The sequence below is a fragment of the Bacillus sp. LJBV19 genome (assembly GCF_017797845.1).
GTDB lineage: Bacteria > Bacillota > Bacilli > Bacillales > Bacillaceae > Bacillus > Bacillus velezensis.
Genome location: NZ_CP072563.1, coordinates 3653474 through 3710480, shown reverse-complemented (window position 1 = coordinate 3710480; position 57007 = coordinate 3653474). Strand labels below are relative to the sequence as shown.

The 57007-nt window shown below is 48.0% G+C and carries 62 protein-coding genes, 1 pseudogene and 1 other annotated feature (1 of these 64 only partly in view); of the genes and pseudogenes, 46 read left to right on the top strand and 17 right to left on the bottom strand.

Going from position 1 to position 57007, the window contains the following annotated elements; genetic code table 11:
• Positions 1–34 precede the first annotated feature (34 nt).
• Both tyrS and J6600_RS18165 read right to left on the bottom strand, forming a co-directional pair.
• Positions 35–1279 carry a tyrosine--tRNA ligase gene (tyrS, locus tag J6600_RS18170; protein ID WP_209387720.1) on the bottom strand — a complete coding sequence of 415 codons (1245 nt, stop codon included), beginning with the start codon at positions 1277–1279 and terminating at the stop codon, positions 35–37.
• A 45-nt stretch (positions 1280–1324) separates the two neighbouring features.
• Positions 1325–1536 (bottom strand) — a binding site (T-box leader).
• On the bottom strand, positions 1533–2030 hold the full coding sequence (locus tag J6600_RS18165; protein WP_209387719.1) for a MarR family winged helix-turn-helix transcriptional regulator: 498 nt from the start codon (positions 2028–2030) through the stop codon (positions 1533–1535). (Overlaps the previous feature by 4 nt.)
• A 178-nt stretch (positions 2031–2208) precedes the next feature.
• Between J6600_RS18165 and J6600_RS18160 the strand changes: the two genes are divergently transcribed.
• Positions 2209–3069, top strand: a complete 861-nt coding sequence (locus J6600_RS18160) for a glycosyltransferase family 8 protein (protein ID WP_106067793.1) — start codon at positions 2209–2211, stop codon at positions 3067–3069.
• 58 nt (positions 3070–3127) lie between these two features.
• On the opposite strand, the gene J6600_RS18155 is transcribed toward J6600_RS18160, so the two are convergent.
• Positions 3128–4873 carry a S8 family peptidase gene (locus J6600_RS18155; RefSeq protein WP_209387718.1) on the bottom strand — a complete coding sequence of 582 codons (1746 nt, stop codon included), beginning with the start codon at positions 4871–4873 and terminating at the stop codon, positions 3128–3130.
• Between the two features lie 161 nt (positions 4874–5034).
• Here J6600_RS18155 and celB point away from each other — a divergent pair, with 161 nt between their 5' ends.
• On the top strand, positions 5035–6369 hold the full coding sequence (gene celB / locus J6600_RS18150; RefSeq protein ID WP_007407728.1) for a PTS cellobiose transporter subunit IIC: 1335 nt from the start codon (positions 5035–5037) through the stop codon (positions 6367–6369).
• Positions 6370–6397: 28 nt separating this feature from the next.
• Here the strand turns inward: celB and J6600_RS18145 are convergent, their stop codons facing one another.
• On the bottom strand, positions 6398–6781 hold the full coding sequence (locus J6600_RS18145; protein WP_014419203.1) for a glyoxalase GlxA: 384 nt from the start codon (positions 6779–6781) through the stop codon (positions 6398–6400).
• 94 nt (positions 6782–6875) lie between these two features.
• On the opposite strand from J6600_RS18145, the gene J6600_RS18140 reads away from it, so the two are divergent.
• Positions 6876–8063 (top strand): class I SAM-dependent rRNA methyltransferase, encoded by a 1188-nt coding sequence (locus tag J6600_RS18140; RefSeq protein WP_209387717.1) that lies wholly within the window; start codon positions 6876–6878, stop codon positions 8061–8063.
• Between the two features lie 81 nt (positions 8064–8144).
• On the opposite strand, the gene J6600_RS18135 is transcribed toward J6600_RS18140, so the two are convergent.
• The 5 genes from J6600_RS18135 to J6600_RS18115 all read right to left on the bottom strand — a co-directional run bounded on the left by J6600_RS18135 (position 8145) and on the right by J6600_RS18115 (position 11323).
• Positions 8145–9047, bottom strand: a complete 903-nt coding sequence (locus tag J6600_RS18135; RefSeq protein ID WP_209387716.1) for a DUF2268 domain-containing putative Zn-dependent protease — start codon at positions 9045–9047, stop codon at positions 8145–8147.
• Positions 9034–9795: a MerR family transcriptional regulator gene (locus J6600_RS18130; protein ID WP_014419199.1), complete on the bottom strand. Its 762-nt coding sequence runs from the start codon at positions 9793–9795 to the stop codon at positions 9034–9036. Before J6600_RS18130 ends, J6600_RS18135 begins: the two co-directional genes overlap by 14 nt.
• Positions 9796–9950: 155 nt before the next feature.
• Positions 9951–10145, bottom strand: a complete 195-nt coding sequence (locus J6600_RS18125) for a YwbE family protein (protein WP_003150901.1) — start codon at positions 10143–10145, stop codon at positions 9951–9953.
• A 129-nt stretch (positions 10146–10274) separates the two neighbouring features.
• Positions 10275–10955, bottom strand: coding sequence for a CidB/LrgB family autolysis modulator (locus J6600_RS18120; protein ID WP_007407726.1), 681 nt, complete (start codon positions 10953–10955; stop codon positions 10275–10277).
• The gene (locus tag J6600_RS18115) at positions 10937–11323 is read right to left on the bottom strand and encodes a CidA/LrgA family holin-like protein (RefSeq protein ID WP_007407725.1); all 387 of its coding nucleotides are present in this window, start codon (positions 11321–11323) and stop codon (positions 10937–10939) included. The genes J6600_RS18120 and J6600_RS18115 overlap by 19 nt, the downstream gene beginning before the upstream one ends.
• Positions 11324–11429: 106 nt before the next feature.
• Between J6600_RS18115 and cidR the strand changes: the two genes are divergently transcribed.
• From cidR to J6600_RS18085, 6 genes and pseudogenes are all read left to right on the top strand, one after another.
• Positions 11430–12338 (top strand): cidABC operon transcriptional activator CidR, encoded by a 909-nt coding sequence (gene cidR, locus J6600_RS18110; RefSeq protein ID WP_003150908.1) that lies wholly within the window; start codon positions 11430–11432, stop codon positions 12336–12338.
• 2 nt (positions 12339–12340) lie between these two features.
• Positions 12341–13159 (top strand): hydroxyethylthiazole kinase, encoded by an 819-nt coding sequence (gene thiM, locus J6600_RS18105; protein ID WP_003150909.1) that lies wholly within the window; start codon positions 12341–12343, stop codon positions 13157–13159.
• The gene (thiE, locus tag J6600_RS18100) at positions 13156–13830 is read left to right on the top strand and encodes a thiamine phosphate synthase (protein ID WP_021494737.1); all 675 of its coding nucleotides are present in this window, start codon (positions 13156–13158) and stop codon (positions 13828–13830) included. Before thiM ends, thiE begins: the two co-directional genes overlap by 4 nt.
• Before the next feature lie 76 nt (positions 13831–13906).
• Positions 13907–14226, top strand: a pseudogene (locus J6600_RS18095) (Efem/EfeO family lipoprotein); the annotation flags it as partial.
• An 18-nt stretch (positions 14227–14244) separates the two neighbouring features.
• Positions 14245–15501: an iron uptake transporter deferrochelatase/peroxidase subunit gene (gene efeB / locus J6600_RS18090; RefSeq protein ID WP_209387715.1), complete on the top strand. Its 1257-nt coding sequence runs from the start codon at positions 14245–14247 to the stop codon at positions 15499–15501.
• An 85-nt stretch (positions 15502–15586) separates the two neighbouring features.
• Positions 15587–16189 (top strand): DsbA family oxidoreductase, encoded by a 603-nt coding sequence (locus J6600_RS18085; protein WP_209387714.1) that lies wholly within the window; start codon positions 15587–15589, stop codon positions 16187–16189.
• 20 nt (positions 16190–16209) lie between these two features.
• Here the strand turns inward: J6600_RS18085 and J6600_RS18080 are convergent, their stop codons facing one another.
• The 3 genes from J6600_RS18080 to J6600_RS18070 all read right to left on the bottom strand — a co-directional run bounded on the left by J6600_RS18080 (position 16210) and on the right by J6600_RS18070 (position 17943).
• A complete protein-coding gene (locus J6600_RS18080) occupies positions 16210–16884 on the bottom strand; it encodes a glycosyltransferase family protein (RefSeq protein WP_017418646.1) in 675 nt (224 codons plus the stop codon).
• A complete protein-coding gene (locus J6600_RS18075; protein ID WP_014419192.1) occupies positions 16884–17564 on the bottom strand; it encodes a class I SAM-dependent methyltransferase in 681 nt (226 codons plus the stop codon). Before J6600_RS18075 ends, J6600_RS18080 begins: the two co-directional genes overlap by 1 nt.
• A 217-nt stretch (positions 17565–17781) precedes the next feature.
• On the bottom strand, positions 17782–17943 hold the full coding sequence (locus J6600_RS18070) for an anti-repressor SinI family protein (RefSeq protein ID WP_003150917.1): 162 nt from the start codon (positions 17941–17943) through the stop codon (positions 17782–17784).
• 335 nt (positions 17944–18278) lie between these two features.
• Between J6600_RS18070 and J6600_RS18065 the strand changes: the two genes are divergently transcribed.
• From J6600_RS18065 to galT, 4 genes are all read left to right on the top strand, one after another.
• Positions 18279–18902 carry a TetR/AcrR family transcriptional regulator gene (locus tag J6600_RS18065; protein WP_014419191.1) on the top strand — a complete coding sequence of 208 codons (624 nt, stop codon included), beginning with the start codon at positions 18279–18281 and terminating at the stop codon, positions 18900–18902.
• A 79-nt stretch (positions 18903–18981) separates the two neighbouring features.
• Positions 18982–19368, top strand: coding sequence for a GtrA family protein (locus J6600_RS18060; protein ID WP_025649414.1), 387 nt, complete (start codon positions 18982–18984; stop codon positions 19366–19368).
• Positions 19369–19419: 51 nt separating this feature from the next.
• A complete protein-coding gene (locus J6600_RS18055) occupies positions 19420–20604 on the top strand; it encodes a galactokinase (RefSeq protein ID WP_209387713.1) in 1185 nt (394 codons plus the stop codon).
• A complete protein-coding gene (galT, locus tag J6600_RS18050; protein WP_209387712.1) occupies positions 20594–22135 on the top strand; it encodes a UDP-glucose--hexose-1-phosphate uridylyltransferase in 1542 nt (513 codons plus the stop codon). The genes J6600_RS18055 and galT overlap by 11 nt, the downstream gene beginning before the upstream one ends.
• Positions 22136–22151: 16 nt before the next feature.
• Here galT and J6600_RS18045 read toward each other — a convergent pair whose 3' ends face one another.
• Positions 22152–22397, bottom strand: coding sequence for a GlsB/YeaQ/YmgE family stress response membrane protein (locus J6600_RS18045; RefSeq protein ID WP_014419187.1), 246 nt, complete (start codon positions 22395–22397; stop codon positions 22152–22154).
• Positions 22398–22900: 503 nt separating this feature from the next.
• On the opposite strand from J6600_RS18045, the gene qoxA reads away from it, so the two are divergent.
• The 4 genes from qoxA to qoxD are packed head-to-tail and all read left to right on the top strand — an operon-like array spanning position 22901 to position 26842.
• Positions 22901–23866 carry a cytochrome aa3 quinol oxidase subunit II gene (qoxA, locus tag J6600_RS18040; RefSeq protein WP_012118744.1) on the top strand — a complete coding sequence of 322 codons (966 nt, stop codon included), beginning with the start codon at positions 22901–22903 and terminating at the stop codon, positions 23864–23866.
• A 27-nt stretch (positions 23867–23893) separates the two neighbouring features.
• Positions 23894–25843, top strand: a complete 1950-nt coding sequence (qoxB, locus tag J6600_RS18035) for a cytochrome aa3 quinol oxidase subunit I (protein ID WP_014419186.1) — start codon at positions 23894–23896, stop codon at positions 25841–25843.
• Between the two features lie 14 nt (positions 25844–25857).
• Positions 25858–26472, top strand: coding sequence for a cytochrome aa3 quinol oxidase subunit III (qoxC, locus tag J6600_RS18030; RefSeq protein WP_003150930.1), 615 nt, complete (start codon positions 25858–25860; stop codon positions 26470–26472).
• 1 nt (position 26473) lies between these two features.
• Positions 26474–26842 (top strand): cytochrome aa3 quinol oxidase subunit IV, encoded by a 369-nt coding sequence (gene qoxD, locus J6600_RS18025; protein ID WP_014419185.1) that lies wholly within the window; start codon positions 26474–26476, stop codon positions 26840–26842.
• 43 nt (positions 26843–26885) lie between these two features.
• Here qoxD and ywcE read toward each other — a convergent pair whose 3' ends face one another.
• Entirely contained in the window at positions 26886–27146 is a 261-nt protein-coding gene (gene ywcE / locus J6600_RS18020; protein ID WP_007614574.1) for a spore morphogenesis/germination protein YwcE, read from the bottom strand.
• A gap of 291 nt (positions 27147–27437) precedes the next feature.
• Between ywcE and J6600_RS18015 the strand changes: the two genes are divergently transcribed.
• From J6600_RS18015 to J6600_RS18000, 4 genes are all read left to right on the top strand, one after another.
• On the top strand, positions 27438–27896 hold the full coding sequence (locus J6600_RS18015; RefSeq protein ID WP_209387711.1) for a GNAT family N-acetyltransferase: 459 nt from the start codon (positions 27438–27440) through the stop codon (positions 27894–27896).
• A gap of 201 nt (positions 27897–28097) precedes the next feature.
• Positions 28098–29285 (top strand): FtsW/RodA/SpoVE family cell cycle protein, encoded by a 1188-nt coding sequence (locus J6600_RS18010; protein WP_209387710.1) that lies wholly within the window; start codon positions 28098–28100, stop codon positions 29283–29285.
• A 102-nt stretch (positions 29286–29387) separates the two neighbouring features.
• On the top strand, positions 29388–30137 hold the full coding sequence (gene nfsA / locus J6600_RS18005; RefSeq protein ID WP_007407708.1) for an oxygen-insensitive NADPH nitroreductase: 750 nt from the start codon (positions 29388–29390) through the stop codon (positions 30135–30137).
• A gap of 163 nt (positions 30138–30300) precedes the next feature.
• Positions 30301–31302, top strand: coding sequence for an LLM class flavin-dependent oxidoreductase (locus tag J6600_RS18000; RefSeq protein WP_202331865.1), 1002 nt, complete (start codon positions 30301–30303; stop codon positions 31300–31302).
• A gap of 41 nt (positions 31303–31343) precedes the next feature.
• Here J6600_RS18000 and J6600_RS17995 read toward each other — a convergent pair whose 3' ends face one another.
• Positions 31344–33755, bottom strand: coding sequence for a S8 family peptidase (locus J6600_RS17995; protein ID WP_115941165.1), 2412 nt, complete (start codon positions 33753–33755; stop codon positions 31344–31346).
• 525 nt (positions 33756–34280) lie between these two features.
• Between J6600_RS17995 and J6600_RS17990 the strand changes: the two genes are divergently transcribed.
• The 5 genes from J6600_RS17990 (at position 34281) to J6600_RS17970 (ending at position 38826) form a co-directional block, all read left to right on the top strand.
• Positions 34281–34595, top strand: a complete 315-nt coding sequence (locus tag J6600_RS17990) for a hypothetical protein (protein ID WP_089072470.1) — start codon at positions 34281–34283, stop codon at positions 34593–34595.
• A gap of 23 nt (positions 34596–34618) precedes the next feature.
• Entirely contained in the window at positions 34619–35449 is an 831-nt protein-coding gene (locus J6600_RS17985; RefSeq protein WP_014419179.1) for a PRD domain-containing protein, read from the top strand.
• A gap of 219 nt (positions 35450–35668) precedes the next feature.
• Positions 35669–37051 (top strand): sucrose-specific PTS transporter subunit IIBC, encoded by a 1383-nt coding sequence (locus J6600_RS17980; protein WP_014419178.1) that lies wholly within the window; start codon positions 35669–35671, stop codon positions 37049–37051.
• Positions 37048–38487 carry a sucrose-6-phosphate hydrolase gene (locus J6600_RS17975; protein ID WP_209387709.1) on the top strand — a complete coding sequence of 480 codons (1440 nt, stop codon included), beginning with the start codon at positions 37048–37050 and terminating at the stop codon, positions 38485–38487. Before J6600_RS17980 ends, J6600_RS17975 begins: the two co-directional genes overlap by 4 nt.
• 63 nt (positions 38488–38550) lie before the next feature.
• The gene (locus tag J6600_RS17970) at positions 38551–38826 is read left to right on the top strand and encodes a hypothetical protein (protein WP_042635591.1); all 276 of its coding nucleotides are present in this window, start codon (positions 38551–38553) and stop codon (positions 38824–38826) included.
• A gap of 30 nt (positions 38827–38856) precedes the next feature.
• On the opposite strand, the gene J6600_RS17965 is transcribed toward J6600_RS17970, so the two are convergent.
• On the bottom strand, positions 38857–39669 hold the full coding sequence (locus J6600_RS17965; protein WP_021494752.1) for a bifunctional hydroxymethylpyrimidine kinase/phosphomethylpyrimidine kinase: 813 nt from the start codon (positions 39667–39669) through the stop codon (positions 38857–38859).
• A 149-nt stretch (positions 39670–39818) separates the two neighbouring features.
• Between J6600_RS17965 and J6600_RS17960 the strand changes: the two genes are divergently transcribed.
• The 8 genes from J6600_RS17960 (at position 39819) to J6600_RS17925 (ending at position 45201) form a co-directional block, all read left to right on the top strand.
• The gene (locus J6600_RS17960; protein ID WP_003150960.1) at positions 39819–40157 is read left to right on the top strand and encodes a PadR family transcriptional regulator; all 339 of its coding nucleotides are present in this window, start codon (positions 39819–39821) and stop codon (positions 40155–40157) included.
• Positions 40150–40785 (top strand): permease prefix domain 1-containing protein, encoded by a 636-nt coding sequence (locus tag J6600_RS17955; protein WP_021494753.1) that lies wholly within the window; start codon positions 40150–40152, stop codon positions 40783–40785. The genes J6600_RS17960 and J6600_RS17955 overlap by 8 nt, the downstream gene beginning before the upstream one ends.
• 44 nt (positions 40786–40829) lie before the next feature.
• On the top strand, positions 40830–41357 hold the full coding sequence (locus tag J6600_RS17950; RefSeq protein ID WP_209387708.1) for a hypothetical protein: 528 nt from the start codon (positions 40830–40832) through the stop codon (positions 41355–41357).
• An 84-nt stretch (positions 41358–41441) separates the two neighbouring features.
• Positions 41442–42248 carry a glycosyltransferase family 2 protein gene (locus J6600_RS17945; RefSeq protein ID WP_007407698.1) on the top strand — a complete coding sequence of 269 codons (807 nt, stop codon included), beginning with the start codon at positions 41442–41444 and terminating at the stop codon, positions 42246–42248.
• A gap of 14 nt (positions 42249–42262) precedes the next feature.
• Positions 42263–42946, top strand: coding sequence for a uracil-DNA glycosylase (locus tag J6600_RS17940; protein WP_209387707.1), 684 nt, complete (start codon positions 42263–42265; stop codon positions 42944–42946).
• Positions 42947–43005: 59 nt separating this feature from the next.
• Entirely contained in the window at positions 43006–43428 is a 423-nt protein-coding gene (locus J6600_RS17935) for a YwdI family protein (RefSeq protein WP_160183220.1), read from the top strand.
• Positions 43429–43446: 18 nt separating this feature from the next.
• Complete coding sequence (locus J6600_RS17930; RefSeq protein WP_053285328.1) at positions 43447–44766, top strand: purine/pyrimidine permease; 1320 nt, start codon at positions 43447–43449, stop codon at positions 44764–44766.
• Positions 44767–44829: 63 nt separating this feature from the next.
• Positions 44830–45201 carry a DUF423 domain-containing protein gene (locus tag J6600_RS17925; RefSeq protein WP_003150969.1) on the top strand — a complete coding sequence of 124 codons (372 nt, stop codon included), beginning with the start codon at positions 44830–44832 and terminating at the stop codon, positions 45199–45201.
• 46 nt (positions 45202–45247) lie between these two features.
• Here J6600_RS17925 and gerQ read toward each other — a convergent pair whose 3' ends face one another.
• Positions 45248–45844, bottom strand: coding sequence for a spore coat protein GerQ (gene gerQ / locus J6600_RS17920; protein ID WP_014419171.1), 597 nt, complete (start codon positions 45842–45844; stop codon positions 45248–45250).
• A gap of 280 nt (positions 45845–46124) precedes the next feature.
• Between gerQ and J6600_RS17915 the strand changes: the two genes are divergently transcribed.
• From J6600_RS17915 to J6600_RS17860, 12 genes are all read left to right on the top strand, one after another.
• Positions 46125–46895: a glycosyltransferase family 2 protein gene (locus J6600_RS17915; RefSeq protein ID WP_014419170.1), complete on the top strand. Its 771-nt coding sequence runs from the start codon at positions 46125–46127 to the stop codon at positions 46893–46895.
• Between the two features lie 4 nt (positions 46896–46899).
• Positions 46900–48324, top strand: a complete 1425-nt coding sequence (locus tag J6600_RS17910) for a capsular polysaccharide export protein, LipB/KpsS family (protein ID WP_209387706.1) — start codon at positions 46900–46902, stop codon at positions 48322–48324.
• 22 nt (positions 48325–48346) lie between these two features.
• The gene (locus J6600_RS17905) at positions 48347–49516 is read left to right on the top strand and encodes a DegT/DnrJ/EryC1/StrS family aminotransferase (protein ID WP_104842929.1); all 1170 of its coding nucleotides are present in this window, start codon (positions 48347–48349) and stop codon (positions 49514–49516) included.
• The gene (locus J6600_RS17900; RefSeq protein ID WP_017418668.1) at positions 49517–50380 is read left to right on the top strand and encodes a GNAT family N-acetyltransferase; all 864 of its coding nucleotides are present in this window, start codon (positions 49517–49519) and stop codon (positions 50378–50380) included.
• The gene (locus tag J6600_RS17895) at positions 50380–51501 is read left to right on the top strand and encodes an N-acetylneuraminate synthase family protein (RefSeq protein WP_061860988.1); all 1122 of its coding nucleotides are present in this window, start codon (positions 50380–50382) and stop codon (positions 51499–51501) included. The genes J6600_RS17900 and J6600_RS17895 overlap by 1 nt, the downstream gene beginning before the upstream one ends.
• Positions 51494–52234 carry a cytidylyltransferase domain-containing protein gene (locus J6600_RS17890; protein WP_199449056.1) on the top strand — a complete coding sequence of 247 codons (741 nt, stop codon included), beginning with the start codon at positions 51494–51496 and terminating at the stop codon, positions 52232–52234. Before J6600_RS17895 ends, J6600_RS17890 begins: the two co-directional genes overlap by 8 nt.
• Position 52235: 1 nt before the next feature.
• Complete coding sequence (locus J6600_RS17885) at positions 52236–53240, top strand: PseG/SpsG family protein (RefSeq protein ID WP_209387705.1); 1005 nt, start codon at positions 52236–52238, stop codon at positions 53238–53240.
• A gap of 27 nt (positions 53241–53267) precedes the next feature.
• Positions 53268–54005 carry a sugar phosphate nucleotidyltransferase gene (locus tag J6600_RS17880; protein WP_029972897.1) on the top strand — a complete coding sequence of 246 codons (738 nt, stop codon included), beginning with the start codon at positions 53268–53270 and terminating at the stop codon, positions 54003–54005.
• A gap of 2 nt (positions 54006–54007) precedes the next feature.
• Positions 54008–54955: a dTDP-glucose 4,6-dehydratase gene (gene rfbB, locus J6600_RS17875; protein WP_021494763.1), complete on the top strand. Its 948-nt coding sequence runs from the start codon at positions 54008–54010 to the stop codon at positions 54953–54955.
• 20 nt (positions 54956–54975) lie between these two features.
• Positions 54976–55824, top strand: coding sequence for a dTDP-4-dehydrorhamnose reductase (gene rfbD / locus J6600_RS17870; protein WP_209387704.1), 849 nt, complete (start codon positions 54976–54978; stop codon positions 55822–55824).
• Positions 55821–56276 (top strand): dTDP-4-dehydrorhamnose 3,5-epimerase family protein, encoded by a 456-nt coding sequence (locus tag J6600_RS17865; RefSeq protein ID WP_021494765.1) that lies wholly within the window; start codon positions 55821–55823, stop codon positions 56274–56276. The genes rfbD and J6600_RS17865 overlap by 4 nt, the downstream gene beginning before the upstream one ends.
• Positions 56277–56634: 358 nt before the next feature.
• On the top strand, positions 56635–57007 hold the 5' portion of the coding sequence (locus tag J6600_RS17860) for an ABC transporter ATP-binding protein (RefSeq protein ID WP_025649399.1). It continues 554 nt past the right edge of the window; the window shows 373 of its 927 coding nt (coding positions 1–373); its start codon is at positions 56635–56637; its stop codon lies off the right edge, out of view.

Genomic DNA, 57007 nt, shown 5'->3' with positions numbered 1-57007 from the left:
CCGGACCGCTTTTATGTGCAGTCCGGCTGTTTATTTATCCGTTTACGCGCAGCTGTACAAATTTTCGCTTGCCCACCTGAATCGTCATGCCGTCTTCTGCGGTAATGACGGTATGAAGGGCATCCGTTTTCTCCCCGTTCACTTTGACTCCGCCGTTTTGAATCATACGGCGTGCTTCGCTTTTTGAAGAAAAGAGTCCAATCGTGACGAGCAGCTCAATAAGGGGCACGGTCTTTTCTCCGTCCCATATGACGGTTTTCATATCTTCAGGCAGGCTGTTTTGCTGGAAGACACGTTTGAAATGCTGTTCTGCCGCATCCGCCGCTTTCCTGCCGTGGTACATTCTGACGATTGTACCCGCTAAGATCATTTTGGCATCTCTCGGATGAAGCTTTCCTGATTCCAAATCCTTCTCCATCTGTTTTTTCTCCGCAGGCTCTAAGTCTGTCGCTAAATGAATATATGTTTTCATCAGGCTGTCCGGCAATGACATCGTTTTGCCGTACATGTCGTTCGGATGCTCGTCAATACCGATGTAGTTGTTTTTTGATTTAGACATTTTTTCAACGCCGTCAAGACCCTCCAAAAGCGGCATGAGGATGACGACCTGCTTTTCTTTTTTGTAGCGTTCTTGGAAATGGCGGCCCATCAGCACGTTAAAATGCTGGTCCGTACCGCCGAGTTCGATATCGCTTTCGAGAACGACAGAATCGTAACCCTGCATCAGCGGGTAAAAGAATTCGTGAAGTGAGATCGGTTTTTGCATGGCGATGCGCTCCTCAAAGTCGTCGCGCTCCATCAGACGGGCGACAGTAATTTTCCCCGCTAATTCAATCACATCTTCCAGATTCAATGTCTTCAGCCATTTTGAGTTGCAGTGAAGTTCAACTCTGTCTTGATCCAGCACCTTGCCAAACTGTTCAAAGTAGGTTTTGGCATTGTGCTGGACTTCTTCATCAGTCAGCTGTTTTCTGGCTTGCGACTTCCCCGTCGGATCACCGATTTTTCCGGTAAAGTCCCCGATAACAAGCTGTATGATATGGCCGTTTTCTTGAAATTGGCGCAGTTTGTTTAACACGACGGTATGGCCCAAGTGGACGTCGGGTGCGGACGGATCAAGGCCGAGTTTAATGTTCAGCGGCTTGCCGGATGTCACTGATTTGGCGATTTTATTTCTCAATTCTTCAGGCGGTATGACGTCCGCGGCGCCGGTCATGTACAAATCCAGCTGCCTTTGCACTTCTTTTTCCTGATCATTCGTTAAAGTGATTGATTCCATCTTTTACATCCTCCTTTTTTTAGCCAAACAAAAAAGCCGCATCCCAAAAGGGACGTGGCTGTATGCACGCGGTACCACCCTGATTGAAGACGACGTCTTCCGCTCATTCGAATAACGGTTTCCCGTTCTTTGCTACTGAAGTTCACAAAGAAAGCTCAGGGAGGTAATTCACGTTTGTCTTTGTGCCGGCTTGCACCATCCGCCGGCTCTCTGAAACAGGGAGACAATCCGTTACTGATTCCCGTCATAGCTGCTATGTTATGAAATTGTCAGCGATTTTTTGCAGCAGGGCGGACAGCGTTTTTTGTTCCTGTTTATCCAGACAGGCCGTCAGTTCAATTTCCCCCTGATGAAAGTCGGGGTAAAGGTCTTCAATAACCTTTCTGCCCTCATCGGTAATACTGACGAATACAAGCCTGCGGTCTCTTTTGTTCGTTTGTCTGCTGCATAAGCCCTTCTTCTCCAAAGTGTTCAGGACATTGCTCGCCGTCGCCGCGGTAATTCCGGATAGAGCGGCTACCCTTCTTGTATCAAGCGTTTCCCATTCACAAAGGTCATACAGGATGGAAAACGCCGTCCATGATAATTTGTGTGCCGACAGCACCTCTTTTTCCATTTTTACACGGAGCTGCTGGGCGGACCGATAGAGTGCAGCGGCAATATAGGCCGCCTCTTTGTTTCGGCCGGATAGATCGGAAAAAGGCCTGTTCGGCTTCTTATTGTCTGATCCGGCATCGTTGCGATTCGTCAATGGCGTCATGCTCCTTATTATTGTCAGAATCATTAGCTATGAAATGAATTTTAACAGAGAATGCAAAAGATATCAAATCGCAAACAGCACATTCCCGCAGAAAAAATGTGTAAGATCAAGGTTTACTTTTAAAAAAAAGGGAAAGACATTTGTACAACAAAAAGGGAGATGAATATCAGTGGGAAAGAATGAAACAATGCATATCGTATCATGTGCCGATGATCATTATGCTCGTCATTTGGGTGGGATGTTCGCTTCTTTATTGATGAATATGGATAAAACAAGGGATGCGAAATTATATGTGATCGACGGCGGAATTACTTCCGAAAACAAGGACAAGCTTGAACAGACCGCGATGTCATTCGGGACACCGCTTGAATTTTTAGAAGTAGACGCTGATCAATACAAGCATGCAGTCGAAAGCAGCCACATTACAAAAGCGGCTTATTACCGCATTTCCATCCCTGATTTAATTAAGGATGAGTCCGTAAAGCGGATGATTTACATTGATTGCGATGCAATTGTGATGGAAGATATTTCGGTTTTATGGGACTTGGATATTTCCCCGGCAATAGTTGCGGCGGTAGAAGACGCCGGACAGCATGAAAGACTGAAAAAAATGAATATCAGCGACACTGCCAAGTATTTTAATTCCGGCATTATGATTATAGATTTCGAACCTTGGAGAAAACAGAATATTTCCGAAAAGGTGATTGATTTTATCAACGAAAACAGCTCGGAGGATTTTCTCGTGTTTCATGATCAGGACGCGCTTAACGCGATCTTATATGATCAATGGCATGAACTGCATCCGCGCTGGAACGCGCAGACGCATATTATCATGAATGAGAAAACGCCTCCTGAACTGATCGACCGTATACGTTACAGAGAAACACGTGCCGAACCGGCCATCGTCCATTTCTGCGGCAGCGACAAGCCTTGGAATACAGGCACCTCGCACCCGTATCGTGATCATTATTTCCGATATATGTCCTTTACGAAATGGAACACGATTGACCGCCCGGCCATGAACCAATAGGCAGGTGTGATGAAAACGCTTGTGAAGCCGCTATCCGGCTCTCAAGCGTTTTTTTTTATTATTTCACCCGAATCGCACGCACGCGTTTTTGCAGGCTGGTCTTTTCGGCAGACGGCTTCAATCGGCTGACTGCCGTTTGCGCCGCTGATTGTGCTTTTTTCGTCTTGGTTTTTTCAGCCGCTTTTACTTTGTCTCTAGCCTGCTGCCGGTTGAATTTATCTTTTATCCGGTCAAGCCGTTTTTCCAGAGCGGCTTTTTCTTTTCCCGGCTGGATTTCGCTGACGGTTTTTTGGGCTTTTGCGGTGCTGGCCTCAGAGGTCTTTTTTTCCGCCTGCTTGACGCTGGCCTCAGCTGTTTTCAAAAGGCTTGAGTTGACAGCGTTAAGCCGCTTTTGCAGCCCTTTTTTCTCTGAACCGGCCGGTAATTTGCGGATGGCGCTTTGTGCGGCATTGACGGCGGTTTTTTTCTTTTGTTTTTCGGCAGTCCGGACTTTGTCTCTTGCGTCCGTCACATTTCTTGCCGTCTGAACTTTATTGATCCGCGCCTCGAGAGCGGTTTTTCCCTTTGACTTGGGCAGCTTGCTGACGGCCGTTTTTGCTTGATTGATATCTGCCTGTTTTTTCGTCTTTTCCGCTTTTATTACGGCCCGTTCGGCAAAGCTCTTTTGCTTTACGTGATATTGCACCAGGCCGTACCCGAATCGGCTGTCACGTCCGGGAGCGCCCAGATCTTTGATGTTTTGCTGCATCTGCTGCCGGAGCTGTGTATTTGTTTCCTCGGGATATTTCTGCCTGAGCAGCGCGAACATGCCGGTGACGTGCGGTGCGGCTTGAGATGTGCCGTCAGCCGCGGCGTACATTTGATTCAGATACGTGCTCGTAATATTGGTGCCGGGTGCGGCAAATTCAATTTGTTTTCCGGTCGTGGAAAAAGCCGCGAGCCCGTTTTTTTCAGTTGACGCTGAGACTGCCGTTACGCTGCTGTAGGCGCCCGGATAATTGACGGGTTTTTTGTTGCCGTCGTTTCCTGCGGCTGCTACGATCACGATTCCTTTTTTGTATGCTTTGTCTACGGCGTCGTGAAGAATTTTGCTGTCTGCGTTAGTTCCGAGGCTCATATTGATGATGTCCATTTTGTTGGCGATCGACCAGTCGATCGCTTTAAGAAGGCTTTTAAGATCCCCTGCACCCTTTCTGTCCAATGCTTTAACCGCATATAACCGGACATCCGGCGCGATGCCGTCAATGCCGTATCCGTCATGTTTGGCCGCAATGATTCCGGCGACATGCGTCCCGTGTCCGTTGTCATCTTTGTATGAGGAAGTATAGCTGACTGCGGAATAGCCTCCGGCAATGGAAAGGTCATCATGAGGGTAAATGCCGCTGTCAATGACAGCCACTTTCACCTTTTTTCCCGTCAAGCCTTCTTTCCACGCCTGCTTGACCTGAGTCGGTTCTATATCCCATTGCGGCAGCGCGTAACTGCTGCTTTGGGCCGCTGATAACGGGCGGATATCAGAACCGCCTGCTGCCTGAAAGGATACATTGTCTTCTACATATAAGATGTCAGGGTCCTGTTTCAGGTCTTTCACCGTTTGTGAATCGGCTGACACGGCGACTGCCGGGAGATGCTGATAGGTCTGTTCCACATCCGCTCCGCTGTCTATGGCGGATTCCTTGCCGTTTTGATTTTTGTACACCACGATAACGTCCCGGTCGTGCGTCTCGGCGTGCGCGGGCGCCGCGGCGGAGAACAGGCCGACGCACAAGGCCGCGGCCATTATCGGTTTCAGGATGTGATACATTGCAATTCCCCCTTTTTCTTTATATATCGGCAGTGCGGAATTCTTTTTTTCCTGAGGGATAAGGAAAATTTCTGTATGCAAATGTAAGCGTTTCCAAAATATGATGGAGAAAATGCTTTAAGACATCTGCGCAATGAACTCAAAAAGGGGGTTTTTGATAAATGAGTACGTTCAATCGGGTCATGGAAGAAAAAATCATGCCTGTCGCCGGAAAAGTCGCCGGCCAAAGGCACTTAAGAGCTTTGCGGGACGGCATTATTCTGACTATGCCGCTTATCATCATCGGATCGGTTTTTCTGATTCTGACGAGTCTTCCGATTCCCGGTTATGCCGATTTTATGGCTGGTCTTTTCGGTGAAAATTGGGTTGAAAAGCTCGGGTATCCCGTGAATGCGTCCTTTGACATTATGGCGCTTGTCGCCGCCTTTGGGATTGCCTACCGGCTTGCGGAAAGCTATGAGGTGGATGCCCTGTCGTCGGGAGCCATTGCCCTTGCCGCCTTTTTATTGGCGACGCCGTATCAGATTCCGTTTATTCCTGACGGCTCGGCAACAGAGATTATGGTGGGAGGCGGCATTCCGATTTCGCTGCTCGGAAGCAAAGGTCTGTTTGTCGCGATGATCATTGCAATGCTGTCTACGGAAGTGTACCGGTTTATCATACAAAGAAATATCGTCATTAAGATGCCTGACGGAGTGCCGCCTGCGGTCAGCAAATCGTTCGTTGCGCTCATCCCCGGTTTCATTATTATTACGCTTGTATGGCTGGCCCGTCTGTTTATTGAAATAACTCCTTTTAAAAGCCTCCACAATGTCGTAGGCGATCTGCTGGGCACCCCGCTGTCTATTTTGGGCGGGAGTCTCGGCGGAAGTCTTATCGCCGAATTCGTGCAAATGCTGCTTTGGTCGTGCGGCATACACGGCGCGTCCATTATCGGCGGCGTCATGTCGCCGATCTGGTACGGGGCGATGGATGCCAACCGTTTGGCTTTTCAGGCGGGAGAAGCGCTGCCGAGCATTTTTACGACACAGTTCTTTCAAATATGGATTAATGTCGGCGGAAGCGGAGCGACACTTGCCCTTGTGCTGACCATGCTTGTGCGCTCCAGAAGCAAACAGATGAAACAGCTTGGCCGTCTCGGCATCGGGCCCGCGATTTTTAACATTAACGAACCGATTATTTTCGGGATGCCGCTCGTCATGAATCCGCTGTTAATCGTGCCCTTTATCATTGCGCCGCTCTTGACCATTACGGCGACGTACATCGGGATGAGCACGGGGATGGTGGCAAAACCGGCGGGAATCGCCGTGCCGTGGACGATGCCGCCGCTGATATCCGGTTATTTGGCGACGGGCGGGAAAATCTCCGGTTCAGTCATGCAGCTGATCAATCTCCTGATTACATTTATCATCTATTATCCGTTTTTCCGAATTTGGGATCTTCAAAAATGGAGAGAGGAACGGGCGGCGGAACAAAACGTCACAGAAGAAACATAAAAAAAACGGGCGCTTTCGCCCGTTTTTTTTAACGCTGGAAAAATTCGATCCATTCGCCGTCAGGTCCTTCAATGTAAAAGTAGCGATATCCGTTCGGAAGCGTCGTGATTTCTTCATCAATGAATACGGCGCCCTGACGCTTTGCATGTGTAAACTCCGCCGCAATATCTTCAGTTAATAAAGCGACATGGTGAACTTTTCCTTCTGCGGGAAGCTCGCTGCTGTAGCCCTGGATCAGCTCAATCTCTGTCTCCGGCCCTTCTTGAAAGCCGAGAAAGGCAAGTTCAATAATGCCGTTCGTATGAGTGATACGATCCTTTAACGTCATACCGAGAACGTCTTGGTAAAAGGCGATGGATGTTTCAATATCTTTGACCATAATGCCTGTATGGTCGATTCTTTTGGCTGTCATGGTTTTCCCCCTGTTTTGAATTTTTCGGGACAATGCGGTGTTGATCATGTTTTATGGTACGATAAGAGAAAGCAAAACGAAAGAGGAATGCACAATGAAGCTACTTACAGTGAAAGATACATTTGCCGGAAAGCTGAAAAAAGGATTCCCCCTGATTGAAAAAGACGCTCTGTCCGGAAGCTCGGCTCATTTAACAGAGGGCGATCTTTTTGATGTGACATCCGAGAAGGGTGAGTTTATCGGAAAAGGCTATTACGGTTTGCAGAATAAAGGAGTCGGCTGGGTGCTGTCCCGCGCGAGAGATGAACGGATCGACGGACGTTTCTTTCTGGACAAGCTGAAAAAAGCGGCTGAAGCAAGAGCCCATCTGTTTAAGGCGCCCGATACGACGGCGTTCCGGCTTTTCAACGGTGAGGGCGACGGCATCGGCGGCGTCACGATTGACTTTTATGACGGTTATCTGCTGATTCAATGGTACAGTAAAGGCATTTACGCTTATAAGGACAGCATGATGGAGGCGATTGACGGACTGGAGCTTTCTTATAAAGCGATCTATGAAAAGAAACGATTCGATACGGCCGGGCAATACGTGGAAGACGACGATTTTGTCAAAGGCGAAAGAGGAGATTTTCCGGTCATTGTTCAAGAAAACGGTATACGGTACGCGGTGGATTTAAACGACGGGGCGATGACGGGCATTTTCTTAGACCAGCGTCATGTGCGCAAAGCGATTCGGGATAAGTATGCAAACGACAGACGGGTGCTGAATACGTTCTCTTATACGGGGGCATTTTCCGTTGCGGCGGCGCTTGGCGGAGCTGAGAAAACGACCAGCGTCGATGTCGCCAACCGCAGTCTCGCAAAAACGATTGAACAGTTCAGCGCCAACGGAATTGATTATGAGGCGCATGACATTAAGGTCATGGATGTTTTCAAATACTTCGGCTATGCGGCGAAAAAAGGGCTGGAGTTTGACCTCATCATCCTTGATCCGCCTTCTTTTGCGCGCACAAAAAAACGGACGTTCAGCGCGGCGAAAGATTATAAAAACCTGCTGAAGGAAACGATCGCCATCACTGCAAAAAACGGCATCATCATCGCTTCGACAAACAGCAGCGCCTTCAATATGAAGAAATTTAAAGGCTTTATAGAGACCGCCTTTAAAGAAACAAATGAGCGTTACGACATTTTGGAAGAATATACGCTTCCGGAAGATTTCAAAACGATTCCCGCGTTTAAAGAAGGGAATTATTTGAAGGTTGTTTTCTTGCGGAAAAAATAGGATGATCATTTATAGCGTGGAAAGAGGGGAAAAGAAAACCCTCTTCCATCGCTTTAATACGGGATAAAATAATCTTCATTCTTAAAGAAACAACCCGCTATTACTTAGTATCTCATCTGTGCCAAGTAAAGTGGCCTCACTAATGCCCACATTGTTGGCTTTCATGAAGGATTGCACCGCTTGGTAGCCAACCGCATAACCGGCAAACGGTGATAAGCCGACAGGCTGATAACCTTGTTCGGCTGCAAAGGTGTCACCAAACATGTAACTGCTGACCTCAGCAAATCCTTTCACATTTAATGAGTCTTTGATAATTTCTTTTGAGTATTCTAAGTCTTCTTTTTCAAAAGAAGTAACCCAGGGACCTAACAGAGCTTCTCCGTAAAGTTCTTTGGCAAACGATTCTGCCAGCCCCTCTATAATTAAGTAATCCCCAACCGTTACGTTCCCATAATCCCAATTGAAATACGAAAAACGAATATTATGATGAAATTCATGTGCGATTACAGCAGGCAGTCTCGGTATGTTATATGAATTGGGGAATATTGAAACTTGAATAAATCCCGGAATTCCTCCGAATCCACAATACCCTCTATGTAACTCAAGCTTTTTTTGATTAGCCAGATACATCCCAAACCTTATTTCATCAGCATTTATTTTTAAGCGGTTTTGTTTGATAAATTCTACACAATGAGTTAAAGTGCCATATGCAATTTGAAGAGCTTGAATTTCTTTTAGATTCTCTAATGCTTTTCTTCCGGTTTCCGTATCAAATATGCTCAGATAGCCCAGCATATTTGCAGCCATGATTACATCATATCCGTTAGGATGCTTTGCCTTTAAGGGAACATTCATCTTTTTCCACATATCTTCAAAAGGTTTCATCATTGAATACCGATAATAATCTTCTCTATTTTCAATCATTGAAAATAACGTTTCGTATTGCCCAATTGTATCCTCGATAATGATTTTAATGGGTACCACCCTTTTTTTGGTTATCTATATAAATTGTAATGGCATCACTCATGAGCTTCGCCAACCCTTCACCATACCGGTCGATGTTCTTAGTGAAGCGTTTATCTTCGATATAGAGTTGACCTAATCCGTAAAAGGCATCAAAAGAATATTCACCAAAATTTTCATTGAGAAAATCAAACCACTCTTTGATAGCTGTTTGTACGTCTGGGGACTTGGGAGATTGGTTAATAAGGAGTGCAAATTTATTGAACATTGCAGTCCACTTATCAGATAAATCTTTTTGCTCACCATCAGTCATGTTTTTCAATCTAATATTTACCTTATCGACAGGTTGATCACCCCACCGTTTGCGAGCTTCTTGTTCATAAAGATTATGATTGAAGTTCATTCCCTCAAACCGCTCTTTGTTCGTCATGCAAATCTCTCCCATCATATGTTTGATTGATTTATCGATGGTTTCAATCATCTTATCGACTCTATTCCGTTTCTCAATCAACATTTTCTTTTGTAAAATTAATGCCTCCCTTCGGTTAAATGAAGGACTATTAATGATTTCTTTAATCTCTTTTAAGGAGAAATCGAGCTCCTTGAAAAATAGTATCTGCTGCAGCTGTTCAAGATTCTCTTCAGAATAAAGCCGATAACCGGAATCGGTCGTTTCCTGAGGAGTCAATAATCCAATTTGATCGTAATGATGGAGAGTCCGTATGCTTACTCCAATCAGTTCAGCTACTTCTTTTACTTTCATACCCATCACGTTTGCCGCCTCCTTAATGGCTACTCTAAAGTATTACGCAGCGTAAGAGTCAATAGTTGGATAAAGATTTTTTGTATATAAAGGGAGAACATATGAGGATTTCATTGCTGAAATTAAAGAAAAAAAGCCGGGCGTGAAGCTCCGGCTTTTTTCTATTCAATAATGTGCTGCACCCGGCCGATTCGCCCGTCTTCAAGGCGGACCTTAATGCCGCGCGGGTGGAAGCTTGAGTTCGTCAAAATATCCTTCACGATTCCTCTTGTCAGCTTTCCTGAACGCTGATCGGCTTTCAGGACGATATCGACTTCAAGTCCTTTTCTGATGCTGCTTCGCTGCTGGCCGTTCATATGACACATCCGTTCTTCAGTCTTTTCACTTCATATCTTATCATATCGTGTTTTCGTCTTTTTATGAAGGACAGACAAATCAATCCTTCATAGCAAATAAAAAAAGACCGCTCTGTAAGGAGCAGTCTTTTATGACATAAACGAAAGCAAAATCGGGGCCGCGCACAGTGTCATAATCGCGGCGAGAATCATGGACACGCTTGAGATCGTTCCTGATACGGAGCTGAGCTCAAATGCTTTAGATGTTCCCGCTCCGTGCGCGCTGGTTCCGAGCAGCACGCCCCGGGCAATTTCGTTATCAATGCGGAAATAGCGGATGACCATCGGCCCGATGATCGTTCCCAATAAAGCCGTTAAAATGACGAAAACCGCTGTAACGGCCGGCATCCCGCCGATCATTTCTGAAACGTTCATGGCAATCGGCGTCGTCACGGATCGCGGCACGAGACTGTCGACTAAGCTGCTGCCGAGATGGAACCATTTGGCGATAAAGGCCGTTGACAGAATGGCGATACATGAACCGACCGCTACGTTCAAAATAATTTCCACGGCGTATTTCTTTAAAATCGGGAAATATTTATAAAGCGGGATGGCGAACGCCACTGTTGCCGGCTGAAGCATATCGGTCAGCAGTCCGCCGCCGAGATTGTATGTCTGATACGGGACATTGACAAGAAGCAGCAGTACGACCAAAACAGCGGGCGTAATCAGAAGCGGCGACGTATACACCCGCGGAAAACGAGTGTAGAGTTTTTTCGCGCCCAAATATACTAAGACAGTTAAGAATAAACTTATGATTCCGATGAACACGTTTGTTTTTTCTCCTTTCTTTTTGCTATCAGCTGTGTAAGCGTACCTGTTGAAACCATCACGACAAATGTGCTGATGACGACGACAAGTAAAATGCTTACGCCGAATTTAGACATAATATCTCCGTATTCAATCACTCCGACGGCAGACGGGATGAAAAACAGCAGCAGCTCACCGAGGAGCCATGCTGCGCCAAGCTCAATCCATTCAAGTTTGATAATCTTGAAATGCAATAATGTGAAAAGAATCACAATCCCGATTATACTGCCGGGAATATTTATATGAAGAGCCGCCGTGACCCAATTGATCAGACGCGCAAATATAAACAGCAGAGCGATTTGAATAACGGTAAGCAGCAATTTTTTCATAATGATGCCTCCCTTATATTTATATTGTACAGAAGGTTTTGCTATAGGTAAAATACATATAAAGAATAATGTGTATTCCTTTTGTCTATAGAAAGGATGAAATGTAATGGATATCCGCCACTTAACGTATTTCTTGGAAGTGGCCCGTTTGAAAAGCTTTACGAAGGCTTCACAGTCGCTGTATGTTTCACAGCCGACAATCTCAAAAATGATTAAAAACCTGGAGACGGAGCTCGGCATTAAGCTGTTTTACCGCAATGGCCGGCAAGTTGAACTGACTGACGCCGGGCAGAGCATGTATGTGCAGGCGCAGGAAATCACAAAGTCATTCCAAAACCTGACGTCAGAGCTGAACGATATTATGGAAGTGAAGAAAGGGCACGTCCGCATCGGTCTTCCGCCGATGATCGGGTCCGGCTTTTTCCCGAGAGTGCTCGGTGACTTCCGCGTCACATATCCCGATGTGACGTTTCAGCTTGTTGAGGACGGCTCTATTAAAGTGCAGCAAGGGGTGGAGGACGGCTCGCTTGATATCGGGGTCGTCGTGCTTCCCGCGAATGAAGAAATTTTTCATACGTTCACAATCGTCAAGGAAACCCTTATGCTCGTCGTCCATCCGTCACATCGGCTCGCTGACGAGAAAGAATGCAGTCTTCACGAATTGAAAGAAGAGCCGTTCATATTTTTCAGGGAGGATTTTGTCCTTCATAATCGAATTATGACGGAATGCGTGAAAGCCGGATTCAGGCCGCACGTCATTTATGAAACGTCACAGTGGGACTTTATCAGCGAAATGGTATCGGCCAATCTCGGTATCGGCCTTTTGCCGGAAAGAATCTGCCGCGGTCTTGATCCTGACAAAGTCAGAACCATTCCGCTCGTTCATCCGGTCATTCCGTGGCATTTAGCCATCATTTGGCGGAAAGACCGCTATATGTCCTTTGCCGCCAGAGCCTGGCTGGAGCATACGAAATCGTATTTATGGAATCCGAAAAAGAGAAAAAAGGATGATTAAGCATGGACGCACAAACCGCAGCTCAACACTTGAGTAAAGTGCGGGATCAAAACCCGCTCGTTCACAGTATCACCAATAATGTCGTCACGAACTTCACCGCTAACGGACTGCTCGCGCTCGGCGCATCGCCCGTTATGGCTTATGCAATTGAGGAGGCCGCCGACATGGCGAAAATCGCAGGAGCGCTCGTCCTGAATATAGGCACCCTCAGTTCGGCGTCGGTTGAAGCTATGATCGCAGCCGGAAAATCGGCCAACGAAAACGGCGTTCCGGTCATTTTTGATCCGGTAGGCGCCGGCGCCACGCCGTTTCGGACGGCATCAGCCCGCAAGATCATACAGGAGGTCCGCTTGTCCGTCATTCGCGGAAATGCCGCGGAAATCGCCAATATTGCCGGCGCCCCTGATTGGAAGATAAAAGGCGTGGATGCGGGGGAAGCCGGAGGAGATGTGGTTCAGCTCGCTAAGACGGCTGCAAGCGGGCTGAAGACGGTCATTGCGATTACCGGAAAAACCGACGTCATCTCCGACGGCACCGACACATATGCCGTACATAACGGTGATAAACTGCTGACGAAGGTGACGGGGGCGGGATGCCTGCTGACGTCTGTAATCGGAGCCTTCTGCGCAGCGGGGCAGGACGTTCTGCAAGCGGCCGTTTCAGCCGTTTCTGTATATGGAAGCGCCGCTCAGCTTGCCGCTCTGGACACCTCCCATAAGGGTCCGGGCAGCTTCCAGATTGAGCTTTTAAACAAGCTGGCAAGCATCTCAGAACAAGAAGCGGCCGAGCTTGCCGCAATTGAAAGGGTGACAGAAAAATGACGCGTATTTCTCGGGAAATGATGAAGGATATGTTATCGGTTTATTTTATTATGGGATCAAACAATACAAGCGCAGACCCCGTTTCCGTGGTGAAAAAAGCCATTGAGGGCGGCGCTACGCTTTTTCAATTTCGGGAAAAGGGGAGCGGTTCTTTAACAGGGGATGAACGTGTCCTGTTCGCGAAGCAGGTGCAGGATGTCTGCAGGCAGGCCGGGATTCCTTTCATCATTAATGATGATGTCGAATTGGCCTTGCGCCTTGAGGCGGACGGAGTGCATATCGGACAGGATGACGCAGACGCCGAAGAAACGAGAGCGGCAATCGGCGATATGATTCTCGGTGTGTCAGCACATAACGTCTCCGAGGTGAAGCGGGCGGAAGAAGCCGGAGCCGATTACGTCGGAATGGGCCCGGTCTATCCGACCGAAACAAAAAAAGATGCTGAAGCTGTGCAGGGCGTTACATTGATTGAAGAGGTGCGGCGTCAGGGCATCACCATTCCGATTGTAGGAATCGGCGGCATTACGGCTGACAACGCGGCGCCCGTCATTGAAGCGGGTGCAGACGGCGTCAGCATGATCAGCGCCATCAGCCAAGCCGAAGATCCAAAAGCGGCGGCGCGCAAGTTTTCAGAGGAAATTCAGCACTCCAAAGCAGGGCTGTCCCGATAGGGCGGCCCTTTTTCTGTGTGCGCAAAAAGGCAGTGACGGACCTTGGAGAATATAAGCCGTATGTCAAGAACAGGGCAATCAGCTTGCAATATCGACCGAAGCGTTTGATGGCTCTATCGTTTCGCTCAAAGTGACGCCTGAACCAATCACCACCGGCGCCGAAGGCTCAAAAGCCCTCTATAAAACAGTGAAAAGCGCGCAGTGAGAGATCATTTCGAGGTCACGGAAAAACTTAATGCGGAATTCAGCGAATTTGAAGTTTTGATGTCGAAATACAAAACGTGCGATCAATCGTATACGTCCTGTGATACATTAAGTACAGATCAAATCAGAGAGATAAGCACGAAGCTGACGGCCCTTTCTGAAACCATGTCGAAGATTGCCGATGTGCTTTAAAAGGAGTTAAGACACAGCATGAGTGATGAACATAACAAGGAAAAACAGATCCACAGACGGGATGTCCTGAAGTGGGGCGCCGTCGCGGGCGCCGCCGTCGCTGTCGGAGCGAGCGGCCTCGGAGGACTCGCGCCGCTCTTCAAACCGGCGGCCACCGCTTCAAAGAAGAGTGAAGGAAAAAGTGATCGTGATCAAATCGTTCCTTTTTACGGAAAGCACCAAGCAGGAATCACAACGGCGCATCAGACGTATGTGTATTTTGCGGCGCTTGATGTCATGTCAAGCGACAAAGCCGATGTCATCTCCCTTTTCAAACATTGGACAAGCCTGACGCAGCTGCTGACTTCAGGCGCCGTCCCGTCAGGCGAACAGAAAAATAAAGATATGCCTCCGCAGGATACCGGGGAGTCGCAGGATCTGGCACCGGCGAATTTGACCGTTACCTTCGGCTTCGGCCCCGGGTTTTTCGAGAAAGACGGGAAAGACCGCTTCGGACTGAAGGATAAAAAACCGAAGCACCTCGCCGATATTCCGCCGATGCCTAACGACAAGCTCGATAAGAAACAAGGCGGCGGTGATATCGTCATACAGGTCTGCGCGGATAATGAACAAACGGCGTTTCACGCGGTGCGCAACCTGATGAAACAGGCATCGGGGGTGTGCGAAGTCCGCTTTCTCAATAAAGGTTTCTTAAGCGGCGGGAAAAACGGAGAAACACCGCGCAACCTCTTCGGATTCAAAGACGGCACCGGCAACCAAAGCACGAAGGATGAAAACCTGATGAATTCGATCGTTTGGGTTCAATCAGGGGAGCCGGACTGGATGACGGGCGGCACGTACATGGCGTTTAGGAAAATTAAGATGTTTTTAGATATATGGGACCGTTCATCCTTGAAGGAACAAGAGGACACGTTCGGGCGGGTGAAAAGCTCGGGCGCGCCTTTCGGACAAAAAAAGGAAACCGATCCCGTGAAGCTGAATCAAATTCCCGCCGACTCGCATGTCAGCGTGGCAAAATCAACCGGCAGACAGATTCTGCGCCGGGCATTTTCCTATACGGACGGAATTGATCCGAAGACGGGCTATGTTGACGCAGGCCTGCTGTTTATCTGCTTTCAAAAAGACCCGGACCGCCAATTTGTCCCGATGCTGAAGGCTTTGGCGGCAAAGGATGCGCTGAATGAATACACACAAACGATCGGCTCTTCCTTATTCGCCTGTCCCGGCGGCTGTAAAAAAGGAGAATATATCGCCCAAAGGCTGCTGGAATCGTGACACCTTCCATATGGAGGGTGTTTTTAAAAAAACACTTGTAACTATATATGTTACAGCTTAAAATGAATAGGAAAGGAGACTTACAATGACACTGCAGATTAAAGTATATTCTGATTATGTATGTCCGTTTTGCTTTGTCGGCAAAGCGGCGTTTGAAGAAGCAATCAAGGACAAGGACGTACAGGTGGAATGGATGCCGTTTGAATTGCGTCCGAGCCCCTCGCCGAAACTTGATCCGGTGAATGATCCCGCCAAGCGGCAGATGTGGAAAAACTCCATTGAGCCGATGGCGCAGTCGTTAGGCATTGACATCACGTTCCCCCGCGTGTCACCGCATCCTTACACGGATTTGGCATTTGAAGGCTTTCATTTCGCAAAGGAACATGGGAAAGGAAGCGAATACCATACACGCGTTTTTCAGGCGTTCTTTCAGGAAGAACAAAATATCGGTGACGTTGGCGTGCTGACAAAGCTTGCGGAAGAAGCAGGACTTGACGGTGCTGCCTTCAAAGAGGCGCTTGAGACAAGAGCGTACAGACACGTACAGCGGGAAGCGCTCCGCCATGCTTATGAGGAAGCCGGCATTACGGCAGTGCCGACGTTTATCATCGGCGATGAGAGAATCCCTGGCGCGGCGGGAAAGGAAACCTTTGAACAAATCATTGAGCGGGAACTGAATAAACGTTAACCCGTAAAAAGCCCTCTCGATCAGCGAGAGGGCTTTGCCATATAGTGTTTGACAAATGTTTGTCTGTCCGCTTCATATGCCGCGGCGTCAAATGAGTCGCCGCAAAAATGAAGGCACCAAGGGTCTTTCTGGCAGGCGACGCCGACTTGATAGCCGTGTTTTTGAAATTCAAGCGACTGTGATGTGTCGTAAAAATGAAAGCCGCGAAACAAATCCTCCCGCCACTCCACGTCATATTGAGCCGCCATTAACAAGCCGTCAATGGCGTCAGCGGGCGTAAACAGGCCGTCTTCATCACCGTGCTCAAAGTCCAGCGGATGATAAGCATTCCCCCGGTATTCAATCACTTTTCCCATCCGCTCTCCGCTTTCCCACCAAATGCCGTTCGGCGGCAGGGTTTTGCAGCCGGCGACACCGAGAAGGCCGAGCTCCTGATGAGATTGAAAGATATGAAGCATGTCATGAAGGAAATGCTGATGAATGATAAAGGTATCCTGATGCAGATAAATTTTATATTTGGAGGGGTGTTTCAGCGCTTTGTTGTAGGACGAGGCCATGCTTGCTGAATCGTATATCGGCATGATATCAACGGAGTATGAAGGGGGGACGGTAAGCTGCATGATATGGCTTTTGCACCGGGAGTAGAGCGACTCGTCATTCACACAGACGACAAACAGAAATGAATGTGAATCCATTACATGCTCCTCTCGGCCTCAATCACATATTGATAGGCCGATGCTTCTGTCATAAAGTCATGCCTTATGCCAAGCTGTACGCATACTTCGTGCAATGATGCGATGGCTTTGTGATAAGTGGGGTGATCAACGCGGATCGCCTCAATGCGTTTCACCTCATAACCGGCGGCTTTAAATAATGAAAGCATCTCTTCCCGGGTAAAAAAACGCAGGTGGGTCTGATCCATTAATCCGGCGTCACTGTAAGTCCATTTGCCGGCTAAAAGCTCCAGCACCACTGAGATGTGGCCGACATTCGGTATGCATGCAAGCACCGTGCCGTCTTTTTTTACATAAGGACGAAGCTTTTTCAGCACTGACCAGGGGTCGACAAGATGCTCAAGAACGTCCCCGAACAGCATGCAGTCGAATTGCTCTGATTCGTACGGAAGAATGGCGGATTCAATGTCGCCGCAAAGCACGTGGCTCAATTTGCTTTCCGCCTTTTTTGCGGCTTCGGGATACGCTTCAATGCCGTAAACCGTTATTCCGCGGTCTTCGATCGCCGCTCCTAAATTGCCTGTGCCGCAGCCGACATCAAGCACTGTCCGCCAGTTTTCGTCTATTTTGTTCAATAAATAAGGATTCAGGCCTTCGTAGTAGTTCTGTTGTTTTTCATCATAATAGGGATTCGTATCCATCTGTGTATCACCTCATAAATGGGCATATACACAAGATATGCAGCGGGGGGATCTCATATCACCATGTTTGGCTGTTCAATTGCGGAATACGGACGGGAATGGTTGTCCGGTATACGGTTTGTTCTCTGATTCCCCTCTTATTGCGGATGTTCCTTTGAAAACTCGGGTGCGGGCGGACTGTGGCAGGTCATATAGTAAAAGGATCCGCCTGTAAATCTTACCGCTGGCGGATGGTGTTTTTCATTGGTGTTTTTTTCTTCACCGCTTTTTCAGTATTTAAGAAGCGCCTCACATCGTCAATGTGCAAACCCATGATTCTAGCCTCTTGAATTAACAATTGCCAATCTTGATCTATATCTTTCATTACATGAGTTTTCATAAGAACCTCCAATTGAAAAATTGATTTGCCCAGCTACAGCAGCCAATGTATAACAAATATCACACATAGTTGGCCGGTAATCCCAAATTGAAGATGAATTCACCTACCTATTCCCTAAGAAAATGACTGAAATAACCAAAATCCTTCAAGAATTCTTACATATAATAATAAACAAATAAATACTGACTGGATAGTATGCAAATAAAAATAAATCATATGACCTATTAACATTTACCCTCAAAGCGTCGACTAGCATATTCTTTTTGCATAAAAAATACCGCAAAAGAATGATTCGGTGTAAGATAAAGTGAATGATCAAACAGCTGGGGTAAAAAATGAAAAAAAACAAATTTCAAATTAAGAGAGAAGAAACATTTGAAAGTTTTATTGACGCAGGCCTTCATCTCCTGATTGAAAGAGCTTACGATTCAGTCTCAATTGATGACATCAGTAAAGCGGCGGGTTTCAGCAAAGGCGCGTTTTACGTTCATTTTGAAAGCAAGGAAGATTTTCTGAAGCATTTATTAGACAGGCGTCAGATTAAAAAAAGGATCATCACCGGCTATCTCGACGAATTAGAAAAGCAAACCGCGCGGCCGTTGACGCTTTGTGAAGCTGCGGCAAGCGCGGCCAGCCTGTTGATGCGGTTTGTAAACAGCAAGCCTGCCTGGAATGTTGTGTCTTTTGCCGTTCATATGCCTACTTACAAAGTCGTCAGTGAATATGAAGCTTATATCCGTCTTTATAAGTTATGGATAGAAGAAAGCACTATGTACATAAATTGGCTCAAATCGAGAAATTTAATAGAAGACCATATAGATACCGAGCATACCGCTAAAATGATGTGCGCGCTCATCGACGGGATGATTAAGCAATCCAATGTGCTGGGAAGGCCGGTTACTTTCCGCAGCATGTTTGACGCGCTTTATGTTTTTGTCAGCGGCAGAAAATCAGGGTAACGTTCTTCTTGATTTGACAAAAGGTTTAGAAAAGTCTTTCAGAAAGCGAGGAACTGCCATGCGTTACAGAGAAATTATGATGTATATCATTATGGGGATATTCACGACCATCGTGAATATCGTCAGTTTTTACATTCTGACGTCGGCATTTGAGATGGATTACAAGGCGGCGACTGTCGCTGCTTGGGTTCTGTCCGTTCTATTTGCATATGTCACGAATAAACTGTATGTATTTCAGCAAAAGACCGCGGGGATGCGGAGTCTGATGAAAGAATTGACGGCCTTTTTCAGCGTGCGGGTATTGTCTCTCGCCATCGATCTCGCCATGATGATTCTTCTGGTCAGTCAATTTCATATGAACGAAACGTTGGCGAAAATCGCCGATAACGTCATTATCGTAGTCGTCAACTATGCGGCCAGCAAGTGGATTGTCTTCAGAAAAGCGAAAGAAGAGGGCGTGTCATAACGGTTTCTTTCCGCGCCCCGGGGGAAAGTGTAATGGTGAAAGGGGATGCGTATGAAGCACAAAATAAAGAAAGCGTTTGCTGATGTATTCGGGGAATCGGAGGACCTGCGCATTTTCTTTGCGCCCGGCAGAGTGAATCTCATCGGAGAGCATACGGATTATAACGGGGGCCACGTCTTTCCGTGCGCGCTGACGATCGGTACATATGCAGCTGTCCGGGAGAGAGGGGACAGGCTCGTCAGAATGTACTCTCATCATTTTAAGGAAGCGGGCATAAAGGAATGCAGTCTCGATGATATCCGCTATCAAAAAGAGGACGGGTGGGCCAATTATCCGAAAGGGGTCATGGCGGAATGTCTCGGCAGCGGTTTTTCCCTTCCGCACGGCTTCGATATTGTGTTCTGGGGAAACATCCCGAACGGCGCGGGGCTGTCATCTTCGGCTTCGATTGAACTTGTCACGGCGGTCATTCTCAAGGAATGCCATGAGCTTGAAGCGGATATGCTCGACTTGGTGAAGCTCGCTCAGACGGCGGAAAATTCCTTTATCGGCGTCAGCTGCGGAATGATGGATCAATTCGCCATCGGAATGGGAAAGAAACATCATGCGATTCTGCTGAATTGCGGGACGCTCAGTTTTGAATATACAAAACTCGGGCTGTCGGGGCTGTCGATCGTTATTGCAAATACCAATAAAAAACGAACGCTTGCAGACTCAGGCTATAATACGAGGCTCAAGGAGTGCGGGGAAGCGCTTTGTGATCTTCAGAAGCATCTTTCCGTTCAATCACTGGGAGAACTGACCCCTTCCGCTTTTGACGCCCATGCGGAGCTGATTCAGAATGAAGTGAACAGACGCCGGGCAAAACACGCCGTCTATGAAAATCACCGCACAATAGAGGCCGCCGACATGTTCAGTAACAATCAGCTTCATCATATCGGTGAATTAATGAGGGATTCGCATCTCTCTTTACGCGATGACTACGAGGTGACGAGTCATGAGCTGGATACATTGGCTGAAGCGGCCTGGCGCCACGGCGGGGTGATCGGATCAAGGATGACGGGAGCCGGTTTCGGCGGCTGTACGGTCAGTATCGTCAAGGACGATGCGGTTTCGGATTTTATTGAAACGGCAGGGGCCCGCTATGAGGAGAAGACAGGGAGAAAAGCTGACTTTTACACGGCGGATGTCGGAGCCGGAGCGAGAGAACTAAAGGGGGATGACGATGGCAATTGAGCGGCACGTGGAACGTTTAATCCGGTACGGATTGCAAAAAGAGCTGATTTCCTATCTTGATATTGAATATACAAGAAACCGTTTATATGAAGCTTTGCATATCACCCATCCGGAGGTTTCAGAACAGAAAGAAAATGAATCGGCGGCATCATTGCCGGACATATTGTCCCCGATTTATGAATGGGCGGCAGAAACGGGCCGGATTGCAGCCGATACAGACACCTATCGCGACCTGCTGAGCGCGAAGATCATGGGCTGCTTTGCCCCGCAGCCGTCCGAGATTGTCCGTCGTTTTGAAGAAACAAAGGCGGTGCACGGGCCGGAGCAGGCGACAAAGGCGTTTTACCGATTTTCAGAGGATATGTATTATATCCGTTCGGACAGAATACAGCGGAATGTCGGGTGGACGGCTGAGACGGCTTACGGAAAGCTGGACATCACGATCAACCTTTCAAAACCGGAAAAAGATCCGAAAGCAATTGCCGCTGCCAAAGAGCAGCCTCAATCCGATTATCCGAGATGTGTTCTTTGTAAAGAAAATGTCGGGTACGAGGGGAGACCCGATCACCCGGCGCGTCAAAACCTTCGTGTCATTCCGGTAATTCTCGGCGATGAGCAGTGGTTTCTGCAATTTTCTCCGTATGTGTATTACCGGGAGCATTGCATCGTTTTGAAAGACCGGCACGAACCGATGAAGATCAGCAAAAAAACGTTTGACCGGCTGCTGTCGTTCGTCAGCCAGTATCCTCATTATTTTCTCGGTTCCAATGCTGACCTGCCGATTGTCGGCGGCAGTATTTTAAGCCACGACCATTTTCAGGGGGGCAATTATGAATTCCCGATGGCGCGGGCGGAGACAGAAAGCCGGTACAGGCTGCCTGACTATCCGAAAACGGTGTTGGGAATTGTGAAGTGGCCGATGTCGGTCATCCGCCTGCAAAGCGGGAGCGCGTCTGAGCTTTCCGGCGCGGCGGATGCCATCCTGCGGGCGTGGCGCGGTTATTCCGATGAGGCGGCTGATCTCCTCGCCTGTTCAGGAGAAACACCGCACAATACAATTACGCCGATTGCCCGGCGGAGAAACGGTTTATTCGAATTAGATCTCGTCCTCAGAAATAACCGCACCTCTGATGAGCATCCGCTGGGAATTTTTCATCCCCATCAGGAAGTTCATCACCTGAAAAAAGAAAATATCGGACTGATTGAGGTAATGGGGCTTGCGATTCTGCCGGGCCGCCTTGAACAAGAAATGAAATACACGGCTGAAGCGCTGTGCTCACCGGACCCGGAAGCGGTCTTAACGGCAGACCCTTCTGCGGCAAAGCATAAAGATTGGGCGCTCAGTGTGCTGCATAAGCGGAAGGTAACGAAAGAAAACGCGGAACAGATTCTGAAAGAGGAAATCGGCCATGCCTTTGCGCGGATACTGGAGCATGCCGGCGTCTTTAAACAGACAGAAGAAGGCAGAGCGGCTTTCCGGCGGTTTATCCGCCATTTGGGCGCTCTACCGGAAAAAAGCCTCATCCCATAAGGGACGAGGCTTTTTTTTATCCTCTGCTTCTGGCGATCAGGCTGAATAAGAATACCACGATCGCAGCTCCGATGATTGCCGGAATGATGGCAAAGCCGGCAAGGTGAGGACCCCATGTGCCGAGCAGTCCGTGCCCGATCCATGCGCCGATCAGACCGGCGATCATTGACCCGATGATTCCCCCGGGCATACTGCCTTTTACAAATAAACTTCCGATCCAGCCGATAATAATAGCGACAATCAGAGATACGATAAAACTCATAAATATCACTTCCTATTTTTTATTATTTATGCCTATATGTTTCCTTCGTTTTGTCCATATTAAACATATGAATGCGTTTTTTATAATGAACATACTCAAGGCGCGTTCCGGTCTTTTTTTTCACAATGCGTTGCGTTAAAATGGAAACCGTGTGAAAAGGTGTGAGCAAAGGAAAAAATATTTCTTTTGTAGAATGTTTAACAAAATGAAACTTTTTGTTGACCAGCGATTTTTATTATGGTAAACCTTTATTTGGTATTATTCGTTCTCACTATCTTTTTTCTCTATATATGCTAAATGATCTAAAACTTTTTATGTTTGATTTGCGCAAGTGGAAAAAGTTCATGCATTTTTTGACGATTTTGTGACATTAGGTCGAAAAAAAGATGAACTTTAGAAAAAAATAAAGCTAATAAGGGCAGATTTTGATAGCATAACAAGGTAGATAGAGAAAAGATTTTGAGAAAGTACATTTCAGATTCACTACATCAATAGGAAGGATGGTGATCTTCTTGTTCAGAGCATTTAAACCGTTACTTTTATTAGCGATGTTGGCTGTTGTTTTCGTACTGGGCGGATGCAGCGACATTTCCGTTTTAGATCCGAAAGGACCTGTAGCAGACCAGCAGAAAGATCTGATTCTCTTGTCAATCGGATTTATGCTGTTCATTGTCGGCGTCGTATTCGTACTATTTACAATCATTTTAGTGAAATACCGCGACCGCAAAGGCAAAGACAGCGGAAATTACAAGCCCGAGATGCACGGCAACACGTTCTTAGAAGTAGTCTGGACAGTGATCCCAATTTTAATTGTTATTGCACTTTCTGTGCCTACCGTACAGACGATATATTCGTTAGAAAAAGCGCCTGAAGCGACAAAGGATAAAGAGCCTCTTGTTGTTTATGCTACTTCGGTAGACTGGAAATGGGTATTCAGCTACCCAGAGCAGGATATTGAGACGGTTAACTACCTGAACATTCCTGTAGACCGTCCGGTTTTATTTAAAATTTCTTCAGCCGATTCAATGGCATCGCTATGGATTCCTCAGCTTGGGGGACAAAAATACGCGATGGCGGGAATGCTGATGGATCAATACTTACAGGCTGACAAAGTGGGAACATATGAAGGCCGCAACGCGAACTTCACCGGCGAACACTTTGCCGACCAGAAATTCAACGTAAAAGCTGTTACGCAAAAAGACTTTAACAGCTGGGTGAAAAAAGCCCAAAGCGATTCTCCAAAGCTGACGAAAGAGAAGTATGACGAACTGATGCTTCCGGAGAATGTCGGAAAATTAACGTTCTCTTCTACACACTTAAAATACGTTGACCACGGCCAAGATGCCGAATATGCGATGGAGGCGCGCAAACGCCTTGGCTACAAAGCCGTATCACCGCACTCTAAAACAGATCCGTGGGAAAATGTAAAGAAAAACGAATTTAAAGTATCCGACGATAAACAAGATTGAAATTGAACAAGAAAGGAGGAAGCCCGAATGAAATTGAGATGGGATGAATTTTTTGTAACAGGTGACCCATTAATTCTGGGCGCACAAGTTTCCATTGCGCTTTCCACTATTGCTATCATCGTTGTACTCACATACTTCAAAAAGTGGAAGTGGCTCTGGTCTGAATGGCTTACGTCTGTAGACCATAAGAAACTTGGAATCATGTACATTATCTCTGCTGTTATCATGCTGTTCCGCGGCGGGGTCGACGGCTTGATGATGCGCGCCCAGTTAGCGCTTCCTAATAACAGTTTTTTAGACTCAAACCACTATAATGAGATCTTTACGACTCACGGTACGATCATGATTATCTTCATGGCGATGCCGTTTTTAATCGGTCTGATCAACGTTGTCGTACCTTTGCAGATCGGTGCGCGCGACGTAGCATTCCCTTACTTGAACAACCTGAGTTTCTGGACGTTCTTCGTAGGTGCGATGCTTTTCAATATTTCTTTCGTTATCGGAGGTTCTCCGAACGCAGGCTGGACGAGTTACATGCCGCTGGCAAGCAACGACATGAGTCCCGGGCCTGGTGAGAACTTCTACCTGCTCGGTCTTCAGATTGCCGGTATCGGTACGCTGATGACGGGTATCAACTTTATGGTGACGATCCTGAAAATGCGTACGAAAGGCATGACGCTGATGCGTATGCCGATGTTCACATGGACGACGCTGATTACAATGGTTATTATCGTATTCGCCTTCCCTGTTTTGACAGTGGCATTGGCGCTGTTATCATTTGACCGTTTGTTCGGCGCTCACTTTTTCACGCTGGAAGCCGGCGGTATGCCGATGCTTTGGGCTAACTTGTTCTGGATTTGGGGACACCCTGAAGTATATATCGTTATCTTACCGGCATTCGGTATTTTCTCTGAAATTATTTCAGCGTTTGCAAGAAAGCAGTTATTCGGTTACAAAGCGATGGTCGGCTCAATTATCGCCATTTCCGTCCTGAGTTTCCTTGTATGGACTCACCACTTCTTCACAATGGGGAACAGTGCGTCTGTTAACTCTTTCTTCTCGATTACAACGATGGCGATTTCGGTTCCGACCGGGGTTAAAATCTTTAACTGGCTCTTTACGATGTATAAAGGCCGAATCAGTTTTACAACACCGATGCTGTGGGCGCTTGCGTTCATCCCGAACTTCGTTATCGGCGGGGTAACAGGGGTTATGCTTGCGATGGCTGCAGCGGATTATCAATACCATAATACGTACTTCCTCGTATCTCACTTCCACTATGTGCTGATCGCGGGTACGGTATTTGCATGTTTCGCAGGATTTATTTTCTGGTATCCGAAAATGTTCGGCCACAAGCTGAACGAAAGAATCGGAAAATGGTTCTTCTGGATCTTTATGATCGGATTTAATGTATGTTTCTTCCCTCAATACTTCTTGGGGCTGCAAGGTATGCCTCGCCGTATTTACACATACGGACCGAATGACGGATGGACTGCATTGAACTTTATTTCAACTGTCGGAGCCTTTATGATGGGTGTCGGATTCTTAATCCTTTGCTACAACATCTACTACAGCTTCCGCTACTCTACTCGCGAGATCAGCGGAGATTCATGGGGTGTGGGACGTACGCTTGAGTGGGCGACTTCATCTGCGATTCCGCCGCATTACAACTTTGCGGTGCTTCCTGAAGTGAAATCTCAAGATGCGTACCTGCAATTGAAAGAAGACAAAACGGATATTCATCCGGAAAGCAAGTTCAAGAAAATCCATATGCCGCACAACTCCGGAAGACCGCTTATTATGTCAGTGGCGTTCGGTATTGCAGGCTTCGGACTTGTATTTGAATGGTTCTGGATGGGCATTGTCGGCTTGATCGGCATTCTGCTTTGCATGGTGCTTCGTTCATTTGAATATGACAATGGCTACTATATACCTGTTGAAGAAATAAAAGAGACGGAAAGAAAGATTTCCGAATAAAGGAGGCGTGATTTATGGAACATGCAGAACACGGCAATTCTAACGCGCCTATGGAATATCAATCTGAAACCGGCAGACTCAATATTCTCGGGTTTTGGATCTTTTTAGGGGCAGAGATTGTGTTGTTCTCAACACTATTTGCAACCTTCTTCGTTCTTCAAAGAAGAACAGCAGGAGGAGTCTTACCGGCTGAATTATTTGAAGTGAAGCTTGTCATGATCATGACATTCCTGCTTCTGATCAGCAGTTTCACCTGCGGGATCGCTGTTCATGAAATGCGTCGCGGAAGTTTAAAAGGCGTCGTCATTTGGACGATCATTACGCTTCTTCTCGGCGCGGGCTTTGTCGGATGTGAGCTTAACGAGTTCATCCACTATGTACATGAAGGAGCATCTCTCGGTACAAGTGCTTTCTGGTCTGGATTCTTCGTCCTTCTGGGAACGCACGGAACGCACGTAACGATCGGTATCTTCTGGATTGCCGGCATCTTACTGCAATTGAAGAAACGCGGATTAACGCCGCAGACGTCTTCAAAAATCTTTATCTCAAGTTTATACTGGCACTTCTTAGACGTTGTTTGGATCTTCATCTTTACAGGCGTCTATCTCATCGGATTGGGGGGACTATAATATGGCAAACAAATCTGCTGAACACAGCCACTTTCCGTGGAAGCATATCGTAGGTTTTGCGTTGTCTATTATTCTGACCCTGCTGGCCCTTTGGGTTGCGGTATATACGGAATTAAGCCCATCAGCAAAACTCTGGATCATTTTCGGATTCGCATTTATCCAAGCTGGTCTTCAGCTTCTCATGTTCATGCACATGACAGAAAGCGAAAACGGCGGAATTCAAGTCGGAAACACGCTCTTCGGATTTTTCGGAGCGATTGTTATCATCCTTGGTTCCATCTGGATCTTTGCGGCGCACTACCATCACGGTGACCATATGGATGGAAACCCTCCTGGCGGTGCGAAGCAACATTCCGAACATCAGGAATAAAAAGAAACCCTCTTCGTTCAGGCGAAGAGGGTTTTTTGTGCCTTTATTGGCTTCTTCTCCGGCGCAGGCGCGGAAGGCCGTAAATGATAAAGGCGGCGATATGGGCAACGATGACGTTGGCGGCAAACAGGATGATCATGAGTGTGTGGCCGAGAGGGGATAGGCTGCTGGTTGCGTAAAAGTAGAAGAAAACCCACATGAGAATAATTGGCGGTATGGCCGAAAGAGCCACTTTTTTGTTATCCAGCCAGATAAAGAGGGGTGTTGCGCTTGCGACCAGTAAATAAGCAAAAAACATGTCCATCTTACATGTCTCCTTTCATTTTATGGGAGCGTTTCCAAAATGAAATACAGAGAATAAAATGTGTCTGTTTTGTGGTCGTTTTTTGAACATTTTGTTACAATTATTATACCATGTTTTCCAATTTTTGATACCGCTTTTTCGAGAAATGTATTGCAACTATTGCCTCATTTTTGGATAGGTACAAGAAACCGGAAAGGCCAAATACCCTGTCACATTTCCGGACAATGGAATGGCGCAGGCTGTGAACCTTTGCTATGGTCAAAGAAACATGCACAGCAAGGGTGGTTTGAAGTGGACGTAAGGAAAGAAGATGTCACAGCGCCGGATGTCATTGCGCTTTTGCAGGATCATCTGAAGAGCATGTCCATGCATTCTCCTCCGGAAAGTATACATGCGCTCAATGCGGACCGGCTGCGTCAGCCTGACGTTACGTTTTGGAGTGCGAGGGAAAACGGCATCCTGCTCGGCTGCGGTGCCTTAAAGGAGCTAAACAGCCGGCACGGTGAGATCAAATCAATGAAAACCTCTCGGCATCATGTCAGAAAAGGCGCAGCCAACCGGATCCTCCGCCATATACTTGAAGAAGCAAGGCGGCGGGGCTATCAGCGGATCAGCTTGGAAACCGGTTCTATGGAGGCTTTTCTCCCCGCCAGACGCCTGTATGAAAAAGCCGGGTTTCAATATTGTGATCCGTTTGCACATTATAAAGAGGACCCGAACAGCTTGTTTATGACGTTAAACATAAGCTGAAACCCCTTTTCTGATGAGAAGGGGTTTTTTATCGGAAAAGTTTCATCATGACCGAAACATTTCCTTTTCTGACACGTCATATGTCGTGTAGTCCCCAAACCGTAAAAAATAAAAAGGAAGCAACCTCATCATGTTTTCTTGAACTGTGTTCATGTATAATAAACAATAGTGACTTCCGATGAAAATGTAAGGCGGGATAGAATGAGTCGATATAAGAAACAGCAAAATCCCTATTATCAGGGGGATTTGATTTTTATATTTGGTGTGTTTTTAATAATTAGTGTTGCGGCGATTTATGCGGCCGGACAGTTCGGGCAGTACGGAGATAGTGCTTGGATGAAACAAGTTCTTTTTTATATTGTTGGTGCTGGGCTAATAGGGTTATTGCTTTATTTTGATTTGGAACAGTTAGAGAAGCTTAGCATTTATGTTCTAGCTGCAGGAGTACTTTCATTACTCCTTTTGCGAATTGCGCCGGAATCCATAGCACCAATAAAAAATGGAGCTAAAAGTTGGTTTCAGTTTGGGAAATTTACCCTCCAGCCCTCTGAGTTTACGAAAATAGGAATTATGATGATGGTCGCGTCCATTATATCGAAGGCGGGCTCGAAGGATCAAAGGTCACTTCGGGAAGATGTGAATCTGCTTTTGAAAATTGCGGCATGGACGGTTATTCCGCTCGGGCTGATCGTTTTGCAGGATGCCGGAACGGGTGCGATCTGTCTGTTTATCGTTATGGTGATGGTGTTTATGTCAGGTGTAAACTGGAAGCTGATCACCATCATCGGCGGTTCGGCCGCGCTTGTGCTTGGCCTTTTCTTAGTTCTTGTGATTGAATTTCCCCATGTGGCGAATTCAATCGGCATCGCGGATTATCAAATTAACCGGATTACATCGTGGATGTCTGACTCCAGTGCGGCAACGACTCAGGCAGAGAGTGATAAAAGCTGGCAGGTGGATCAGGCCGTTATGGCGATCGGATCGGGCGGCATTACCGGAAACGGCGTTCATAATCTGAAGGTGTACGTACCTGAGGGACAGACCGACTTTATCTTTGCGATTTTGGGTGAAAGTTTTGGATTTTTAGGCTGCGCCATTGCGGTTGTCATGTTTTTCTTTTTAATTTACAGGCTTGTGGTGCTGATTGACCGCTTGCATGCGTTTAACCGATTTGGCGCGTTTTTTTGCGTAGGATTTACTGCACTTATCGTGATTCACACCTTCCAGAACATCGGGATGAATATCGGCATTATGCCGGTTACCGGTATTCCGCTGCTGTTTGTCAGCTATGGCGGGAGCTCGGTGCTTTCTACATTAATCAGCTTCGGGATCGTATATAACGCAAGTGTGCAGCTGACGAAATATAAAAGCTACTTGTTCAATTCTTAATGTGAGACGGCTCGTTTTTCGGGCTGTCTTTTTTTGTTTAGAGCATTTCGCTTTTGACATGATTCCCTTTCGGATATGATATATAAAGAAGGAGGCTTTTATATGAACAATACCATCGAAACTATACTTAATCATCGGTCGATCCGATCATTTACTGACGAGCTTCTGACAGCAGAAGAGATAGATACATTAGTGAAAAGCGCCCAGGCGGCGTCAACGTCCAGTTACGTGCAGGCTTACTCCATCATCGGCGTAACTGATAAGGAGAAAAAGCGGAAGCTGGCGGCACTGGCCGGAAACCAGCCTTACGTCGAAAATAACGGGCACTTGTTTGTGTTTTGCGCTGATTTGTACCGCCATAAAAAACTTGCTGAGGAAAAAGGCGAAAACATTACCGAGCTTCTTGAGAATACGGAAATGTTTATGGTCAGCGTCATTGATGCCGCACTTGCCGCACAAAACGTAAGTGTTGCCGCGGAATCAATGGGACTTGGCATTTGTTATATCGGAGGCATTCGAAATGAACTTGATCAGGTGACAGAAGTGCTTGGAACACCTGACCATGTGCTGCCGCTGTTCGGCTTGGTAGTCGGTCATCCCGCTCATCCGTCCGGTCAAAAGCCGCGCCTGCCGAAACAAGCCGTATATCATGAAAACACGTACGATACGAATGAAGAACACTTCCGCAGTTATATGAAGGAATATGATGAAACCATTTCCGCTTATTATGATAAACGGACAAACGGCAAGCGGGTTGAAACGTGGTCTGATCAAATCCTGCAGTTCATGAAACAAAAACCGAGAACCTATTTAAATCAATATGTAAAAGATAAAGGTTTTCAAAAGAATTAAGAAAAAACCTCTCCTGACCGGGAGAGGTTTTTTTATGTTTCACGTGTAACATATTTCGACAAAATGGAACAAGGTATATAAATGTTTATCATCAGGGATGCTTATAAGCATACAGAAAGAAAAAACGGCTTAGCAGTGGTACGATGTTGATGAGGTGACAGTGATGATTTCATTAAGCATATTAGATCAATCTCCTGTATCAGAAGGGAGTTCCGCGGAAAGCGCGCTGCGGAATACAGTAAGACTGGCGCAGGAGGCGGAAAAGCTCGGATATAAGAGGTTTTGGGTGTCAGAGCATCATTTTTCAGAGCGGTTGGCGGGTTCAAGCCCTGAAGTGCTGATCAGCCATATTGCGGCGAAAACGAATGAGATTCGTGTAGGATCAGGCGGTGTCATGCTTCCGCATTACAGCGCATATAAGGTGGCGGAGAATTTCCGCGTGCTTGAAGGTTTGACGCCGGGCAGAATCGATCTCGGATTAGGGAGAGCGCCGGGCGGAATGCCGATCGCATCATGGGCGCTGAATGACGGCGGGAAGCGGAATGCTGATCAATATCCGCAGCAGATTCGTGAGCTGGCGATGTATTTGCATGATGCAGCCGATGACAATCACCGTTTTCCGAATCTGACTGCATCACCCCTTATTAAGACGGCGCCTGAAGTCTGGCTTCTCGGTTCATCGGGGGAAAGCGCGCTTCTGAGCGCAGAAACGGGAGCAGGCTATATGTTTGCCCATTTTATTAATGGAGAAGGCGGAGAAAGCACGACGGCACAATATAAGCGCAGATTTAAACCTTCTCTATTAGGAAAAGAACCAAAAACGGCCGTGGCGGTGTTTGTGCTGTGCGCCGACACGGAGGAGAAAGCGGAGGAACTCGCGGCTGTCATGGATTATACGCTGCTTGCGGGTGAACAGGGGATTCCGCTTCACGGCGTACCGTCTTACGACACCGTCCGCGGAAATACGTATACACCGTATGAACAAAGACGAATTGCCGATAATCGGAATCGAATGATCATCGGAACGAAGCTGCAAGTGAAAGAACAGATTCTGGCTCTCAGTAAAGCATACGGAACAGAAGAAGTGATGGCTGTAACCATTACTCATCATTTTGAAGATAAACTTCAGTCATACCGCCTGCTTCGAGAAGCTTTTGCCGAATGATCAGAAAGAAACCCTGCTGATGCTCCAGCAGGGTTGTTCGGTTATTCAATGATAAAAGGTTTTTCAGTCAGCACCTGGCTTGATTTCCCTTTGTTCGCGGCATAGGCCAGCATATAATATTCTCCTGCCGGCAGTGCGGTGTCACCATTGACTTTGCCGTTCCAGTCGAAATATTGATAGCCTTTATCCTGCTTTTTATAAATGCCGGCTTGGCCGACAAAGTCAAGATTACTGTCATATACAAGGAAGGCAAGCTCTTCGGCTCCCGCCGGAAGATAGGTTTCAATTTGGTAGGTTCCCTGCGTTGTGCCGTCCTGCACGTCGATTGACGTCACGCGCGGATAGTCCGGCTCTTTTACAATCAGCAGCGTCGGCACTTTTGCGACTGTTTTTCCGCCTTCACGCACTGTGACGGTTCCCTCATAGGTGCCTGCCTTTACTTTTTTGGCATTGACCTTTACTTTCGCATTGACCTTTCCGGTTTGATGAGCGGGGATCACGACCCGGTCTGTGCCCGAAACGGTAATGCCCGTGCCGTCGAAAGAGTACTCGAGCTGATATGATTTTCTGATGGACGATTGGTTTTCAATTGTAAAGGTTTCTTTTTTCGTTTCATTGCCTTTGTCTTTCATAAACGTTCCGTAAGAATAACTTCCCGGGGCGACTAAGGAGTCTGCTTTGATCGCCTTCATGATTCTGATGCTTCCGGCGCCTTGCGCATTATGCGGGTATACGTCACCGTCCGCGTCCGTTAAGGTTTCCGCCGTGTTCATGAGAGCGGCTTTTATTTGTTCCGGGCTCCATTTCGGTTTGGCCTGCTTGATGACGGCAGCTGCGCCGGCTACATGCGGGGAAGCCATACTCGTTCCCTGCTTCGATCCGTAGCCGTACGGGTCGGCCGGATCATGGGTCGGAATGGTGCTGACGATGTTTACGCCGGGAGCGGAGACGTCAGGTTTAATCATCCACGTGTCCATAACCGGACCGCGTGACGAAAAGTCTGCCATTTGTTCAGTGAGCGATTTAGCCACGGATAAATTGAATGTCGCTTTTGTGCCGCCCGCTTTTAATTGGCTGACGAGTTTTTCGCCGTCTTCTGATGAAAGCTTAATCGTCGGCACGGACATGCCCGGTACGTTGGCTTCAATTTCTCCCGGGGCATTGTTATACACAACCATACCGATCGCGCCCGCTTTTTTGGCGTTGTCGGCTTTATCCACAAAGGCGATGCTGCCCCGTTTGACGACCGCGACTTTTCCTTTCAGATCTTTGCCTTCAAAATCCTTTTGCTCGCCGATACCCGCCTCTATGAGCTCTGTTTCTTTTTTATTCAGTGCTTTTATGTCATCTTCTTTGTTGTAGCCCATTACTTTCGCTGAGGAATAGGAACCGAAGGAGACGGCGTACTCATTCAGCGGCAGCTGGGTCGCTCCGACGGAGATGGCTTCTCTGGACGTTCCCGGAGAGCCGACGGTCCAATTGTTCGGCCCGCTGTTTCCGTTTGATGTAACGGCCGTGACGCCTTCTGACATCGCCCAGTCAAGCGCCGTGCTTGTCGCCCAGTCTGGGTTATTCACAGAATTGCCGAGAGAAAGATTCATGACATCCGCTCCGTCCTGTACGGCGCGTTCGATGCCGGCGATGACGTTCTCTGTTGTTCCGCTTCCGCCCGGACCGAGCACACGGTAGGCAAGGAGTGTAGCATCGGGTGCGACGCCTTTAATCGTTCCGTTTGCCGCTACCGTGCCCGCGACATGGGTTCCGTGGTCAGTCGATGCGCCTCTCGGATCACCGGACGGCGTTTCTTCAGGATCGTAGTCGTTATCCACAAAATCGTATCCTTTATATTGTCCGAAATTTTTCTTTAAGTCAGGGTGTTTATATTCGACACCGGTGTCAATAATGGCAACCTTGACGCCTTTACCCGTATAGCCGAGCTTCCACGCGTCATTTGCCCCTATATAAGGCGCGCTGTCATCCATCTGCGGAGACACGGCATCCTTAGATAGGGTGATGTCTTTATCTTTGAGCTGATCGGTATGATAGGTGACATTCGGATAAACCGCTTTGACATCCTGATCACTCAGCAGTTTGGGGATTTCATTTGCCGGGAGTTTCATGGAGAAGCCGGAAAACACTTGCTCATATTCCCTGTTGATTTTTCCGTGTTTAATGGTTTTGAGCGCTTTCTTTTTCACTTTTGAGCGTTCGCTTTTCAGCTTGCTTTTTGTCTGTGCTTTGCCGAGTTCCTTTGCTTCCGCCAGTGACTTTTCCTTCAGCTCCACGATGACTGTCGTTTGTTTGCCGGTGGTCATATCAATGTCACCGAACACCTCAGCCTTCTCAAGATCAGGAGTTTGCGGTTTTGAAGCCGGCGCAGCCTGTGAACTTGTGGATAAGGTAAAGGATAAGACAAAAGCCGGAAGCAGATAACGGATGATTCCTTTTTTCAATCGTGTTTCCCCCTTTTTCTTTATCTAAATTAGAAATCTAGTATATATTTCTTGAAAATTCAAAATAATCCTTGTGACATATGACTCATTTATGGAAATTGGTCTGTGAATAAGGAGGGAGTTATACACAGAATCCTGTGTATAACTGAATAAATTTGTGTATATATATTGTTGGGAACGAATGTTCCTATACAAAATATAGATCGAGTTTGTGGATATGTGGATATACACTGTGTTTAAGCTGTGCTTAACCAAGGGATAAAGTGTGTATAACTTTTTTTATCGGCTTTTCCATTTTTCAGGTCATTTCCATCAGCTTTCAACAAAACTTCTGAAAACTAGTTTGTTTTTTCACTCATATTGTGACAAACAATTCGCCCGGCCGCGTCTATCATAGAGTCATAGGGTTGCTAGACCCGCTAGTTTTTAGCGGAGAAGGATCGGCCGCCTTTTCCGTTAAAGCGGAGAGAAAAACAGGCCTGCGAACAAGCTGTCTGTCAAAAAGAAGCGGAGGGATGATTTGCAATGAAACGTTTGCTAGTATCTTTACGGGTGTGGATGGTCTTTCTGATGAACTGGATGGCGCCGGGTAACGGAAGATATCCATTAGCCGCCGTGTACGGAAACCAAGCGGCTTATCATAAGAAAGCGAAGCGGACGGCTGGGGTTTTTTCGTTTGTGAGCCGTGTCCGATCGGCGGATTTGACCGATGAAACGAAATCGGCCCGCGGCAGGCTGGATAAAAACCGATGGATGCCTGTCCGCAAAGAATTGCCGAAACGGGAGCGCGCGGGTCCGGCACCTTTACATCATATGAAAAAGAGGGTACAATCCCACTAAACATATGAACGGGAGCGAACCTCTTGAGAATAGACAAAGTATTAAACAACAATGCGGCGTTAATAAAAGAAGACGGACGGGAAAAGATCGTAATGGGTCCCGGAATCGCTTTTCAAAAGAGAAAAAATGATGTGATTCAAAAGCATAAAATTGAAAAAATATTTGTCGTGCACGACGAAAATGAAAAGTTCAAACAAGTGTTAGAAACGCTTCCCGAAGAGCATATAGAGGCGGCTGAAGATATCATAAGCCATGCGGAGGGAGAGCTTGCGGCACCTTTGAACGATCACATCCACATTGCGCTGGCGGACCATTTATCCTTTGCGATCGAAAGGATTCAAAACGGCCTTCAGGTGCATAACCGATTGCTTCATGAAATTAAGGCGCTTTATAAAAAAGAATATGAGATCGGCCGCTGGGCGGTCGAACACGTGAAACAAACCCTCGGTATATCATTGCCTGATGATGAGGCGGGGTATATCGCGCTTCATATCCACACTGCCAAGGCGGATGCCAAAAGCATGTATTCGGCGATGAAGCATACAACTATGATCAAAGAAATGATCGAAAAGATCGAATCCTTTTTCGAACAGAAGGTGGATGAAGACAGTATTTCCTATCAACGCCTCGTCACGCACTTGCGGTATGCGGTCAGCCGGTTGGATTCAAATGAAGCACTCCATTCCATGGACGAGGAGATGCTTTATTTCATCCAAAAAAAGTATCCGTTTGCTTATCGGTGTGCGCTTGAACTGGCAGCGTTTTTAAAAACTGAATATGATTTGGAACTGCCGGAATCCGAGGCCGGCTATATCACGCTGCATGTCCAGCGTCTGCAAAAAAACCCGGAATAACGCGTCTGTTTCGAGAAACAGACTTTTTTTTTGAAAACATATTGACGAAAGCGCTATCATGGAATAGAATGAAAGCGCATTAAAAAAACTGAATCCGGCGGGATTGTGACTGGTAATGCAGGCAAGACCTAAAATTTGCGTACATGAAAAAGGGATCATGCTGACCTTTTTCGTTGGCGAATTTTAGGTCTTTTTTGATTTTAGAAAGGGGGATACATAATGAATTATCAAGAAACGGCAAAACAGCTTATCAAACACATCGGAGGGAAATCAAATATCATCAGCGCGACACATTGCGCCACACGGCTCAGGCTCGTCATTCAAGATGAACAGAAGATCAGCCAGGCCGGCATTGAAGAGACAGAAGGAGTAAAAGGGGCTTTCAGCAGCTCGGGGCAATATCAGATTATATTCGGCACCGGCCTCGTGAATAAAGTGTATGACGCTTTTTCAAAAGAAGCCGATTTGGAGCGGGAGGATCGTGAGACACATCAGGACGCAGCGAAAAAAAAGCTGAATCCGGCCGCAAGATTTGCGAAAACACTGTCTAACATATTCGTTCCCATTATTCCGGCTATCGTGGCAAGCGGACTTTTAATGGGGCTGCTCGGCATGATGAAGGCTTTTCACTGGGTGTCTGAACAATCATCGCTGTTTAAGCTTCTAGACATGTTTTCAAGCGCGGCGTTTATCTTCCTGCCCGTATTCATCGGGTTCAGCGCGGCGAAGGAATTTGGCGGTAATGCCTTTCTCGGTGCCGTGCTCGGGGGAATTATGATCCATCCGGCGCTTTTGAATCCGTGGGGGCTTGCGGATGTACCGCCTGATTTTATGCAGCTCTTCGGCTTCGACATTGCGCTGCTCGGCTACCAAGGGACGGTCATCCCCGTACTGTTAGCCGTTTACATTATGAGCAAAGTGGAAAAGGGCACGAGAAAAATTGTGCCTCACGCATTCGATTTATTGGTCACGCCGTTTGTCACGGTGATTGTCACAGGATTTATCACCTTTATCGCAATCGGTCCGCTTGGCAGGGCGATCGGATCAGGCATTACCGTCTCGCTGACGTATGTGTATGATCATGCGGGCATTGTTGCCGGACTGCTTTTCGGAGGTCTTTATCCGCTTATTGTGCTTACCGGTGTGCATCACAGCTTTCATGCGATTGAGGCCGGCCTCATCGCTGATTTGGGCAGAAACTATATCCTTCCTATCTGGTCGATGGCGAATGTCGCTCAGGGCGCGGCGGGACTGGCTGTATTTTTCCTGACGAAAAAAGCGAAAATGAAAGAAATCGCTCTGCCTGCCGCATTTTCCGCTTTTCTCGGCGTAACCGAACCAGTCATTTTCGGTGTGAACCTAAGATACCGCAAGCCGTTTATCGCGGGAATGATCGGCGGAGCGCTGGGAGGAGCCTATGTCGTGGTGACCGGTGTCGCCGCCAATGCCTACGGTCTGACCGGAATTCCGATGATTGCCATCACGGCTCCGCTCGGTTTAGGAAATCTAATAAACTATCTGATCGGAATGGGCATCGCCTCTGTCTCAGCGTTTATTGCCGCTTACATTATGGGAGCTAAAGAAAAGGAGGCCGTCAAATGAGGACACCGGATCAAGAGCTGCGCCTGCAGGCTGAGGAAGCGAAAAAGAAGCGGGGAGAAACAGCCGCGTCAGATCCATACCGCCAGAACTATCATATTATGCCGCCGGTCGGGCTTTTAAATGATCCGAACGGCGTGATCCAATGGAACGGCGTATATCACTTGTTTTTTCAATGGCAGCCATTTCATACGGGGCACGGCGCGAAATTTTGGGCGCATGTGACGACGAAGGATTTCGTTAATTGGAAAGAGGAGGAAATCGCGCTTGCGCCGGGTGAGTGGTATGACAAAAACGGCTGTTATTCCGGAAGCGCCATCGAAAAAGACGGGCGGCTCTGCCTGATATACACAGGCAATGTCCGTGACGGAGAAGGCAATCGGGAAACGTATCAATGCCTCGCCGTATCCGAAGACGGGATCGTGTTTGAAAAAAAAGGAGTTGTCGCGCGTCTCCCGGAAGGCTATACCGCTCATTTCCGTGATCCGAAGGTATGGAAGAAAGACGGAGCGTATTACATGGTGCTCGGCGCGCAGACAGAAAAGCTCACCGGAAGCGCTGTATTGTTTACATCAGAGAACTTGACGGATTGGACGTTTCTCGGTTCGATTGCGGGGGCGGAATCCGGCGGTCTCGGGTCATTCGGCTATATGTGGGAATGTCCCGACCTGTTTTCCCTTGACGGAACCGACGTGCTGCTCGTATGTCCGCAGGGGCTTGAAGCCGACGGGATAAAATATCATAACAGCCACCAGGCGGGCTATTTCCTCGGCAGGTTTCATACAGAGCCGCCAGAATTTAAGCACGGTGAATTTACGGAGCTTGACAGAGGATTTGATTTTTACGCGGCGCAGACGCTGGAAGATGATAAGGGACGGAGAATTCTGTTCGCTTGGATGGGCGTTCCGGATCAGCATGAGGACAAACATCCGACACATGCGTATCACTGGATTCACTGCTTAACGATGCCGAGACAGCTGTCACTGTCCAACGGCAGAATCATACAGCGTCCGCTTCCGGAAATGAAATCACGCCGCACGGATGAACAAAAGCGCCGTCTTCAATTGAATTGTTCGTCTGTAAGCCTGCCGGTGAAAGATGCGTCCCGGGCTGAAGTGCTGCTGGAAGGCATCACTTGCGAATCCGGTTTTGAAATCTCAATTCGGGGCGCGGCCCGGTTTATATTTCATCAGGAAGAGGGGCTGGCTGTGCTGGAGCGCACCGCTTTCAGCGGAGAAGAAAAAGAAAAGAGAAGCTGCGCCGTCAGCGAGGTGCATTCCGTGCAGCTCTTTCTGGATGCATCCTCGATCGAATTGTTTTTGAATGATGGAGAAGAGGTTTTCAGCGCCAGATATTTTCCTTTCCCGGGAAATGATGACGTAACCGTCACTTCGGTAGGAAAAACGGAAATAAATGGCTCAATTTGGACACTTTTGTAGAAAATCGTTCTTTTTTCTTATGTGAAACCTATGCCATCTGTGCTATTCTTCAAACGAAAGACTATGATTCCAGGAATAAAAGGAGTTGTTTTCTCAGTTTTGAAAAATCAGAAGATGACGCCGAAATGTTTACTTGTCAAAGCCGCAGAGCAAGTGGAAGATAAGCGGGAAGAATATAAAGAAGTATTGCTTCAGCTGAATCGCATGCTCAAGAGGGCTGAGCCGCACAATGAATGGAGTGATCGGCTGATGCATACATATGAACAGATGAAGGAATATGCGCTGTTTGTGCAGTCTATTGAGATGTTTTTGCGGTCATCCGCGAAAAAAATGAAATAATCCCCCTCGATCATGAGGGGGATATTTATTTTATTTTCCGCTAAGACGCATCGCCGAATGTTTAGTCGGTCCGATGTATTGGTTCAGCGGGAAGGATTCTTTGATTGCCGCGGTGATAAATTCTTTTGCCGCATAGATGGCTTCCTTCACTTCAGCGCCTTTGGCCAGTTCTGCCGTCACGGCGGCGGAGAATGTGCATCCGGCTCCGTGCGTGTAAGGTGTATCAATCATTTCGCTTTCTAATACTTCCGCGGTTTCTCCGTCATACAGCACGTCGATCGCTTTTTCATGTTTCAATTTGCCTCCGCCTGTAATCAATACATATTTCGCGCCGAGTTCGTGAATTTTCTTGGCCGCTTCTTTCATGTCTTCCACCGTTTTTAATTCATCCATACCGCTCAGCTGGCTTGCTTCAAACAGGTTTGGCGTGATGACGGTTGCCAGAGGCGCCAATTGGGTGCGAAGCGCTTCGGCATGCTCCGGATACAGCACTTCGTTCGCTCCTTTGCAGACCATGACAGGATCGATAACGACATTCTTCAGCTGTTTTTCTTTAATCGTTTTCGCCGCAAGCTCTATGATCTCCACGGTAGGGAGCATTCCCGTTTTCATGGCGTCTGCGCCGATTCCGTCAACAATCGTCGCCAGCTGTGCGCGAATCGTATCGGCATCGATCGGAAATACTTGATGATCCCAGCTGTTCTCCGGGTCCATCGCTACGATCACGGTCAAAGCCGTCATTCCGTATACGTTTTTTTCTTGAAATGTTTTTAAATCGGCCTGAATTCCCGCGCCGCCGCTGGAATCAGAACCGGCAATAGTAAGTGCTTTGTGCATTGACATATCAATGGCCTCCATCAGTGTTTTATATCTCATTATAGTTAGATTTTCTCCCGATCACAATACGGAAGGCTTGGAGGAATGATTTGACAGCCGCGGGGGATGTGCGTACAATACCTACATAAGATTACTAGGTAAGGGTGAGAAAATAAATGCTCAACAGGGAGCTTGTAAAGGGAAGCACGGTCATTCTGGTGCTGACGCTGCTGAATGAACGGCCCATGTACGGGTATGAACTAGTAAAAGAAATGGAGAAAAGAAGCGGGAATGAACTGCAAATGAAGGAAGGCACGCTGTACCCATCGCTTCATAAGCTTGAACGCCAAAGCTATATTTCTTCTTACTGGGAAAAGCAGACCAAAGGGCCGGACCGAAAATATTACCGGATCACCGATGAAGGAAAAAACATTCTAGCCGAACGGACGAAGGAATGGAATCTGTTCTCTGCTCTGATGGACCGGATGCTGAAGCGGGGCGGGCAGAATGGATAAAGACCTTTATGTGCAGGAAATCAGAAAAGGGCTGGAAGGCAAGGCCGGAAGCCGTGAATTATTAAAAGAAATCGAAAGCCATATTCATCATGCCATATGTGATCATCTGGAAAAAGGCAAAACCGAAAGCGAAGCGATGGCGCTTATTCTGCGGGAAGTGGGGACTCCGTCTGAGATTATCTCTGCTTTTCAAAAAGCTTCGGCGGTGCCCGCGCGGACTTTTATGTTCTTTTATCTGTTCTGCAACTGCGGTCTTTTTGTGATGGGGGCGATGATTACGATGATGCACGCGTGGAGGATTCATCCCGCTGTTGACGCGCTGTGGAAAGGAATTTCCGTGTCAGTATGGCTGATTATGATCGGTTATGTGCTGTATTGGTTCCAAATCGGCTATCAAGCTGGCAAGGAGTTCGGGGCTGGCGGCAAAAAGCTTGCTGAGCGGACGGTATGGGCTTCAATGGTGCCGAATCTATGTTTTATGTTTGTCTTTTTGTTCAATCTGGTTCCGGCTGGGCTGTTTCCTTCGGCGGTCACACCGAGTTTTGCGGCAGTATGCGCCGTTGTGACGGTATGTTTTCCGTTTTGCGGCAAAATAGGTTTTTACGCAGGCAGGCAGAGGCTTGCCTGATCTTTTTCACTATATACATAGGGAATCTATATAGGGGTGTTAAAATGAGATTAGGTTCGTGGATGTACGGCGCGTGCGTCCAAATAACCGTTACCGTATTTACCGTCTGCGGCTTGGTTCTTGCATTGCCCGTTGTGAGTCTTTTTATTATGGTTCTGAATGGGATGCAAGACGCTATTTTTGTTGTTTTCAGTATTTTGCTTCTTCTATTGTTTTATGCGCTGGGATGGATTTGGGCCGTTTCGTTTGCGCGTGAGTGGAAGGTGAAACTTTTCGAGCTGCAGATCAGTTCGCTCATTCCGCTGGCGGGTATATTATACTTGTACATTGACAGCGGGGTGAGTATACCGGAACTGATTCATGATTGGCATGAGGATGGATGTGCGCTTGTCCCGCCGGCTTTTGTCTGCTTGTGCACATGCTATGCGATGGTGTTGGTGCCTGTTTATCAATCAAAACTTTGGAACGCCATGGAGGCGGGCAGACTTAATGCCAAGGCGGTATGCACTGTTTGGGGAGACCTTCTGATCATTCTCGTTTTGCTGGCGGGCATGACCTGGATTTGTTTCTGAATGGGCCGAAATCAAAAATCCCCCCTGATCTCTCCGCCGCTTTATGTTTTAATAGAACATGAGAAAAAGCAGAAGGAGCGGGTCATGAATATATCAATTGTCATAGTCACGTATAACCGGATTCCGGCTTTGTGTGAGCTGCTGGAGTCGATTTCCATGCAGACCATAAAGCCTTATGAAGTGATCATCGTAAATGATGCCGGGGAATCGGTCGAACAAGCGAAGCAGCTGTACAGCGATCTGCCGATTCAGATTATTGATTTAGAACAGAATGCCGGACATGTGGAAGCGCGGAACGCAGGTGTGAAAAAAGCGTCGGGTGATTGTATCATGCTGTGCGATGATGATGATTTCATTACGCCGGGCCATTTGGAAAGAATGGCGGCTGCACTTGCTGATGCGGATTTTGTCCATTCTGACGCGGAAATAGTGTCATTTGAAGAACGGGGCGGCACGAGATACCCGGTGTCACGAAAGCCGTTCGCCTATACGGCGGATTATGCGGATATGCGGGTGTTTTCCACGTACGTTCCGTCAGGCAGCATGTACAGGCGTTCTCTGCATGACACGTTAGGGTATTTTGATCCGGATGTCCATAATTATTGGGACTGGGACTTTTATTTGCGCGCCGCGAAACAGCACCGTGTGAAGCGTGTTCCTTGCGCGAGCGTCATATATGCGTTTTTTGAGGGAGGCGGCAATCAGTCCGCGGATCTCGGCGGCAAACGGAAGCGGTACTTAGACCGGTTAAGTGAAAAGCACGGGCTTGGGGAGCTCCCGACGAAAAACTTCGCGGTTCTTCTTGAAGAGCCGGACATGAAGAGGCGGGAGGCGCCGACTGACATTGTGTGGGACGGAAAGCCCGTCCATTCAAGACTGCACAGTTCATAAGGGGGACGGACAGTTTGAAACAGCTTTTAAAGGACAGCTGGTGGAATCAGCTGAAAGATGAATTTGACAAACCGTATTATCAAGAGCTGAGAGAAATGCTGAAACAAGAATACAGCGGCCAAACGATTTATCCTGACAGCCATGATATTTTTAACGCCTTGCATTATACGCCCTATGAGGATGTAAAAGCGGTCATTCTCGGACAGGACCCGTATCACGGACCAGGACAGGCGCACGGGCTTAGTTTTTCCGTTCAGCCCGGGATCAGACAGCCGCCGTCTTTGAAAAATATTTTCATAGAGCTTCAGGACGATATCGGCTGCTCCGTACCGAACCACGGATCACTCGTCAGCTGGGCGAAGCAGGGAGTGCTTTTGTTAAACACAGTGCTTACGGTTCGCCGCGGTCAGGCCAATTCCCACAAAGGCAAGGGGTGGGAGCGGCTCACCGACCGCATCATTGATGTGGTGAATGAAAGAGAGAATCCGATTGTCTTTATCCTGTGGGGGCGTCACGCGCAGATGAAAAAAGAGCGCATTGACACATCGAAACACATTATTATTGAATCGACTCATCCGAGCCCGTTTTCGGCAAGGAACGGCTTTTTCGGGAGCAGACCGTTTTCCCGTACAAACGCCGCCCTTGAAAAAATGGGGGAGCAGCCGATCGATTGGTGCATCCCCGACCTGCCGCAATAAACGGTTTTTTTGAGGCGCTTCCGCCCGGCGGAAGCGTCTTTTTGGACGTTCCGGGCGGTATGCGGTCAGAAAAAATAACAAACTCAATTCTGCGATTCGCTCAGAAATTTGATAAAATGCAGGAAGAAGACAAATTACTGCTGGAGGATTTACTCATGAACATACATATCTCTGCTTTGATTCAGAAGATGGAAGAAGAACTGAGGCAGGCGAAAACGGCGACCCGCACCGAGGAGGTCAAAATGCACGCGGCCGCCATCCGCTCTCTGTGTGATGTCGTGCTCGGCACTCAGACGCACACCGCTCCGGCGCCTGTGCAGAATCCGATTCCGAAAGCGGCGCCGAAACCTTCCGCGTCTCCTTCGACAGACCCGCTGCTGCTTGAAAAAATGATGGGCAGCGCCGGGCTGAACCAATATCAGAAAAAAGCGAAAGACGAACGTGAGGAAGACGGAAACGGGGATTCCATTTTCGATTTTTAACAGGAGAGGTTGATTGACTTGAAACTGATACTCGGGGGTTTGCAATGGACGGCATTTATGATTGCGGCTGCGATTGTAGTTCCTGTCGCCATCGCACAATCATTTCACTTGAACCATGCCGATTCTGCCGCATTGATTCAGAGCACATTTTTTGTGCTTGGCGTCGCCGCGGTCATCCAATGTCTCCAGGGACATCGTCTGCCGATTAATGAAAGCCCGGCAGGCTTATGGTGGGGCGTATATACGATTTACGGCGGACTGACGGGCACGGTGTTTGCGACATTCGGCGAGACGCTGCGGGCGCTGCAGGGGGCGCTGTTATTAAGCGCTGTCTTTTTCTTTTTGTTCAGCCTTTTTAAAGTGATTGAACGGCTGGCCGTGCTGTTTACGCCGGTTGTGACCGGTGTGTATCTGCTGCTGTTGGTCATGCAGCTGAGTCAGCCGATTGTGAAAGGCCTTTTGGGCATCGGCTATTTAAAAAACAGCGTCGACGGCCTTGTATTCGGGCTCGCCATGGTTGTGACGGCGGCGATGTTCATCATGTCCCGATCGAATGTTACGTTCTTAAGACAGTATGCGATTCTCCTTTCGCTTGCCGGCGGATGGATCTTATTCGCCGTCTTCGGCGCTGCCAAACCGATTCAAATACCGGACCGCGTGATTCAGCTGCCGGCTCTTTTTCCGTTTGGAAAACCAGTGTTTGACAGCGGCCTGATCATTACGTCACTCTTCATTACCGTGCTTTTAATTGTCAACATGCTCGCGAGCATCCGGGTTGTAGAAGCGGCGGTGAAAAAATTCGGCGGTACCGTTGGGAAACGGCGTGAGCGTCCGGCAGGGTTTGCGGCTTCGATCAGCCACCTTTTGAGCGGGCTGTCAGGGGGCATTGCGCCTGTACCGATTTCAGGGGCGGCCGGTTTTATTGAGACGACGAAGCTTCCTTCGAAAAAGCCGTTTCTTTTGGGAAGTGTATTTGTCATGATCATCAGTATGATCCCGCTATTTATGAATGCGTTTGCGAGTCTGCCCTCACCGGTCGGCTTTGCGGTAAACTTCGTCGTTTTCTCCACGATGGCGGGTCTTGCCTTTACGGAGTTTGACTCTTATGAGAAAGCGGAGCAAAAACGAATCCGCTCCATTATCGGTCTGGCGCTCCTGACGGGGGTCGGCGTAATGTTTGTGCCGGAGAGCGCGTTATCAGGGATGCACCCGATCCTGATTTCGCTCTTAAGCAACGGCCTTGTGCTCGGGACGCTGCTGGCGATAGCGATTGACCGAATCCAGCTTATCAAAAAGAAAAAATCCGACAATCTCGTGTCATCGGATGACGGACGTTGAATTTTGCCGATGTTGGGTTATGATTGAATTGGAAACTTTAACGAAAAGGCGGGAGAAAAATAGATGAAAGTGTTTATTATTCTTGGTGCGATTAACGCTTTATTGGCCGTGGCGCTGGGCGCTTTCGGCGCGCATGGGCTTGAAGGGAAAATCCCCGATAAATATTTGCAGGTGTGGCACACAGGCGTGCAATATCATATGTATCACGCGCTCGGTCTTCTGGCTGTCGCGTTTTTGGCCGAAAAGCTCTCTGGCGCAGGCAGTGTTTCTGTTGCGGGCTGGCTGATGTTTGCGGGCATCGTTCTGTTTTCAGGAAGCCTGTACGTATTGAGCGTGACGCAGATTTCTATTCTCGGCGCGATTACACCGCTCGGCGGCGTGGCGTTTATCATCTCTTGGATTATGATTATCGTCGCGGCCGTCAAATATTTATAAAGAAAAAAAGCCAATCCTCTGTCAAGTGAGCGATTGGCTTTTTGATTTATCTCGGAGAATAAGAAGACATGGAGTACGGATAAGTATAAGCGATTTCCTCATCAAACGTGATGTAATCAAGGTAAATGGTCAGAAGCAGATAGCGGGTGCCCGTTTTCGGATCGCTGATGATGATATGGTCACGTCCCGCCGCCTGAATCACACCGCGGAAAATCTTTGAATTCCATTCTTTGCTGTTTTCAAATGTCATATAAATCGTCGCCGTTTTGCCCCGGTTCAACCGCAGAATATTTTCAATGTATGACTCTTCAATCGGCAGCATGCCGGGAACGTTTTGTGACGATGATGGACCTGACGGAATCTGAAAGCTGCCGCCGCCCTGCTGCTGCGGCTGGCCGGGGAACCCCCCGCCGAAGCCCTGCTGGCCCTGCTGCTGCGGCTGGCCGGGAAACCCCCCGCCGAAGCCCTGCTGGCCTTGCTGCATCGGCATTGTCATTTGCTGCTGCATCGGCATCATTTGCGATCCTTGGCCGCCCTGAGGCTGCGGATAAGGATTAGGCCCGAGCTGCGGCTGGTATCCTTGCATATCCATTCCCATCCCCATCCCTTGCATTTGCTGATATTGATTCTTTTTCGGTTTCATATTGTTCCTCCTTTGATGAAAACCTCTTCATGCTGAAACCTCCTGACAAGTATCAGACAGCCGACAGAGAAGCTGCTGTTTTTATCTATTCCACCATATGAGCCCGCAGAAAGATTTATGCGAAAAAAGAAAATACGCTCCAATGAGTCCGGACATCAGAGCCGGTTTTTTTTGTGCGCGCAATGCTGACTTTTCACATAATAGTCTGTATTCCTATCGCATCTTCCGCATAATGAACATATGATAGCGGTAGTTTCAGGTGCGAAAAGGGGGTGACGAGTTGCCTAAAGTGTCAGTGATCATGACGAGCTATAACAAAAGTGACTATGTGGCCCGCTCTATTAAAAGTATTCTGTCTCAGACGTTTACGGACTTTGAGCTGTTCATTATGGATGACAACTCAAATGAAGCGACATTGGCGGAAATACGTCCTTTTCTCACGGATGCCCGCGTCCGGTTTTATCAAAGCGATGTATCGGGCGTCAAAGAAAGAACGGAAAAAACACGCTACGCCGCCTTGATTAATCAGGCAATAGAAATGGCGGAGGGCGAGTACGTGACGTATGCGACCGACGACAACACGTATGTGCCGGAACGGCTTGAGAAAATGGTGAAAGAGCTTGATGAAGACCCGGAAAAAGCCGTCGTGTATTCAAGTTCCAAAACCTATCATCTGAATCAGCGGAAAGAGACGGTGAAGGAGACGGCCAGGCCCGCCGAACGGATCGTGTGGAACGCGCCGTGCGCCATTGACCATTGTTCGGTCATGCACCGGTTTTCCGTGCTGGAACAGGTCAAATCGGCATTCGGTTCCTATTGGGATGAAAGCCCGGCGTTTTACCGGATCGGTGACGCCCGTTTCTTCTGGAGAGTGAATCATTTTTATCCGTTTTACCCGATTTCTGAGGAGCTTGATATCAATTATATTACTGATCAATCCATCCATTATCAGCTTTTCGCGGCGGAGAAAAACGAGTTTGTGAACAGCCTTCCGCAGCAGACCACGTGCCGGGAGCTGAGGGAATCATTAAAAAAGCTTGGAAAGGGGTGAGGGCTTGTCGGCATACTTAGCGAATTATTGGGTGCTGTACCGGCAGTATATTGACCTTTTTCAGTCACTTCGCTACAAAGACATCCCGCTCGCATTGATCAGTAATTTTTATCAATATATCAGTCCGGCGCTTCGGGAGAGCATGGAGCAGAACCCAGAGCTTTTCGGTCCGGCTGATCAGCATATTCCTGAAGCCGGTATACAGCCATATTATGATCAAAAAAGGCAAAACATTAAGAAAACAGATGAGAAACCGGTAAACGGAAAAGTCATTCTGCATTTCGATCATCTTCGGTTCACCGAGGGAAACTACCGGCAGTTTGATCCGGCAAAAACAGCGGTACTGGCCAGATGGAGTCTGCCTGACCATTACGGGCTGCCCGTTATCTGCAAATTGGAGCTGACGGGAATGGGGCAAAAAGGGAACCCCGTCCCTTATATTGAAAAAGCCCATTCCATTTTGAAAGAGCTTCACAGCCATCCCGCTTTCGGAAACAGAGAATTTCAGGAACGTTTGTATAAAGACATTCCATTATTTATTGAAGCGATTGACGCCGTTGATATTTTGTTTACGGCCGAGAAGATTTCCGCCGTTGTAGTCGGCACGGCGGAGGATATTTACAGCCGTGTGCTGGCGCTGATGTCAGCGAAAAAAAACGCCGTCAGCATCTGTCTGCAGCACGGAGCGCTCATGGGAGATGAAGCGTTTCTGCCCGTATTTACGGACTATCAGGCTGTATTCGGGGCTTATGAAGCGGAGTGGTATAAAGCAAAAGGCTGCAGGGATGAACAAATCATCATCACGGGGCATCCTCGTTTCGACGAGATTTTCTCAAGAGAGCCGATAGATCAAGACACGTTTTACCGCAAACTTTCTTTTCTCCCGTCACAGCGGACGGTGCTGATCGCCACGCAGCCGTTTTCTGATGAATTTTATACGGGCGTGCTTGAAAAGCTTGCCGGCCAAAAGAACATGCAGCTCATTATTAAACCGCATCCGTGGGAAATCGGCAAAAACAAGCTGGATGCTTACAATCAGGTGCTGCGGAAATATAAAGCAGGAAAAATCATCAAAAAAGAGATGGAGCTGTATGACATTCTCCCTTATGTTGACGCTGCGGTGACTCAGACATCAACGGTCGGTCTTGAAGCGATGCTGTTTCAAAAGCCCGTGCTGATCGGAAAATCAGCGGGAACCCGCCGATACCCTTATTATCATTCACTTGGAGAATTTGTTTTTGAGGACCCGCAGGCACTTGCTCAGGAATTAATCCGGATATGCGAAAGCCCCGCGGAATATCAAAAAGCGGAACAGGCGCGCCGTGCTTTTGTCGCCGCGAACTACCCGGTTCAGGATTCGCTTGCCGCTTTATGCCAAGTGCTTCAGGAAAAAACCGGAGTCAGCTTCAGACGGGTTGACCCTTCATAAAAAAGATAGGAGCGCAAAGAAAATGGTGCAAAAAAGATCAGCTTTTCTTCCTTATTCATTGCCCATGATCGGGAAGGACGAAATTCAGGAGGTTATTGATACGCTTGAATCGGGCTGGCTTTCAAAGGGACCGAAAGTAGAGGCGTTTGAAAAAGCCTTTGCCGCATGGACGGGGGCAAAGCACGCGATCGCGCTGAACTCATGTACCGCCGCTTTGTTTTTGGCCCTGAAAGCGAAAGGGATCGGTCCCGGCGACGAGGTCATCACGTCTGCCGTGACGTTCAGTTCTACAGCCAATACAATCGTGCACACAGGCGCCGTTCCGGTGTTTGTTGACATCGATCCGCTTACGCTGAATGCGGACCCTAAAAAAATTGAGGCGGCCGTCACCCCGCGGACAAAGGCGATTGTACCCGTTCATTTCGCCGGCCAGTCGTGTGATATGGATGAGATTCTGGCCATTGCCGAAAAGCATCAGTTATTTGTCTTAGAGGATGCCGCACATGCCGTGTATACCACTTATAAACAGAAAATGATCGGATCAATCGGTGATGCGACGGCATTCAGCTTCTACGCGACAAAAAACCTGGCAACCGGTGAAGGCGGCATGCTGACGACGGACGATGACGGGCTTGCCGATCAGATCAGGGTGCTCAGCCTTCACGGCATGAGCAAAGGCGCGTGGAACCGCTATTCTTCAAACGGAAGCTGGTACTACGAGGTCGAAACGCCCGGCTATAAAATGAATATGTTTGATCTTCAGGCAGCGCTTGGGCTTCATCAGCTGAAACGGATTGACAGCATGCAGCAAAGAAGAGCCGACATTGCGAGCCGCTACCAGGATGCCTTCAGACACATGAAAGGGCTGACCATCCCGCATGTCAGTGATGACGGGCGGCATGCATGGCATCTGTATGTTCTTCAAATAGAGGAGCAGGAGGCCGGGGTCAGCCGGAACGATATGATTTCCGCTTTAAAAGACCAATATCATATCGGCACAAGTGTTCATTTTATTCCGGTTCCGTTCCATCCATATTATCAAAAAACGTACGGATATAAGGAAACTGACTTTCCGGCCGCGGCAGCGTATTATCACCGCACCGTGTCACTCCCTCTTTATCCGTCAATGACAGATGACGACGTTGAATACGTCATTGCAGCCGTTACGGATATCGTCAAAGGGGCTGATTAGGTGTACAGACTGAGGGAAAATCTTGCTCAGGACATGATTCATGCCTTCCTGCATCAGAAGGGCATCCAGCCGGAAGCCTATGAATCGTCGCTCTGTTTATTGGAGGAAAACAGCCTTCAAGGCGTGATTTTATATGAAAACTCTTCGTGGGAAAGTCAATTGTTCCGAAAAAATATCATCAATGTGAAGCTTGCAGCCGCAAACAGCACCGGACAGCTCAAAAGGCTGTTTCAGGAATTTTACGCGGCAAGGCGGGCGGCAGGCACTGATTTTATATTTATTAAAATACCGGCTGAAGATATCGGCGCGATGCAGGTCGTTCAGCAGCTTCCGAACGCTTATTTTGTAGGGAGTCTGCTCAAACTCGTCAGCCCGGTGCGTGTTTATAACAGCACGCCGCCATTTGAGATTACAGAAGCCGGACCCGGCGACACGGAAGCGATCAGCCGGCTGGCCCGCGACGCCTTTACAAAAAGCAGGTATTACCAAGATCCCCGCCTCAGCTATGAAAGTGCAAACCGCCTGTTTGAAGAGTGGGCGCGGAATAACGCGGAAGGCAGAGCTTCGTTACAATTCGCCGCCACATATAAGGGAGAGACCGTGGGCTTTGTTCAGGGGCTGTCTAAAGGCGATGAATTCGTCCTTGATCTGATGGCGGTAAAGCCGGGCTTTGAAGGAAAAGGAGCGGGATTCCATTTAGCGGCGCACGTGATTGAACAATCATTGCGCTTTCAGCATAAGACTGTATCAGCGGGAACGCAGCTCCACAATGTAAGAGCCATCCGCCTGTATGAAAGAATGGGATTTAAAGCGGATGCGTCCTATTACTACTATCATGTGTGGCCCGGGAAGGAGGCGGACTGATGGCATCATGCAAAATCGGAACGAAGTCAATCGGCGAAGGTTCGCCCGTATTCATCATCGCCGAAGCCGGAATTAATCATGACGGAAAACTGAGCCAGGCGTTTGAATTGATAGATGCGGCCAGTGAGGCCGGCGCGGACGCGGTCAAGTTCCAAATGTTTCAGGCTGACAAAATGTATCAGAAAGACCCCGGCTTGTACAAAACCGCTGCGGGAAAAAACGTCTCTATATTTTCTTTGGTGCAATCAATGGAAATGCCCGCCGAGTGGATCGAACCGCTGCTTGAATATTGTAAGAAAAAAGGCGTGCTGTTTTTAAGCACAGTATGTGACGAAGGCTCTGCCGACTTACTGTATGCGACTTCCCCTTCAGCCTTTAAAATCGCCTCCTACGAGCTGAACCATCTGCCGTTATTGAAATATGTCGCGGGGCTGAAGACCCCGATTATTTTTTCCACCGCGGGCGCTGATATTTCAGATATTCAGGAGGCTTATCAAACCATTACCGGCGAGGGGAACACAGAAATTGCGATCATGCATTGTGTGGCGAAATATCCCGCGCCGCCTGAATACAGCAATCTGAGCGTCATTCCCATGCTTGCCGCCGCATTCCCGGATGCAGTGATCGGTTTCTCCGATCACAGCGCCCATCCGTATGATGTGCCGTGCGCGGCTGTCAGGCTCGGAGCGAAACTGATTGAAAAGCATTTTACGATCGATAAAAACCTGCCCGGTGCTGATCACTCCTTCGCTCTCAATCCGGATGAATTAAAAGAAATGGTTGCGGCGATCCGCTCAGTTGAAGCGGAGCTGCGGCAGGGGCATCACTCTCCGGTTCCGGAAGTGCTGTCGGGAAGTTCCCATAAAACGACGACACCGATTGAAGGGGATATCAGAAGGTTCGCTTACAGAGGCATTTTTTCAACAGCGCCGATTCAAAAAGGCGAATGTTTTACGGCTGAAAACCTTGCCGTCCTTCGTCCCGGCCAAAAACCGCAGGGGCTCCACCCGAGATATTTTGAGCTTTTAACTGACGGCGCGCGTGCGGTCAGGGATATCCCCGCCGACACGGGCATCACTTGGGATGACCTTTTGACGAAAGGCAGCCCATATGATGACTGACATTTTGTTTATCATTCAGGCGCGGATGGGAAGCGGGCGTCTTCCCGGTAAAGTGCTGAAACCGATCGGCGGGTATACGATCCTCGATATGATTGTCAAAAGGGTTCGGCAAAGCAAGTATTATGAGCAATCGCGGGATAATCTGATCGTCGCCTCGTCTGACAGCAAGACCGACGACATTCTGTCTGCGTACTGCATCAGCAACCACTACCGTGTGCACCGCGGCAGCGAGCAGCGTGTGCTTGACCGGTTTGCACAAGTCATCGAACAAGTAAAACCGGACATCGCAGTCAGACTGACGGGGGATAACCCGTTTGTCGACCCTTCGCTGCTTGATTTTCTGATTCAATCGCATTTAGATCAGCACGCAGACTACACGTATATCTGCGGTACACCGCTCGGCATCGGCGGCGAGGCGGTAAACGCGCGCCTTTTAACAGAGATCAATGCCGACAAAACGCTGGCGGACAAATATCAGGAGCATGTCACGCTTTTAATAAGAGAATCCTCTGAGAAGTACCGGCTTCTCTTTCCTGAGCCCCCGCAGGAACTCCGGGCTCCTCACTTGCGGCTGACCGTCGATACCGAAGAGGACTACAGGCTGGCCCGCGAGCTGTACGTAAAAGCGGGCTCGCGTCCTGATATTCCGGCAAGAGAATTGATCCATCTGCTGAATAGTGATCCGGAGCTCAGGGCCATTAATCAAATGATCCGGCAAAAAGAGGCTGATTAGCATGCGGGTTCTGATTTTCGCGGACGGGGGCCGTGACATCGGCATGGGGCACGCGGTCCGGATGAAGCTGCTTGCCGGTGCCATTAAGAACAATTGCTCAATAACGTTCTACACAAATAAAGAGGCTTCTTCTTATCTGTCTTCTGATCAATGGGAAGTGATCATCAAGCCTGACAAGGGACAGAAGGAATTTATTGTCCGGGAAATAAACAGGCAGGCTCCTGACCTTCTCATATTCGATCTGCTCGATATGCCGTGTGACTGGTTAGAGGAAGTCAAAAAGCATTCATCGGCACGTATCGTCTTATTTGAAGAAAAACGGGAACATGTCATTCATTTATGCGATGCCGTTATAAACGGCATTTACGGAGGGCTGAAAAGCCGGACGGTTCAAATGGGCAGCGCCGCGGTATATGAAGGCCCGGAATATATCATTCTTCATCCGGGTTTTGAAAAAGCAAAGAAGCTTTATCAGCTGAATAAAGAATGCCGGACCATATTGGTTTCATTAGGAGGAAGCGACCCGAAGAAGCTTGTCTTTAAAGTGATGGAAGCATGCCGCCGCATCCCCGATATTCAGCGAAAACGAGTGATCATCGTCATGGGCGGCGCCGCGCCTCATGCTGATGGCGTGGGCGCGCATCTTACACAAATGCCTTATGCCGAGATGGTAAGGCAGACAAATGACATGGCCGCGCTTCTTTCGAGGGCTGATATGGCCGTCGTGTCCGGCGGGATCACTTTATATGAGACCATTTGTACGGGTGTGCCCTGCATCGTACTTTCTCAAGTGGAGCATCAAACTGAGACGGCGGAAAAATTCGCCGCACGGGGGGCCGCCGTTCATCTCGGCCTTGGTGAATGCATATCAGCGGACGTTCTTGCACGGCATATGTCTGACATGGCCGCTGATTATCCGATGCGGTCCGGACTTCATCAAAACGGAAAGCCGCTGGTTGACGGCAGGGGCATCAAACGGGCGGCGGCGATTCTTTATGATTTGTGATAAAACCACACGTAAGGAAGTGTTCATGTGAAAGGTGTTATCTTAGCCGGAGGCACCGGCTCACGCCTTATGCCGCTGACAAAAGCGGTCAATAAGCATTTACTCCCTGTCGGTCCATATCCGATGATTTACTGGTCGATCATGAAGCTGGAAGAAGCGGGGATTACGGATATCTTGCTGATTACGCAAAAAGAATATATTCCGCAATTTCATAAACTTCTCGAAACCGGAGAAGAACTCGGCGTCTCAATCACATATCAGGTTCAGCCAGCCGCATCCGGCATTTCCGACGGTTTATCATACGCAAAGCGGTTTACCGGGCGCGATCCGTTCGTTCTGCTTTTGGGAGATAATATTTTTGAAGATTCATTAAAACCTTATACGGAGCGTTTCGCAAAGCAGGGAAAAGGAGCGAAAGTGCTGCTGAAAGAAGTTGACGATCCGGAGCGCTTCGGCATCGCTGAGATTGATGAGGAAAACAAACGGATCAAGTCGATCATTGAAAAGCCGGAGCAGCCGCCGACCAGACTATGCGTCACAGGGATCTACATGTACGACGCAGAAGTGTTTTCTTATATTGAACAAATTTCCCCTTCAAAACGCGGCGAACTGGAAATTACAGATGTCAATAATTTATACATTGAACACAGTGAGCTGACGTATGATGTGTTAACGGGCTGGTGGGTGGATGCGGGCACGCATGAATCGCTCTACCTCGCCGGAAGCCTGGCGCATCAGGCAATACAGAAAGGACAGGAGCATTAATCATGCCAAAATCATATTTAATTACAGGCGGCGCCGGATTTATCGGCCTTACCTTCACAAAGATGATGCTGAAAGAAACGGACGCGCAGATTACCGTCTTGGATAATCTCACGTATGCAAGCAGGCCGCTTGAAATAGAAGCCTTAAAAAAGAACGGCCGTTTCCGTTTTATCAAAGGTGACATTTCTAAAAAAGAGGACATTGACAAAGTCTTTTCCCACATGTATGACGCTGTCATTCATTTTGCGGCTGAATCCCATGTGGACAGAAGCATAAATCAGGCGGAGCCGTTCATCACAACAAATGTGATGGGCACATACCGACTGGCGGACGCGGTGTTGCAGGGAAAAGCCGGCAGACTGATTCACATTTCCACAGATGAGGTGTACGGAGATTTGGCGCCGGATGATCCCGCTTTTACAGAGACGACGCCGCTTTCTCCGAACAATCCGTATTCCGCCAGCAAGGCAAGCTCAGACCTGCTCGTCATGTCTTATGTGAAAACTCATAAGCTTCCAGCCATCATTACAAGATGCAGCAACAATTACGGGCCGTACCAGCATCACGAGAAAATGATTCCGACCATTATCAGGCATGCCGTAAACGGCACGCCGGTTCCGCTGTATGGCGACGGATTGCAGATCAGAGACTGGCTGTTTGCCGAAGATCATTGCCGCGCCATTAAGCTCGTCCTGGAAAAAGGAACACTCGGTGACATTTACAATATCGGCGGAGGAAATGAACGGACGAATAAAGAGCTTGCGTCATTTATCATGAAGGAGCTCGGTGTCGAGGAACGGTTTGCTCATGTCGAAGACAGAAAAGGGCATGACCGCCGTTACGCCATCAATGCTTCAAAGCTGAAAAATGAGCTGGGATGGCGGCAGGACGTCACATTTGAAGAAGGAATGAGAAGAACCATTCGCTGGTATACAGACAGCCAAGACTAATCGGAAAGAAGGGGATCCGATTGACGAAGGTATTAGTAACCGGAGCGGCCGGCCAGCTGGGACGGGAGTTATGCCGCCAGCTGAAGCGGGAAGGGTATGAAGTGATCGCCTTGACAAAAGCGATGATGAACATATCCGACCAGCGTTCGGTGCGGCACTCGTTCAGCCATTACAAGCCGGATATCGTCGTCAATACGGCGGCATACACCTCCGTTGACAAATGTGAAACGGAGCTCGACAAAGCGTATTTAATAAACGGAATCGGCGCTTATTATGCCGCGCTTGAGGCTGAAAACACCGGCGCGAAATTCATTCACATCAGCACCGATTACGTCTTCAGCGGCAAAGGAACACGGCCATACCAGACCGACGATCCCGCAGATCCGGGCACGATTTACGGAAAAAGCAAAAAACTCGGCGAAGAACTGATCCGGTTAACGGGAAAAAACTACACCATTATCAGAACATCGTGGGTGTACGGCAGCGGCGGGCACAACTTTGTCAATACGATGCTGAAGCTTGCGGATACACATGATCAGGTGCGTGTTGTCAGCGACCAAGTCGGAGCGCCGACGTACACAAAGGATTTAGCCGAAACGGTGATCGGTCTGTTTGACAGGCCGCCGGGCTTGTACCACGCCGCAAACAGCGGAGTGTGCAGCTGGTATGAATTTGCCAAGGCTATTTTTGAAGAAAGCGGCAGAACCGCCGCCGTGCTGCCCGTCACGACGGAGGAATACGGAAATGAGACGCCGCGCCCCGCTTATTCGGTGTTGAGTCTTGAGTCGATTGAACGGCAGGGGCTCGGCATGAGGCATTGGCGGGAAGCGCTGCAGGATTATTTACAAAGGGAGGGACAGTGCAAGTGATCGAAGGCGTAAAAATCAAAAAGCTGATCAAACACAGCGATGACCGGGGTTTTTTCTCAGAACTCGTCCGTGACGATGAACATCTCTTAGAGCATTTCGGGCAGGCTTCCTGGTCCAAAAGCTATCCCGGCGTCATTAAAGCATTTCACTATCATGAGAAACAGGATGACCTGTGGTTTTTCCCGACGGGCCACGCCCAGGTCGTGCTCCATGACCTTCGCGAAGAGTCGGCAACCAAGGGAGAAACGGATGTCTACTACATGGGAGAAGACAATCCGATGCTCCTTCTCATTCCCAAAGGCGTCGCACACGGATACAGAGTGCTGGGCGAAACCCCGCTGACCATTATTTATTTCACGACAATGTCCTACAATCCGGATCAGCCTGACGAAAAAAGAATCCCGTGGAATGATGACACCATCGGATTTGACTGGCAGACGGCTCACCGGTAGCGCACAAGACGAAGACAGCGGATGTCTTCGTTTTTTTGTGCTGATGTTAGCATTTGCTGTGAATGGAGCTAGTGAATAAGATACGACCGTCGACTATCATGATTGCTGGCCTGAAGGACAATTTCATCAAAAATGTCTTGGAAGATGTCGGTTAATCCTTAATGGAACCAAAAATTAAGAGATTCTTATGTTCTTCTCCTATGAAGAACATACATCCTAAAAAACAATAAATGATTTATAGAATGGGGATAGGATTAGGATTTAATTAGAAAAATCTTAAGAAAAAAGTAATATTTGCTTAAGGGAAAAGAGAACTTTCCTTTATATAGTAGGAGTATATATGGAAAGGGGAAAGCGAATGACATACATCTTAAAAACGAGTCAGCTTACAAAAACATTTAAAGGAAAAGAAGTTGTTTCCGGGGTTAATATGCACGTGAAAAAAGGAGAGATTTATGGATTCTTGGGTCCCAATGGTGCAGGTAAAACAACCATTATGAAAATGATTACCAATTTAATCAAGCCAACAAGTGGGGAAATAGAAATTTTCGGTGAGAAATTAACAGATACGTCATTTGAAGTTTTAAAACGAATGGGCACCATTATTGAATATCCCATTTTCTATGACAACCTCACTGCTAAAGAAAATTTAGATTTCCATTGTGAATATATGGGCTATTACGATAAAAAATCAATTGACCACGCTATCGAGCTTGTAAAGTTACATAATA

What these genes read in the sequence shown, in the direction of transcription:
- J6600_RS17970 (WP_042635591.1), top strand. Translation starts at nt 38,551, where the DNA reads ATGATTCCAGGAATAAAAGGAGTTGTTTTCTCAGTTTTGAAAAATCAG.
- rfbB (WP_021494763.1), top strand. Translation starts at nt 54,008, where the DNA reads ATGCCAAAATCATATTTAATTACAGGCGGCGCCGGATTTATCGGCCTT.
- efeB (WP_209387715.1), top strand. Translation starts at nt 14,245, where the DNA reads ATGAGTGATGAACATAACAAGGAAAAACAGATCCACAGACGGGATGTC.
- J6600_RS18145 (WP_014419203.1), bottom strand. Translation starts at nt 6,781, where the DNA reads ATGACAGCCAAAAGAATCGACCATACAGGCATTATGGTCAAAGATATT.
- galT (WP_209387712.1), top strand. Translation starts at nt 20,594, where the DNA reads ATGGCAATTGAGCGGCACGTGGAACGTTTAATCCGGTACGGATTGCAA.
- J6600_RS17990 (WP_089072470.1), top strand. Translation starts at nt 34,281, where the DNA reads ATGAAACGTTTGCTAGTATCTTTACGGGTGTGGATGGTCTTTCTGATG.
- J6600_RS18060 (WP_025649414.1), top strand. Translation starts at nt 18,982, where the DNA reads ATGTATATCATTATGGGGATATTCACGACCATCGTGAATATCGTCAGT.
- thiE (WP_021494737.1), top strand. Translation starts at nt 13,156, where the DNA reads ATGACGCGTATTTCTCGGGAAATGATGAAGGATATGTTATCGGTTTAT.
- celB (WP_007407728.1), top strand. Translation starts at nt 5,035, where the DNA reads ATGAGTACGTTCAATCGGGTCATGGAAGAAAAAATCATGCCTGTCGCC.
- J6600_RS17890 (WP_199449056.1), top strand. Translation starts at nt 51,494, where the DNA reads ATGACTGACATTTTGTTTATCATTCAGGCGCGGATGGGAAGCGGGCGT.
- J6600_RS18070 (WP_003150917.1), bottom strand. Translation starts at nt 17,943, where the DNA reads ATGAAAACTCATGTAATGAAAGATATAGATCAAGATTGGCAATTGTTA.
- J6600_RS17925 (WP_003150969.1), top strand. Translation starts at nt 44,830, where the DNA reads ATGAAAGTGTTTATTATTCTTGGTGCGATTAACGCTTTATTGGCCGTG.
- J6600_RS18000 (WP_202331865.1), top strand. Translation starts at nt 30,301, where the DNA reads ATGATTTCATTAAGCATATTAGATCAATCTCCTGTATCAGAAGGGAGT.
- J6600_RS18045 (WP_014419187.1), bottom strand. Translation starts at nt 22,397, where the DNA reads ATGAGTTTTATCGTATCTCTGATTGTCGCTATTATTATCGGCTGGATC.
- J6600_RS18065 (WP_014419191.1), top strand. Translation starts at nt 18,279, where the DNA reads ATGAAAAAAAACAAATTTCAAATTAAGAGAGAAGAAACATTTGAAAGT.
- J6600_RS18130 (WP_014419199.1), bottom strand. Translation starts at nt 9,795, where the DNA reads ATGGGTATGAAAGTAAAAGAAGTAGCTGAACTGATTGGAGTAAGCATA.
- J6600_RS18055 (WP_209387713.1), top strand. Translation starts at nt 19,420, where the DNA reads ATGAAGCACAAAATAAAGAAAGCGTTTGCTGATGTATTCGGGGAATCG.
- J6600_RS17905 (WP_104842929.1), top strand. Translation starts at nt 48,347, where the DNA reads ATGGTGCAAAAAAGATCAGCTTTTCTTCCTTATTCATTGCCCATGATC.
- gerQ (WP_014419171.1), bottom strand. Translation starts at nt 45,844, where the DNA reads ATGAAACCGAAAAAGAATCAATATCAGCAAATGCAAGGGATGGGGATG.
- J6600_RS18125 (WP_003150901.1), bottom strand. Translation starts at nt 10,145, where the DNA reads ATGAACGGCCAGCAGCGAAGCAGCATCAGAAAAGGACTTGAAGTCGAT.
- J6600_RS17895 (WP_061860988.1), top strand. Translation starts at nt 50,380, where the DNA reads ATGGCATCATGCAAAATCGGAACGAAGTCAATCGGCGAAGGTTCGCCC.
- J6600_RS17960 (WP_003150960.1), top strand. Translation starts at nt 39,819, where the DNA reads ATGCTCAACAGGGAGCTTGTAAAGGGAAGCACGGTCATTCTGGTGCTG.
- cidR (WP_003150908.1), top strand. Translation starts at nt 11,430, where the DNA reads ATGGATATCCGCCACTTAACGTATTTCTTGGAAGTGGCCCGTTTGAAA.
- J6600_RS17980 (WP_014419178.1), top strand. Translation starts at nt 35,669, where the DNA reads ATGAATTATCAAGAAACGGCAAAACAGCTTATCAAACACATCGGAGGG.
- J6600_RS17885 (WP_209387705.1), top strand. Translation starts at nt 52,236, where the DNA reads ATGCGGGTTCTGATTTTCGCGGACGGGGGCCGTGACATCGGCATGGGG.
- J6600_RS17965 (WP_021494752.1), bottom strand. Translation starts at nt 39,669, where the DNA reads ATGTCAATGCACAAAGCACTTACTATTGCCGGTTCTGATTCCAGCGGC.
- J6600_RS18115 (WP_007407725.1), bottom strand. Translation starts at nt 11,323, where the DNA reads ATGAAAAAATTGCTGCTTACCGTTATTCAAATCGCTCTGCTGTTTATA.
- J6600_RS18075 (WP_014419192.1), bottom strand. Translation starts at nt 17,564, where the DNA reads ATGGATACGAATCCCTATTATGATGAAAAACAACAGAACTACTACGAA.
- J6600_RS18085 (WP_209387714.1), top strand. Translation starts at nt 15,587, where the DNA reads ATGACACTGCAGATTAAAGTATATTCTGATTATGTATGTCCGTTTTGC.
- J6600_RS18010 (WP_209387710.1), top strand. Translation starts at nt 28,098, where the DNA reads ATGAGTCGATATAAGAAACAGCAAAATCCCTATTATCAGGGGGATTTG.
- J6600_RS18140 (WP_209387717.1), top strand. Translation starts at nt 6,876, where the DNA reads ATGAAGCTACTTACAGTGAAAGATACATTTGCCGGAAAGCTGAAAAAA.
- ywcE (WP_007614574.1), bottom strand. Translation starts at nt 27,146, where the DNA reads ATGGACATGTTTTTTGCTTATTTACTGGTCGCAAGCGCAACACCCCTC.
- J6600_RS17975 (WP_209387709.1), top strand. Translation starts at nt 37,048, where the DNA reads ATGAGGACACCGGATCAAGAGCTGCGCCTGCAGGCTGAGGAAGCGAAA.
- J6600_RS17935 (WP_160183220.1), top strand. Translation starts at nt 43,006, where the DNA reads ATGCGGTCAGAAAAAATAACAAACTCAATTCTGCGATTCGCTCAGAAA.
- J6600_RS18155 (WP_209387718.1), bottom strand. Translation starts at nt 4,873, where the DNA reads ATGTATCACATCCTGAAACCGATAATGGCCGCGGCCTTGTGCGTCGGC.
- J6600_RS17945 (WP_007407698.1), top strand. Translation starts at nt 41,442, where the DNA reads ATGAATATATCAATTGTCATAGTCACGTATAACCGGATTCCGGCTTTG.
- tyrS (WP_209387720.1), bottom strand. Translation starts at nt 1,279, where the DNA reads ATGGAATCAATCACTTTAACGAATGATCAGGAAAAAGAAGTGCAAAGG.
- J6600_RS17955 (WP_021494753.1), top strand. Translation starts at nt 40,150, where the DNA reads ATGGATAAAGACCTTTATGTGCAGGAAATCAGAAAAGGGCTGGAAGGC.
- J6600_RS18080 (WP_017418646.1), bottom strand. Translation starts at nt 16,884, where the DNA reads ATGGATTCACATTCATTTCTGTTTGTCGTCTGTGTGAATGACGAGTCG.
- qoxB (WP_014419186.1), top strand. Translation starts at nt 23,894, where the DNA reads ATGAAATTGAGATGGGATGAATTTTTTGTAACAGGTGACCCATTAATT.
- nfsA (WP_007407708.1), top strand. Translation starts at nt 29,388, where the DNA reads ATGAACAATACCATCGAAACTATACTTAATCATCGGTCGATCCGATCA.
- qoxD (WP_014419185.1), top strand. Translation starts at nt 26,474, where the DNA reads ATGGCAAACAAATCTGCTGAACACAGCCACTTTCCGTGGAAGCATATC.
- qoxC (WP_003150930.1), top strand. Translation starts at nt 25,858, where the DNA reads ATGGAACATGCAGAACACGGCAATTCTAACGCGCCTATGGAATATCAA.
- J6600_RS17950 (WP_209387708.1), top strand. Translation starts at nt 40,830, where the DNA reads ATGAGATTAGGTTCGTGGATGTACGGCGCGTGCGTCCAAATAACCGTT.
- thiM (WP_003150909.1), top strand. Translation starts at nt 12,341, where the DNA reads ATGGACGCACAAACCGCAGCTCAACACTTGAGTAAAGTGCGGGATCAA.